70 protein-coding genes, 1 rRNA gene and 2 other annotated features (1 of these 73 cut by a window edge) are annotated in these 55,273 nt (G+C 43.5%); of the genes, 1 reads left to right on the top strand and 70 read right to left on the bottom strand.

Annotated elements, in window-relative coordinates:
- From ACQCT5_RS20875 to ACQCT5_RS20535, 69 genes are all read right to left on the bottom strand, one after another.
- On the bottom strand, window positions 1-968 hold the 5' portion of the coding sequence (locus tag ACQCT5_RS20875; RefSeq protein WP_499644785.1) for an MFS transporter. It extends 298 nt beyond the left edge of the window; only the first 968 of its 1,266 coding nucleotides appear in the window; its start codon is at window positions 966-968; its stop codon lies off the left edge, out of view.
- 139 nt (window positions 969-1,107) lie between these two features.
- On the bottom strand, window positions 1,108-1,500 hold the full coding sequence (rpsI, locus tag ACQCT5_RS20870) for a 30S ribosomal protein S9 (protein WP_010191551.1): 393 nt from the start codon (window positions 1,498-1,500) through the stop codon (window positions 1,108-1,110).
- Window positions 1,501-1,520: 20 nt separating this feature from the next.
- Entirely contained in the window at window positions 1,521-1,958 is a 438-nt protein-coding gene (gene rplM / locus ACQCT5_RS20865) for a 50S ribosomal protein L13 (protein ID WP_386645156.1), read from the bottom strand.
- 163 nt (window positions 1,959-2,121) lie between these two features.
- The gene (gene truA / locus ACQCT5_RS20860; RefSeq protein ID WP_499644782.1) at window positions 2,122-2,868 is read right to left on the bottom strand and encodes a tRNA pseudouridine(38-40) synthase TruA; all 747 of its coding nucleotides are present in this window, start codon (window positions 2,866-2,868) and stop codon (window positions 2,122-2,124) included.
- A 15-nt stretch (window positions 2,869-2,883) separates the two neighbouring features.
- Window positions 2,884-3,678 carry an energy-coupling factor transporter transmembrane component T family protein gene (locus ACQCT5_RS20855; RefSeq protein ID WP_499644780.1) on the bottom strand — a complete coding sequence of 265 codons (795 nt, stop codon included), beginning with the start codon at window positions 3,676-3,678 and terminating at the stop codon, window positions 2,884-2,886.
- A complete protein-coding gene (locus tag ACQCT5_RS20850; protein ID WP_499644778.1) occupies window positions 3,671-4,546 on the bottom strand; it encodes an energy-coupling factor ABC transporter ATP-binding protein in 876 nt (291 codons plus the stop codon). The genes ACQCT5_RS20855 and ACQCT5_RS20850 overlap by 8 nt, the downstream gene beginning before the upstream one ends.
- Window positions 4,522-5,361, bottom strand: coding sequence for an energy-coupling factor ABC transporter ATP-binding protein (locus tag ACQCT5_RS20845; RefSeq protein WP_499644776.1), 840 nt, complete (start codon window positions 5,359-5,361; stop codon window positions 4,522-4,524). Before ACQCT5_RS20845 ends, ACQCT5_RS20850 begins: the two co-directional genes overlap by 25 nt.
- A 257-nt stretch (window positions 5,362-5,618) precedes the next feature.
- The gene (gene rplQ / locus ACQCT5_RS20840) at window positions 5,619-5,981 is read right to left on the bottom strand and encodes a 50S ribosomal protein L17 (RefSeq protein ID WP_204420272.1); all 363 of its coding nucleotides are present in this window, start codon (window positions 5,979-5,981) and stop codon (window positions 5,619-5,621) included.
- A gap of 75 nt (window positions 5,982-6,056) precedes the next feature.
- Window positions 6,057-7,001 carry a DNA-directed RNA polymerase subunit alpha gene (locus ACQCT5_RS20835; protein WP_148990109.1) on the bottom strand — a complete coding sequence of 315 codons (945 nt, stop codon included), beginning with the start codon at window positions 6,999-7,001 and terminating at the stop codon, window positions 6,057-6,059.
- A 170-nt stretch (window positions 7,002-7,171) separates the two neighbouring features.
- A complete protein-coding gene (gene rpsK / locus ACQCT5_RS20830; RefSeq protein ID WP_078382536.1) occupies window positions 7,172-7,561 on the bottom strand; it encodes a 30S ribosomal protein S11 in 390 nt (129 codons plus the stop codon).
- A gap of 27 nt (window positions 7,562-7,588) precedes the next feature.
- Complete coding sequence (gene rpsM / locus ACQCT5_RS20825) at window positions 7,589-7,954, bottom strand: 30S ribosomal protein S13 (protein ID WP_078382537.1); 366 nt, start codon at window positions 7,952-7,954, stop codon at window positions 7,589-7,591.
- A 20-nt stretch (window positions 7,955-7,974) separates the two neighbouring features.
- On the bottom strand, window positions 7,975-8,088 hold the full coding sequence (rpmJ, locus tag ACQCT5_RS20820; RefSeq protein WP_003156543.1) for a 50S ribosomal protein L36: 114 nt from the start codon (window positions 8,086-8,088) through the stop codon (window positions 7,975-7,977).
- Window positions 8,089-8,129: 41 nt separating this feature from the next.
- Window positions 8,130-8,348, bottom strand: a complete 219-nt coding sequence (gene infA / locus ACQCT5_RS20815; RefSeq protein ID WP_003348578.1) for a translation initiation factor IF-1 — start codon at window positions 8,346-8,348, stop codon at window positions 8,130-8,132.
- The gene (locus tag ACQCT5_RS20810; protein WP_386645223.1) at window positions 8,348-8,662 is read right to left on the bottom strand and encodes a KOW motif-containing protein; all 315 of its coding nucleotides are present in this window, start codon (window positions 8,660-8,662) and stop codon (window positions 8,348-8,350) included. The genes infA and ACQCT5_RS20810 overlap by 1 nt, the downstream gene beginning before the upstream one ends.
- Before the next feature lie 19 nt (window positions 8,663-8,681).
- The gene (gene map, locus ACQCT5_RS20805; protein WP_404430244.1) at window positions 8,682-9,428 is read right to left on the bottom strand and encodes a type I methionyl aminopeptidase; all 747 of its coding nucleotides are present in this window, start codon (window positions 9,426-9,428) and stop codon (window positions 8,682-8,684) included.
- Window positions 9,428-10,078, bottom strand: coding sequence for an adenylate kinase (locus ACQCT5_RS20800; protein WP_499644771.1), 651 nt, complete (start codon window positions 10,076-10,078; stop codon window positions 9,428-9,430). Before ACQCT5_RS20800 ends, map begins: the two co-directional genes overlap by 1 nt.
- Window positions 10,079-10,138: 60 nt before the next feature.
- Window positions 10,139-11,431: a preprotein translocase subunit SecY gene (gene secY, locus ACQCT5_RS20795; RefSeq protein WP_204419997.1), complete on the bottom strand. Its 1,293-nt coding sequence runs from the start codon at window positions 11,429-11,431 to the stop codon at window positions 10,139-10,141.
- Window positions 11,431-11,871 carry a 50S ribosomal protein L15 gene (rplO, locus tag ACQCT5_RS20790; protein WP_417898351.1) on the bottom strand — a complete coding sequence of 147 codons (441 nt, stop codon included), beginning with the start codon at window positions 11,869-11,871 and terminating at the stop codon, window positions 11,431-11,433. Before rplO ends, secY begins: the two co-directional genes overlap by 1 nt.
- 33 nt (window positions 11,872-11,904) lie before the next feature.
- Window positions 11,905-12,087: a 50S ribosomal protein L30 gene (rpmD, locus tag ACQCT5_RS20785; protein WP_047972360.1), complete on the bottom strand. Its 183-nt coding sequence runs from the start codon at window positions 12,085-12,087 to the stop codon at window positions 11,905-11,907.
- Window positions 12,088-12,100: 13 nt separating this feature from the next.
- The gene (rpsE, locus tag ACQCT5_RS20780; protein WP_060666597.1) at window positions 12,101-12,601 is read right to left on the bottom strand and encodes a 30S ribosomal protein S5; all 501 of its coding nucleotides are present in this window, start codon (window positions 12,599-12,601) and stop codon (window positions 12,101-12,103) included.
- A gap of 20 nt (window positions 12,602-12,621) precedes the next feature.
- The gene (gene rplR / locus ACQCT5_RS20775; RefSeq protein WP_224841273.1) at window positions 12,622-12,981 is read right to left on the bottom strand and encodes a 50S ribosomal protein L18; all 360 of its coding nucleotides are present in this window, start codon (window positions 12,979-12,981) and stop codon (window positions 12,622-12,624) included.
- Window positions 12,982-13,016: 35 nt separating this feature from the next.
- Entirely contained in the window at window positions 13,017-13,553 is a 537-nt protein-coding gene (gene rplF, locus ACQCT5_RS20770; RefSeq protein WP_417898353.1) for a 50S ribosomal protein L6, read from the bottom strand.
- Window positions 13,554-13,585: 32 nt separating this feature from the next.
- Window positions 13,586-13,984 (bottom strand): 30S ribosomal protein S8, encoded by a 399-nt coding sequence (gene rpsH / locus ACQCT5_RS20765; RefSeq protein ID WP_010191507.1) that lies wholly within the window; start codon window positions 13,982-13,984, stop codon window positions 13,586-13,588.
- Between the two features lie 30 nt (window positions 13,985-14,014).
- Window positions 14,015-14,200, bottom strand: a complete 186-nt coding sequence (locus ACQCT5_RS20760) for a type Z 30S ribosomal protein S14 (protein WP_010191505.1) — start codon at window positions 14,198-14,200, stop codon at window positions 14,015-14,017.
- 30 nt (window positions 14,201-14,230) lie between these two features.
- Window positions 14,231-14,770, bottom strand: coding sequence for a 50S ribosomal protein L5 (rplE, locus tag ACQCT5_RS20755; protein WP_417898354.1), 540 nt, complete (start codon window positions 14,768-14,770; stop codon window positions 14,231-14,233).
- Window positions 14,771-14,796: 26 nt separating this feature from the next.
- Window positions 14,797-15,108 carry a 50S ribosomal protein L24 gene (rplX, locus tag ACQCT5_RS20750; protein WP_204420009.1) on the bottom strand — a complete coding sequence of 104 codons (312 nt, stop codon included), beginning with the start codon at window positions 15,106-15,108 and terminating at the stop codon, window positions 14,797-14,799.
- Between the two features lie 35 nt (window positions 15,109-15,143).
- A complete protein-coding gene (gene rplN, locus ACQCT5_RS20745; protein ID WP_010191501.1) occupies window positions 15,144-15,512 on the bottom strand; it encodes a 50S ribosomal protein L14 in 369 nt (122 codons plus the stop codon).
- A gap of 41 nt (window positions 15,513-15,553) precedes the next feature.
- Entirely contained in the window at window positions 15,554-15,817 is a 264-nt protein-coding gene (rpsQ, locus tag ACQCT5_RS20740) for a 30S ribosomal protein S17 (protein ID WP_204420012.1), read from the bottom strand.
- Between the two features lie 20 nt (window positions 15,818-15,837).
- Window positions 15,838-16,038 (bottom strand): 50S ribosomal protein L29, encoded by a 201-nt coding sequence (rpmC, locus tag ACQCT5_RS20735; RefSeq protein ID WP_010191499.1) that lies wholly within the window; start codon window positions 16,036-16,038, stop codon window positions 15,838-15,840.
- A complete protein-coding gene (gene rplP, locus ACQCT5_RS20730) occupies window positions 16,028-16,462 on the bottom strand; it encodes a 50S ribosomal protein L16 (protein WP_204420014.1) in 435 nt (144 codons plus the stop codon). The genes rpmC and rplP overlap by 11 nt, the downstream gene beginning before the upstream one ends.
- Before the next feature lie 2 nt (window positions 16,463-16,464).
- Entirely contained in the window at window positions 16,465-17,121 is a 657-nt protein-coding gene (rpsC, locus tag ACQCT5_RS20725) for a 30S ribosomal protein S3 (RefSeq protein WP_499644765.1), read from the bottom strand.
- A gap of 3 nt (window positions 17,122-17,124) precedes the next feature.
- Complete coding sequence (gene rplV, locus ACQCT5_RS20720) at window positions 17,125-17,466, bottom strand: 50S ribosomal protein L22 (RefSeq protein ID WP_204420018.1); 342 nt, start codon at window positions 17,464-17,466, stop codon at window positions 17,125-17,127.
- 19 nt (window positions 17,467-17,485) lie between these two features.
- Window positions 17,486-17,764 (bottom strand): 30S ribosomal protein S19, encoded by a 279-nt coding sequence (gene rpsS / locus ACQCT5_RS20715; protein ID WP_204420020.1) that lies wholly within the window; start codon window positions 17,762-17,764, stop codon window positions 17,486-17,488.
- A gap of 57 nt (window positions 17,765-17,821) precedes the next feature.
- Complete coding sequence (gene rplB, locus ACQCT5_RS20710) at window positions 17,822-18,652, bottom strand: 50S ribosomal protein L2 (protein WP_204420085.1); 831 nt, start codon at window positions 18,650-18,652, stop codon at window positions 17,822-17,824.
- 37 nt (window positions 18,653-18,689) lie between these two features.
- A complete protein-coding gene (rplW, locus tag ACQCT5_RS20705) occupies window positions 18,690-18,977 on the bottom strand; it encodes a 50S ribosomal protein L23 (protein ID WP_224841274.1) in 288 nt (95 codons plus the stop codon).
- The gene (rplD, locus tag ACQCT5_RS20700) at window positions 18,977-19,600 is read right to left on the bottom strand and encodes a 50S ribosomal protein L4 (RefSeq protein WP_386645255.1); all 624 of its coding nucleotides are present in this window, start codon (window positions 19,598-19,600) and stop codon (window positions 18,977-18,979) included. The genes rplW and rplD overlap by 1 nt, the downstream gene beginning before the upstream one ends.
- Window positions 19,601-19,625: 25 nt before the next feature.
- Entirely contained in the window at window positions 19,626-20,255 is a 630-nt protein-coding gene (gene rplC / locus ACQCT5_RS20695; protein ID WP_417898357.1) for a 50S ribosomal protein L3, read from the bottom strand.
- 35 nt (window positions 20,256-20,290) lie between these two features.
- Window positions 20,291-20,599: a 30S ribosomal protein S10 gene (gene rpsJ / locus ACQCT5_RS20690; RefSeq protein WP_010191483.1), complete on the bottom strand. Its 309-nt coding sequence runs from the start codon at window positions 20,597-20,599 to the stop codon at window positions 20,291-20,293.
- Between the two features lie 685 nt (window positions 20,600-21,284).
- Complete coding sequence (tuf, locus tag ACQCT5_RS20685; RefSeq protein WP_386645268.1) at window positions 21,285-22,475, bottom strand: elongation factor Tu; 1,191 nt, start codon at window positions 22,473-22,475, stop codon at window positions 21,285-21,287.
- 116 nt (window positions 22,476-22,591) lie between these two features.
- Window positions 22,592-24,670, bottom strand: coding sequence for an elongation factor G (fusA, locus tag ACQCT5_RS20680; protein WP_499644760.1), 2,079 nt, complete (start codon window positions 24,668-24,670; stop codon window positions 22,592-22,594).
- Between the two features lie 92 nt (window positions 24,671-24,762).
- Complete coding sequence (rpsG, locus tag ACQCT5_RS20675) at window positions 24,763-25,233, bottom strand: 30S ribosomal protein S7 (RefSeq protein ID WP_010191480.1); 471 nt, start codon at window positions 25,231-25,233, stop codon at window positions 24,763-24,765.
- Window positions 25,234-25,282: 49 nt separating this feature from the next.
- A complete protein-coding gene (gene rpsL / locus ACQCT5_RS20670; RefSeq protein WP_010191479.1) occupies window positions 25,283-25,705 on the bottom strand; it encodes a 30S ribosomal protein S12 in 423 nt (140 codons plus the stop codon).
- Window positions 25,706-25,807: 102 nt separating this feature from the next.
- Window positions 25,808-26,056, bottom strand: a complete 249-nt coding sequence (locus ACQCT5_RS20665; protein ID WP_204420033.1) for a 50S ribosomal protein L7ae-like protein — start codon at window positions 26,054-26,056, stop codon at window positions 25,808-25,810.
- 125 nt (window positions 26,057-26,181) lie between these two features.
- On the bottom strand, window positions 26,182-29,778 hold the full coding sequence (gene rpoC, locus ACQCT5_RS20660) for a DNA-directed RNA polymerase subunit beta' (protein WP_417898359.1): 3,597 nt from the start codon (window positions 29,776-29,778) through the stop codon (window positions 26,182-26,184).
- A gap of 66 nt (window positions 29,779-29,844) precedes the next feature.
- Entirely contained in the window at window positions 29,845-33,399 is a 3,555-nt protein-coding gene (gene rpoB / locus ACQCT5_RS20655; protein WP_499644757.1) for a DNA-directed RNA polymerase subunit beta, read from the bottom strand.
- Window positions 33,400-33,648: 249 nt separating this feature from the next.
- Window positions 33,649-34,254, bottom strand: a complete 606-nt coding sequence (locus tag ACQCT5_RS20650) for a class I SAM-dependent methyltransferase (RefSeq protein WP_499644755.1) — start codon at window positions 34,252-34,254, stop codon at window positions 33,649-33,651.
- 139 nt (window positions 34,255-34,393) lie between these two features.
- Window positions 34,394-34,753 carry a 50S ribosomal protein L7/L12 gene (rplL, locus tag ACQCT5_RS20645; RefSeq protein WP_386645286.1) on the bottom strand — a complete coding sequence of 120 codons (360 nt, stop codon included), beginning with the start codon at window positions 34,751-34,753 and terminating at the stop codon, window positions 34,394-34,396.
- Between the two features lie 64 nt (window positions 34,754-34,817).
- On the bottom strand, window positions 34,818-35,318 hold the full coding sequence (gene rplJ / locus ACQCT5_RS20640; RefSeq protein WP_499644753.1) for a 50S ribosomal protein L10: 501 nt from the start codon (window positions 35,316-35,318) through the stop codon (window positions 34,818-34,820).
- Between the two features lie 42 nt (window positions 35,319-35,360).
- Window positions 35,361-35,505: a sequence feature (ribosomal protein L10 leader region), on the bottom strand.
- 48 nt (window positions 35,506-35,553) lie between these two features.
- Window positions 35,554-36,258: a 50S ribosomal protein L1 gene (gene rplA, locus ACQCT5_RS20635; RefSeq protein ID WP_499644751.1), complete on the bottom strand. Its 705-nt coding sequence runs from the start codon at window positions 36,256-36,258 to the stop codon at window positions 35,554-35,556.
- A gap of 121 nt (window positions 36,259-36,379) precedes the next feature.
- Entirely contained in the window at window positions 36,380-36,805 is a 426-nt protein-coding gene (rplK, locus tag ACQCT5_RS20630; protein ID WP_141395235.1) for a 50S ribosomal protein L11, read from the bottom strand.
- A 172-nt stretch (window positions 36,806-36,977) separates the two neighbouring features.
- Window positions 36,978-37,511 carry a transcription termination/antitermination protein NusG gene (nusG, locus tag ACQCT5_RS20625; protein WP_386645298.1) on the bottom strand — a complete coding sequence of 178 codons (534 nt, stop codon included), beginning with the start codon at window positions 37,509-37,511 and terminating at the stop codon, window positions 36,978-36,980.
- A 417-nt stretch (window positions 37,512-37,928) separates the two neighbouring features.
- A complete protein-coding gene (gene secE, locus ACQCT5_RS20620; protein WP_204420047.1) occupies window positions 37,929-38,111 on the bottom strand; it encodes a preprotein translocase subunit SecE in 183 nt (60 codons plus the stop codon).
- Between the two features lie 33 nt (window positions 38,112-38,144).
- On the bottom strand, window positions 38,145-38,294 hold the full coding sequence (gene rpmG / locus ACQCT5_RS20615; protein ID WP_499644747.1) for a 50S ribosomal protein L33: 150 nt from the start codon (window positions 38,292-38,294) through the stop codon (window positions 38,145-38,147).
- 92 nt (window positions 38,295-38,386) lie between these two features.
- Complete coding sequence (gene sigH / locus ACQCT5_RS20610; RefSeq protein WP_386645303.1) at window positions 38,387-39,037, bottom strand: RNA polymerase sporulation sigma factor SigH; 651 nt, start codon at window positions 39,035-39,037, stop codon at window positions 38,387-38,389.
- 68 nt (window positions 39,038-39,105) lie between these two features.
- On the bottom strand, window positions 39,106-39,615 hold the full coding sequence (locus ACQCT5_RS20605; protein ID WP_499644745.1) for an NYN domain-containing protein: 510 nt from the start codon (window positions 39,613-39,615) through the stop codon (window positions 39,106-39,108).
- Window positions 39,616-39,621: 6 nt separating this feature from the next.
- Window positions 39,622-40,365 carry a 23S rRNA (guanosine(2251)-2'-O)-methyltransferase RlmB gene (gene rlmB, locus ACQCT5_RS20600; protein WP_499644743.1) on the bottom strand — a complete coding sequence of 248 codons (744 nt, stop codon included), beginning with the start codon at window positions 40,363-40,365 and terminating at the stop codon, window positions 39,622-39,624.
- A 2-nt stretch (window positions 40,366-40,367) separates the two neighbouring features.
- Window positions 40,368-40,778, bottom strand: coding sequence for a Mini-ribonuclease 3 (locus ACQCT5_RS20595; protein WP_499644741.1), 411 nt, complete (start codon window positions 40,776-40,778; stop codon window positions 40,368-40,370).
- A 7-nt stretch (window positions 40,779-40,785) separates the two neighbouring features.
- Window positions 40,786-42,192, bottom strand: a complete 1,407-nt coding sequence (cysS, locus tag ACQCT5_RS20590) for a cysteine--tRNA ligase (protein WP_499644739.1) — start codon at window positions 42,190-42,192, stop codon at window positions 40,786-40,788.
- Window positions 42,173-42,838 (bottom strand): serine O-acetyltransferase, encoded by a 666-nt coding sequence (gene cysE, locus ACQCT5_RS20585; protein WP_499644737.1) that lies wholly within the window; start codon window positions 42,836-42,838, stop codon window positions 42,173-42,175. The genes cysS and cysE overlap by 20 nt, the downstream gene beginning before the upstream one ends.
- Window positions 42,839-42,886: 48 nt before the next feature.
- Window positions 42,887-43,118, bottom strand: a binding site (T-box leader).
- Window positions 43,119-43,194: 76 nt separating this feature from the next.
- Window positions 43,195-44,646 (bottom strand): glutamate--tRNA ligase, encoded by a 1,452-nt coding sequence (gene gltX / locus ACQCT5_RS20580; RefSeq protein WP_499644735.1) that lies wholly within the window; start codon window positions 44,644-44,646, stop codon window positions 43,195-43,197.
- A gap of 99 nt (window positions 44,647-44,745) precedes the next feature.
- Entirely contained in the window at window positions 44,746-45,222 is a 477-nt protein-coding gene (gene ispF / locus ACQCT5_RS20575; protein WP_499644733.1) for a 2-C-methyl-D-erythritol 2,4-cyclodiphosphate synthase, read from the bottom strand.
- Between the two features lie 25 nt (window positions 45,223-45,247).
- Window positions 45,248-45,934, bottom strand: coding sequence for a 2-C-methyl-D-erythritol 4-phosphate cytidylyltransferase (gene ispD / locus ACQCT5_RS20570; protein ID WP_499644731.1), 687 nt, complete (start codon window positions 45,932-45,934; stop codon window positions 45,248-45,250).
- 82 nt (window positions 45,935-46,016) lie between these two features.
- Entirely contained in the window at window positions 46,017-47,108 is a 1,092-nt protein-coding gene (locus tag ACQCT5_RS20565) for a PIN/TRAM domain-containing protein (RefSeq protein WP_499644729.1), read from the bottom strand.
- 123 nt (window positions 47,109-47,231) lie between these two features.
- Window positions 47,232-48,305 carry a DNA integrity scanning diadenylate cyclase DisA gene (disA, locus tag ACQCT5_RS20560; protein ID WP_386645328.1) on the bottom strand — a complete coding sequence of 358 codons (1,074 nt, stop codon included), beginning with the start codon at window positions 48,303-48,305 and terminating at the stop codon, window positions 47,232-47,234.
- Between the two features lie 2 nt (window positions 48,306-48,307).
- Entirely contained in the window at window positions 48,308-49,684 is a 1,377-nt protein-coding gene (radA, locus tag ACQCT5_RS20555) for a DNA repair protein RadA (protein ID WP_204420071.1), read from the bottom strand.
- 179 nt (window positions 49,685-49,863) lie between these two features.
- A complete protein-coding gene (gene clpC / locus ACQCT5_RS20550) occupies window positions 49,864-52,302 on the bottom strand; it encodes an ATP-dependent protease ATP-binding subunit ClpC (RefSeq protein ID WP_417898373.1) in 2,439 nt (812 codons plus the stop codon).
- A 22-nt stretch (window positions 52,303-52,324) separates the two neighbouring features.
- Entirely contained in the window at window positions 52,325-53,389 is a 1,065-nt protein-coding gene (gene mcsB / locus ACQCT5_RS20545) for a protein-arginine kinase McsB (RefSeq protein WP_499644726.1), read from the bottom strand.
- Window positions 53,390-53,938, bottom strand: a complete 549-nt coding sequence (gene mcsA / locus ACQCT5_RS20540) for a protein-arginine kinase activator protein McsA (protein WP_499644724.1) — start codon at window positions 53,936-53,938, stop codon at window positions 53,390-53,392. It lies immediately after the preceding gene.
- A gap of 13 nt (window positions 53,939-53,951) precedes the next feature.
- A complete protein-coding gene (locus ACQCT5_RS20535; protein WP_417898376.1) occupies window positions 53,952-54,413 on the bottom strand; it encodes a CtsR family transcriptional regulator in 462 nt (153 codons plus the stop codon).
- A gap of 177 nt (window positions 54,414-54,590) precedes the next feature.
- Here ACQCT5_RS20535 and ACQCT5_RS20530 point away from each other — a divergent pair, with 177 nt between their 5' ends.
- Window positions 54,591-54,743 carry a hypothetical protein gene (locus tag ACQCT5_RS20530; protein ID WP_499644722.1) on the top strand — a complete coding sequence of 51 codons (153 nt, stop codon included), beginning with the start codon at window positions 54,591-54,593 and terminating at the stop codon, window positions 54,741-54,743.
- Between the two features lie 408 nt (window positions 54,744-55,151).
- Here the strand turns inward: ACQCT5_RS20530 and rrf are convergent.
- A 5S ribosomal RNA gene (rrf, locus tag ACQCT5_RS20525) occupies window positions 55,152-55,268 on the bottom strand.
- Window positions 55,269-55,273: the final 5 nt, after the last annotated feature.

Raw genomic sequence — 55,273 nt, 5'->3', positions numbered from 1 at the left:
GCCGTCAACCCTAGTGCCGGGCCCCATACTGTGGACATGGCCAGATCAGCGCCTGTAAATGCCGACAGCATCGAAAAGCTAATTCCTAAGCCGCAAACCCCGAGTAACATCAAGCTAAAGGCATGATAATCCGTCTTTTTCGCCAGCAGGCCTCCAGAAACGAGCATACCCACACCTGATGCTGTTACAATAAAACCAAAAAGATCTGGAGAAGCCTGCGTGAGTTCTCTTATCAGCACAATTATCTGTGAATCCGACAGCTGTAAGATTAAAAGGCTGATTCCTAGTACCAGCATTCCTACCAGCAAATAGCGACTGCTTTTGAGAAACGCCAATCCTTCTAAAAATTCCTCTTTAAAGGTCGCTTGCCCTTTTTCTTTGGTATCATGGTCTTTTAATACAGCAACAGTCTTCGGCAGGGCCAATAACAGTAGTGCCGAAACAAAGAACGTAGCAGCATCTATATAGAATACAGGAGCCGTCCCGAACGCCGTTACCAATAAACCGCTTAACAGTGGTCCTAACACCTTGGTGCTCGCATCAATCATCGAAGTAAAGGACATGGCGCTTTTCATGCTCGCCTCTGTTACAAGCTCCTTGAGTTTCCCATTCTTAGCAGGTACAAACACCGCCGACAGCATTCCAATGACAAACAAGCACACATAAACCGTCCATATCGAGCTTGCAAATGAGAGGATAAGGATCAAAATCCCTCTTCCTACATCTGATACCACCATTAGCGTCCTGCGGTTCAAGCGGTCAGCAATCGTACCGGTAAACGGCCCTAGAAGAGCCATCGGAACCGCCAAGCAAAGAATGATAAAGGAAACTTCCATCGGCGTCGCTTCCCACTTCAATCCTACAAGCGTAATAATTGCTACAATACTAAGCCAATCACCAACACTCGATATCAGCTGGGCAAGCATTAACGTCAGAAATCCTCTATTTTGACCTAACCCCTTCTCCATTTCCCATCACCCCATTATAACGACACCAGTGTCTATTTAATTATATTATATAGACACCGGTGTCGTTTTACTACTGTTTTTTAAAAAAATACAAAAAAACTCCCAGCCAAAAGGCTGAGAGTTTCTGTATATCCGAAGATTAACGTTTTGAGAACTGAGGTGCACGACGAGCGCCCTTAAGTCCGTATTTTTTACGCTCTTTCATACGCGCGTCACGAGTTAGGAACCCTGCACGCTTTAAAGTAGCACGGAACTCAGGATCAGCTTGCAATAATGCACGAGCGATTCCGTGACGGATCGCACCAGCTTGACCAGTGTATCCTCCACCGTCAACGTTTACCAATACATCATAGTTACCTTCTGTTTCAGTAACTGCTAATGGTTGTTTAACAACGTTACGTAGAGCTTCGAATGGGATGTAGTTTTCGATATCACGATCGTTGATCACGATTTGTCCGTTACCAGGAACTAGACGTACACGTGCAACGGAGCTTTTACGACGACCTGTGCCGTAGTATTGTACTTGTGCCAAAGTTATACCCTCCTTATTAATTAACCGCGAAGTTCGTAAACTTCAGGTTGTTGTGCTTGGTGTGGATGTTCGCTACCAGCATATACGTTTAATTTTTTAGCTTGTTGACGTCCAAGACTTCCTTTTGGAAGCATGCCTTTGATTGCAAGTTCTAACATCTTTGTAGGATAGTTAGTACGCATTTCCAAAGCAGTTCTTTGCTTTAATCCACCTGGGTGCATAGTGTGACGGTAGTAGATCTTCCCGTTTAACTTGTTACCAGTTAAGTGAATTTTCTCAGCATTGATGATGATTACATGATCTCCAGTGTCTACGTTTGGAGTGTAAGTTGGTTTATGTTTACCACGTAAAATGGATGCAACTTCACTTGCTAGACGACCTAAAGTTTGACCTTCAGCGTCTACCACGTACCATTTACGATTGATTTCGCTAGCTTTCGCCATAAACGTTGTACGCATTGATTTTTCCCTCCTAAAAATTTAAAGCTTTTTATTTGTCGTATCATATATTTTAAGTTATCACGATGAAACTCTTCCGGGGCTTGATCGTGGGGCTAAAATACATACCATGTGATATCTTATATCTTTTTTTGGATATTGTCAAGAAAATGTTACACCAGGATTAGTTGTCATCATAAACGACGTCCCATAAGTATAAACCGTGGGCCGGTGCGGTTTTTCCTGCAGCCTTTCTATCCCTTGATTGAAGAATAGCTAAAATTTCCTCCGGCTGTTTTTTTTCTTGTCCCACTTCCAATAATGTACCTACGATGATCCGGACCATATTGTACAGAAAGCCATTGCCGATGATACGGAAAACAAGCTCTTCTCCGTCTTCCGGAATCTCCAGTTCATATATAGTTCGGACTTTATCCTCCACCTCGGTTTTCGCCGAACAGAAGCTGGTAAAGTCATGTTCCCCCAAAAAGTGCCTGGCTGCCTCACGCATGGCCTCTGTGTTGATAGGATACGGGTAATGAAAGACCTGTTCACGATGGAACACGTCAAAATCCTTGCTTAAACTCACCTTGTAACGGTATTCCTTCTTCACAACATCAAAACGTGCGTGGAAAGAAGGTGACGCAGTTTCCACATGCCTTACCCAGATATCTTTTGGCAGATGGGCGTTCATCGCCTTCTGCCAAGCTTCATCCGGAATGGAAAGAGGCGAGTCGAAATGAATCACCTGACCCATTGCATGGACTCCCGCATCAGTGCGGCCGGAAGCGGAAACCCTGATCTCTGTGCCCTTGTGAATCCTCGTTAACGCCTTTTGCAGTTCAAGCTGCACTGTACGCTTCTCATTTTGAATCTGGTACCCTTCAAATCGGGACCCGTCATAGGATATTATGCATTTCATTCTATTCATCGCATCTAGACTCCATTATGTTCGTATCAGAACCAGAATAAACGTGAGGGCACCCAGAAACGCCATAAGCAGCGTATCCTTTGTGCTCCACTCGAGGATACGGAATTTCGTGCGTCCTTCGCCACCTCTGTACCCGCGCGCCTCCATGGCTGTAGCAAGCTCCTCAGCGCGTTTAAATGCACTGATGAAGAGTGGGACAAGCAATGGGACGAGCGCCTTCACACGCTCCTTTAAAGGCCCTGTGGTAAAGTCCACTCCACGGGCACTTTGCGCCTTCATGATTTTATCCGTCTCCTGCATCAAGGTCGGAATGAACCTTAGGGAAATGGACATCATCAGAGCCAGCTCATGTACCGGTACACCGAGCTTCTTGAAAGGGCCAAAAAGCGTCTCCATTCCGTCCGTCACTTCAATCGGCGTCGTAGTCAAAGTCAGTATGGTCGTAATGGTTATCAGGAACAAGAAACGCAGGGAGATGAAAATAGCCTGCCTGATTCCCTCTTCATAGATTTCAATAAAACCTAATTTGTAAAGGAGTGTCCCTTCCTTAGTCAGGAAAACATGAAAGATCATAGTGAAAATGATTATCCATAGGATCGGCTTCAAGCCTTTTAAGATGAATGGAATAGGAATCCTTGTCATAAGGACAACGGATAAGGTGAAGACTCCCAAAAGGGCATATCCCCACACATTATTTGCAAGGAAGACAATCAGGACAAAGATGAAGACAAGTAGCAGTTTCGCCCTTGGATCCATCCGGTGAACAATGGAGGTCCCAGGCACATAACGCCCGATGATCAGGTTATTCATGCTGCCCCACCCCCTGTGAGAGCTTAGAGGCGATTGCCTCTGCAGCTTCATCGATGGTCAGGCAGATGCCGCCAAGCTTCCTGCCAAGACGATCCTCGAGCTCTTTCATAAACAGGACCGTTTCCGGAACATCCAAGCCAAACTCCTGGATTTTTTCCGGAATAGAAAAAATCTCTCGTGGTGTGCCTTTCAGACCGACCGTACCATTGTTCATCACATAGATCGAATCGGCATACATGGCTGCATCCTCCATGCTATGTGTCACCAGTATGGTTGTCAGGTTCTTTTCCTTATGCAAGGAATAGAACAGGTCCATGATCTCTTTTCGGCCTCTTGGATCCAATCCTGCAGTAGGCTCATCCAGGACGACCACCTCTGGCTCCATGGCAAGCACACCGGCGATGGCGACTCTTCGCATCTGACCGCCACTTAAGTCGAATGGGGATACCTCCAGATACTTTTCAGGAAGCCCTACCAACTGCAGGGCAGTTCTTGCCCTTCTTTTCGCCTCTTCCTCTGAAACTCCAAAATTGATCGGACCAAAACAGATATCACGTTCCACCGTCTCCTCAAAAAGCTGATGTTCAGGAAATTGAAATACGACTCCTACCTTTTTGCGCAGTGCCTTGATATTCTTTTCTTTTTCAGAGGCTTTCAGGGTGAAATCCCCTATTTGAATCGTTCCTTTGTAAGGACGCAGCAGTCCGTTTAGATGCTGAAGGAGTGTTGATTTCCCTGATCCCGTATGCCCTATGATAGCACTATAGGAACCGTCTGCAATTTCCATATTGACATCATACAGTGCCACTCGTTCAAAAGGAGTTTTCGCCTGATAGCGATGCTCTAGATTTTGTATGTTAATTTGCATAACTCATCCATCAGCCTTTCACTCGTTGTCGGGTTTGACTCAAGGGTAACACCTATACTTTTTAGCTTATTGGCTAAGCTAATGGCAAATGGCAGATCCAATCCTATTTGAACAAGCTGCTCCCCAAGCAGGAAAATATCACTTGGCGTACCTTCCGCAAAAACCTTCCCACCATTTAACACAATGATACGGTCGGCTCTGGAAGCCTCCTCCAAATCGTGTGTGATGGATAGAACCGTCACTCCCATTTCTTTTCTCAGTTCCTCTATCGTTTGAATGACCTCTTTTCGACCGATGGGATCGAGCATACTCGTCGCTTCATCCAATATGATGATTGCCGGCTGGAGCGCTATGACACCCGCGATGGCTACACGCTGCTTTTGTCCGCCTGAGAGTTGATGTGGTTCTTGGGTTAAAAAAGATTTCATCCCAACTCTATTAATTCCTTCTTCTACTCGCTCAATCATCTGTTCGCGTGGGACCCCAATATTTTCTAAACCAAAAGCTACATCATCCTCTACCGTGGATCCAACAAATTGATTATCCGGATTTTGAAAGACCATGCCTACCTGACGTCGAATATCCCAGAGCTTCTCTTCGGATAGTTCCATACCATTGATGATCACCGAACCTTTTGACGGCATCTGCAATCCATTCAGAATACGTGCAAGCGTGGATTTTCCTGAACCATTATGGCCTACAATAGCAGTCCATTCACCCTGCTTGACCTCTATATTAATATCCTTCAGCGTATCCTCTTCCTGGTTGGGATAACGGAAGAACAAATTCTTCACTTTCAGAATCGTGTCAGTCATGAATCTTTCTCCTCTCTTCTCACCTTGTCTCCACTAACTCATCCATATCATAACGTTTCAGTCACTTCCCTAAGCCGCGTATAGGGAAGTGAGCCGAGACTGATATTTCTGCAAAAAAATAAAGGGCATGATCAGTCATTACAACTGCCCGCCCTTATTTATGACTGAAAATAGAAAGTTTAAAAAGTCCGGTAAAAAAGCGTTGAGGTTGATCGCAGCTTTTTTTGTCCTCCTTTTTAAACCACTATCACAATAGATTATACTAACTCGATGATTACCATTGGTGCTCCGTCTCCGCGACGAGGTCCAAGTTTCATAATACGAGTGTATCCACCTTGGCGCTCACCGTAACGTGGAGCGATATCAGCGAACAATTTTTGTACTGCGTCCGCACCAGTTTCTTCGTTTGCCACTTCATGACGAACATAAGAAGCTGCTTGACGGCGAGCATGCAAATCTCCGCGCTTTCCAAGAGTGATCATTTTTTCTACAACAGAACGTAATTCCTTCGCACGTGCTTCTGTAGTTTCAATGCGCTCACTGATGATTAAGTCAGTTGTTAAGTCACGTAGCATCGCTTTACGCTGTGCGCTTGTACGACCTAATTTTCTGTATCCCATGTTGATGTTCCCTCCTTCTGTAGAAAGTAATGAAACGTCCAAACACATAAAGATGCCTAGTTTTACGAATAAAAACTAGTCATCTTTACGCAAGCCTAAACCTAGTTCTTCTAGTTTGTGCTTGACTTCTTCTAGAGACTTTCGGCCTAAGTTACGAACTTTCATCATATCTTCTTCTGTTTTATTCGCAAGTTCTTGAACAGTGTTGATGCCAGCACGCTTCAAGCAGTTGTAAGAACGAACAGATAAATCAAGCTCTTCAATAGTCATCTCCAAGACTTTTTCCTTCTGATCTTCTTCTTTTTCAACCATGATTTCCGCGTTTTGCGCTTCATCTGTCAATCCTACAAATATATTTAAGTGCTCAGTTAAAATCTTTGCCCCAAGTGCTACTGCTTCTTGTGGACCGTTACTACCATCTGTCCATACATCTAGAGTAAGCTTGTCATAGTTCGACACTTGGCCTACACGTGTATTTTCAACATAATAAGAAACGCGTGAAACTGGTGTAAAGATAGAATCAATCGGGATTACTCCGATTGGCTGATCTTCACGCTTGTTTCCGTCCGCTGGTACATATCCGCGTCCACGCTTAGCGGTGAAACGAATACGCAGGTGCGCGTCCTTTGCTAACGTTGCGATATGAAGGTCAGGGTTAAGGATTTCAACATCGCTGTCATGGGTAATGTCAGCAGCTGTTACAGCTCCTTCGCCTTGCACGTCAATCTCTAACGTCTTCTCATCATCTGAATAGATTTTTAATGCTAGCTTCTTAACGTTCAAAATAACTGTTGTAACATCTTCAACGACGCCTTCAATTGTTGAGAACTCATGCAGTACACCATCTATTTGGATAGATGTTACAGCGGCACCAGGAAGTGAGGATAAAAGAATACGACGTAAGGAGTTACCCAAAGTTGTTCCATATCCACGCTCAAGTGGCTCGACGACGAATTTACCATAGTTGGCGTCATCGCTGATTTCAACCGTTTCGATTTTTGGTTTTTCGATTTCTAACATTCATAACCCTCCTTCAAAACGTCGAAACCCCGGAAAGACAAAGTTGTCTAACCGAAATTCCCCATAGGTATGTCCCGATTGTGCACAACAACAACATTTAATTATCTGTATAATTCACAAACTGTATCATCAGCCATTATTGACATGTATACAAATTCTATACAGACAAATTAAACACGGCGACGTTTTGGTGGGCGGCAACCGTTATGAGGTACTGGGGTTACGTCTCTGATAGCAGTTACTTCAAGACCAGCTGCTTGTAAAGCACGGATCGCTGCTTCACGACCAGCACCAGGGCCTTTAACTGTAACTTCCAAAGTTTTCAAACCGTGCTCCATGCAAGACTTTGCAGCAGTTTCAGCTGCCATTTGCGCTGCGAATGGAGTGGATTTACGAGAACCTCTGAAGCCAAGAGCACCTGCACTAGACCATCCAATTGCGTTTCCGTGAGAGTCAGTAATCGTAACGATTGTGTTATTGAATGTAGAACGGATATGCGCGATACCAGTGTCAATATTCTTTTTCACACGGCGTTTACGTGTATTAGTTTTACGTGCCATATTTCTTACCTCCTTACTTACTTAAAATTATTTCTTTTTGTTCGCTACAGTACGACGAGGACCTTTACGTGTACGAGCATTGTTTTTAGTGTTTTGACCACGAACCGGTAAACCACGACGGTGGCGAAGACCACGGTAGCAACCAATCTCGATTAGACGTTTAATGTTAAGAGATACTTCACGACGAAGGTCACCCTCAACTTTAATTTTATCTACGATATCACGAATTTTTCCTAATTCTTCTTCCGTTAAGTCGCGTACACGAGTTTCTTCAGAAACACCTGCTTCAGCTAGAACTTTCTCAGCTGTTGGACGACCAATACCGAAAATGTATGTTAATGAAATTACAACGCGCTTGTCGCGAGGAACATCAACACCAGCAATACGTGCCATATATGCGCACCTCCCTCAAGTTATCCTTGTTTTTGTTTATGTTTCGGGTTTTCACAAATAACCATAACTTTACCTTTTCTACGAATAACTTTACATTTTTCGCAGATCGGCTTCACAGATGGTCTCACTTTCATCTTATATTACCTCCCTGATAGTACGGAGTGCTAAAATAGGTTTATTTAAAACGATACGTAATTCTACCGCGTGTTAAATCGTATGGAGAAAGCTCCACCGTTACTTTATCTCCTGGCAGGATTCGAATAAAGTGCATACGAATTTTCCCAGATACATGAGCCAATACCGTATGACCATTTTCCAATTCTACTTTAAACATAGCATTTGGTAAAGTCTCAACGACCGTACCTTCTACTTCAATCACATCGTCTTTCGCCATTAATTAAGTTCTCCCTTCTTCAAATCAGTAACAAGCCCCTCGACAAACTTTGTTAGCACGAACCTAAGTTTCCCATTTGTCACACGACCTGTTTCGATCATACTGTTCTGAACTTCTGGAGACACGTAATCAAAAAATTCAAGATGATGAATGTTCTTCTTCTTAGGGCGGTCGTACTTCCTCTTGTCTCCATCCGCAAGGACGACAAAACGCTCATCAAGAATTTTAATAATTACGGCATACTGTCCGGCATCTCTGCCTTGAGTAATCAAAACAATCTGCCCTACTTTCAAAGCCGTTTCAGACTCAGTCAAGCAGAATCACCTCTTGGGCTTAGGCTTTTGTTAAGATCTCATAGCCTGTTTCTGTAATAGCGACCGTATGTTCAAAATGAGCACACATCTTACCGTCAACAGTAACAACAGTCCAGTCATCTGCTAACGTTTTTACGTAGCGAGTTCCTGCATTGACCATTGGTTCAATTGCCAGGACCATACCAGGTTTTAACCGTGGACCTTTGTTAGGAGGTCCATAATGTGGAATTTGAGGGTCTTCATGTAAGTCTTGACCAATTCCATGGCCTACATACTCTCTCACGATTGAAAAATCATGTGCTTCTGCATACGTTTGGATCGCATGAGAAACGTCAGAAAGACGAGCGCCCGGTTTTACTTCCTTGATGCCTTCATACAATGATTGCTCCGTGACTTCAAGTAATCGCTTTGTTTCATCGGAAATGTTACCGACAGCATACGTCCAGGCGGAATCGCCGTGGTAACCATTATACTTTGCACCAATATCTATGCTAATGATATCACCGTCATTTAGTACTCGATCGCCGGGGATACCATGAACAAGTTCTTCGTTAACAGAAGCACAAATGCTTCCGCGAAAACCATTATACCCTTTGAACGAAGGAATTGCATCATGTTTGCGTATGAATTTCTCAGCAATATCATCCAATTGTTTCGTCGTTACGCCAGGTACAATATGTTTTTTCAATTCTTGATGGGTGAGTGCAACGATTCTGCCAGCTTCTCTCATGATTTCAAGCTCACGAGGAGTTTTACAGATGATCATTACGCATGCCCTCCAAGAAGTTTTACAATATCGCTGAACACTTGGCCAATTGGCTGCTGTCCATCGATGTTTCGAAGATAGCCTTTGCCTTCATAGAAGTCCAATAAAGGCTTGGATTGTTTCACATTCACTTCCAAACGGTTCCCGACAGTTTCTTCGTTGTCATCAGCACGCTGATAAAGTTCACCGCCGCACTTATCACATACCCCTTCCTCACTTGGAGGGTTGAAGACAAGGTGATAAGTAGATCCACAATCTTTGCAAATACGTCTTCCGGTTAAACGCTCCATCAAGATGCTTTGGTCCACGTTCACATTGATTACATAATCAATTTTGCGGCCAAGATCTTCAAGCATTTGCTCTAGAGCTTCTGCCTGAGGAACTGTTCTTGGGAAACCGTCCAATAGAAATCCGTTTTTACAATCTTCTTTTTCAAGTCTTTCACGAACGATACCGATCGTCACTTCATCAGGAACAAGCTGACCTTGATCCATAAAAGACTTTGCTTTAAGGCCTAGTTCAGTTCCTTCCTTCATTGCAGCACGAAACATATCTCCGGTTGAGATATGAGGGATATTGTACTTTTCGACAATTCGTTCTGCTTGAGTACCTTTACCGGCACCCGGAAGTCCCATTAGAACTAAATTCATCTTAATGCCCCCTCAGTCTCTTGTGAAGTATATTGGGATAATGCTATCCCAATTACTTCATTACTTGATAAACCCTTTATAGTGACGCTTCACCAGCTGACTTTCAAGTTGCTTCATCGTTTCAAGTGCAACACCTACGACGATGAGGATACCAGTACCACCAATTTGTACGGCTGGCGGGAGATCAGCTATTTTCATAAAGATTACAGGTAGAACAGAGATTCCTGCCAAGAACAATGCACCAACGAAAGTTAGTCGGTAGATGATTTTTGTTAGGTATTCCTGTGTATTCTGACCAGGACGAATTCCTGGAATATATCCACCTTGCTTCTTTAAGTTTTCTGCCATCTGCTCAGGGTTAGACTGAACAAATGTGTAGAAATAAGTAAAGGCAATAATAAGAGCTACGTAAACTACCATACCGATCGGCTTCGTGTAATCGAATGTGCTTTGGATCCACTGAGTTACATCATTAGGACCAAAGAACGACGCGATGGTTGGTGGTGTGATGATAAAGGATACTGCAAAGATAACCGGAATTACCCCTGCTGCATTCACTTTTAATGGTAAGTGTGAGGAATGTCCGCCAACAGGATTACGTCCCGATACCTTCTTTGCATACTGGATCGGAATTTTACGCAATGCTTGTTGGATAAAGATAACTCCTACGATAACAGCTAAGATTGCAAGGATAATAAGAGCAACAATAACTAGATTTAGGAACAACTGATCTCCAGCATCCTGAATTTGTTGTGCATAAATCTGGTTGGCTCCATTTGGAATGGCCGCAACGATACCAGCGAAAATCAGGATGGAAATACCATTCCCGACTCCGTGAGCTGTGATCTGCTCGCCAAGCCACATTAAAAATGCTGTTCCTGCTGTCAACACTAAAGCAATTAAAAGATAAGTAGTGGGTGTCGGGTTGGAAATAAGCTGACCTTGGGCCAAGTTATTAAACCCGATAGACATACCAATTGCCTGGATAAATCCAAGCACGATAGTAAAGTATCTAGTGAATTGAGCTAATTTGCGACGTCCAACTTCTCCTTGTTTTGACCACTCCGTAAACTTTGGAACAACATCCATTTGCAGCAATTGCACAATGATGGACGCTGTGATGTATGGCATTATACCCATGGCAAGAATTGAGAAGTTTTGTAAAGCTCCACCACCGAAGGTATTCAAGATACCGAATACACTAAACTCATCCTGAAATTTCAATATGTCAGAGTTTACCCCTGGTACTGGGATAAACGTACCGATACGGAATATGATTAACATTAGTAGGGTGAAAACTATTTTCTTTCTTATATCACCCACGCGCATAAAATTGGAGAATGTCTGGAACATTAGATCACCTCAACTGAACCGCCAGCTGCTTCGATAGCTTCTTTAGCTGCTGAGGAGAATTTATGAGCACGAACTGTAAGCTTTTTCTCGATAGAACCGTTACCCAATACTTTCAATCCAGCGTTTAGTTTGCTAACTAAACCTGTTTCAAGAAGTAATTCAGGTGTAACTTCTGTACCATCTTCAAAGCGGTTTAACGCATCAAGGTTGATAATTGCATACTCTTTACGATTGATGTTCGTGAATCCGCGCTTTGGTAAGCGTTGGAATAGAGGTGTTTGACCACCTTCGAATCCAGGACGAACGCCACCGCCTGAGCGTGCATTTTGACCTTTATGACCTTTACCAGAAGTTTTACCGTTACCAGAACCAGTACCGCGACCTACACGATTGCGTTCTTTACGAGATCCTTCGTTAGGTTTTAACTCATGAAGTTTCATTGTGGCACCTCCTTATTTAAAAAACCGTTTCTATTATTGCTCTTTCACAGTAACAAGGTGAGATACCTTGTTAATCATTCCACGGATAGCTGCGTTATCCTCATGGACAACTGTTTGGTGCATCTTTTTCAAACCAAGAGTTTGAACAGTCACACGTTGATCTTGTGGACGACCGATTACACTGCGAGTGAGGGTGATTGCTAATTTGTTCGCCATTTTGTTTCCCTCCTTATCCTAACAGTTCTTCTACCGTTTTACCACGCAATTTAGCAACGTCCTCTGCACGTTTCAATTGCTTTAATCCGTTAAGTGTTGCACGGATCATGTTGATTGGTGTGTTAGATCCTAAAGATTTAGAAAGGATGTCTTGAACACCCGCTAACTCAAGTACCGCACGAACTGGTCCTCCAGCGATAACCCCAGTACCTTCAGAAGCAGGTTTCAAAAGGATTTCTCCAGAACCGAATTCTCCAAGTACTTGGTGAGGAATTGTTGTACCAACGATAGGTACAGCAACTAAGTTCTTTTTCGCATCTTCAATTGCTTTACGGATAGCTTCAGGTACTTCTTGAGCTTTACCAGTACCGAAACCAACATTACCGTTTTTATCTCCTACTACTACAAGAGCAGCAAAGCGGAAACGACGTCCACCTTTTACTACTTTCGCAACGCGGTTAACCGTAACAACGCGTTCTTCAAGTTCTAATTTGTTTGGATCAATGCGACGCATCAGTGTCCCTCCTTTTCCGATTAAAATTCTAAACCAGCCTCACGTGCAGCATCTGCTAATGCTTTCACACGTCCGTGGTATAAGTATCCACCGCGGTCGAATACTACTGATTTAATTCCTTTTTCAATTGCGCGCTTTGCAACTAGTTCTCCAACTGCTTTAGCGGACTCAACGTTACTTCCGTTAGCCTCAACGCCTTTATCAAGTGTAGAAGCACTCGCGATTGTTACAGAGTTCGTATCATCGATCACTTGAGCATAAATGTGTTGGTTTGAACGGAACACATTTAAACGTGGACGAGTTGCAGTTCCTGATAACTTAGCACGAACACGAGTGTGTCTTTTCTTACGAGTAGAATTTTTATCAGGTTTTGTAATCATCTTGCAGTCACTCCTTTCTATCTGCTTATGCGGTCTTACTTCGCAGTTTTACCTTCTTTACGACGTACATGTTCACCTTCATAACGAATACCTTTACCTTTGTAAGGCTCTGGCGGGCGAACGTCACGGATGTTTGCTGCTAAAGCACCAACGCGCTCTTTATTGATACCTTTGATAAGGATCTTTGTGTTTGTCGGAACTTCAACTTCAATACCTTCTTCTGGTGTGATTTCAACCGGATGAGAGTATCCAACGTTAAGAACTAGCTTGTTACCTTGCTTGGAAGCACGGTAACCAACCCCGATAAGTTCTAATCCTCTTTCGAAACCTTTTGTTACACCTTCAACCATGTTGTTTAAAAGTGCACGAGTTGTTCCGTGGATAGTACGGTGTTCTTTGCTTTCAGAAGGACGTACAACTGTTAGTACGTTTTCTTCTACTGTAATAGCCATATCTTGGCTGAATGTACGAGTTAATTCACCTTTAGGACCTTTTACGGTAACTGTGTTGTTGTCGTTTGTAATTGTAACCCCAGTTGGGATTTCAATAGGTTTTTTACCTACACGTGACATTTAGTTACACCTCCGTTCATTTAAAGAAATTATTACCAAACGTACGCTAATACTTCTCCACCAGCTTGTTTTTGACGAGCTTCTTTATCAGTGATAACACCTTGAGAAGTAGAGATGATCGCAATACCTAATCCGTTTAATACACGAGGTACTTCGTTAGCTTTTGCATAAACACGAAGACCAGGCTTACTGATACGTTTAAGACCAGTAATTACACGCTCGTTGTTAGCACCGTATTTCAAGAAAATACGAATGATACCTTGTTTGTTGTCTTCGATAAATTCTACGTCACGTACGAAACCTTCACGCTTTAAGATTTCAGCAACTTCTTTTTTGATTTTAGAAGCAGGAAGTTCAAGCTTCTCGTGACGTACCATGTTCGCATTGCGGATGCGAGTAAGCATATCTGCAATAGGATCTGTCATAACCATTTAATTTACCTCCTTCCCAATTATCGGGTTTTACCAACTTGCTTTTTTCACGCCAGGAATTTGGCCTTTATAAGCTAATTCACGGAAACAAATACGGCAAAGCTTAAATTTACGGATTACAGAGTGGGGACGACCACAACGTTCGCAACGAGTATAAGCTTGCACATTATGTTTAGGTGTGCGTTTTTGTTTAGCAATCATTGATTTTTTAGCCACATTTTCGCCTCCCTCTACCACACGCTGGTATTATTTTTGGAATGGCATTCCGAATGATGTTAAAAGCTCACGAGCTTCTTCATCAGTGTTGGCAGTAGTAACGATAACGATATCCATACCACGTACCTTGTTAACTTTATCGTAATCAATTTCAGGGAAGATAAGTTGCTCTTTAACACCAAGAGTGTAGTTTCCACGGCCGTCGAAAGACTTCTTAGAGATACCACGGAAGTCACGAACACGAGGTAAAGATACAGATACTAACTTATCTAGGAATTCGTACATACGCTCTCCGCGTAATGTAACTTTCGCGCCGATTGGCATTCCTTCACGAAGACGGAAGCCCGCGATAGATTTTTTCGCTCTAGTTACAACAGGCTTTTGACCAGTGATAGAAGTTAATTCTTCTACAGCTGCGTCTAACGCTTTAGAGTTGGCAACTGCATCACCAACACCCATGTTGATAACGATTTTCTCAAGCTTTGGAGCTTGCATAACGGATTTATAGTTAAACTTGCCCATTAGAGCAGGAATAATTTCGCTTTGATACTTTTCTTTTAGGCGGTTCATCAAAAGTACCTCCTTTCTTCAAAAGTCTATTTATCTAATTGTTCACCTGATTTTGTTGCAACACGTACTTTTTTACCGTCAACTACCTTGTATCCTACACGAGTAGGTTCACCGGATTTCGGATCTAAAGGCATAACGTTTGATACATGAATAGGCGCCTCACGGTTGATGATTCCACCTTGAGGGTTTTCTTGTGATGGTTTAGCATGCTTTTTCACGATGTTAATACCTTCTACAAGAACACGGTCTTTCTTAGGAAAAGATTCAAGGATCACTCCTTGTTTACCTTTATCCTTACCAGAGATAACTACAACTTTATCACCTTTTTTTACATGCATCCTTTCGCACCTCCTTGACACATTCATTTCTTATATTAAAGTACTTCTGGAGCTAAAGATACAATCTTCATGTAGTTGTTATCACGTAATTCACGTGCAACTGGTCCGAAGATACGAGTTCCACGAGGGCTCTTGTCATCTTTGATAATTACGCATGCGTTCTCATCAAAACGGATATATGAACCGTCATTACGACGAACTCCACGTTTAGTACGAACTACTACAGCCTTCACTACGTCACCTTTTTTAACAACGCCTCCTGGTGTTGCTTGTTTCACTGTACAAACAATAACATCACCAATGTTCGCGTAACGACGACCAGATCCACCTAATACTTTAATTGCCAGTACTTCACGAGCACCTGAGTTATCAGCAACTTTCAAACGAGATTCTTGTTGAATCATGCATGGTACCTCCCTTCGGAATTACTATCCGAACTTAAATATTAGATAATTACAGCTTTCTCTACTACTTCTACTAAACGGAAACGCTTTGTTGAAGATAACGGACGTGTCTCCATGATCTTAACGATATCGCCAGTCTTAGCCGCGCCAGTTTCATCATGCGCTTTGTACTTTTTAGAGTACTTAACACGTTTGCCGTAGAGTGTGTGAGTTTTGTAAGTTTCAACTAGTACTGTGATTGTTTTATCCATTTTGTCAGAAACAACACGACCAGTGTAAACTTTACGTTGGTTACGTTCACTCATTTTCGCGAACCTCCTCTTAATTATTTGTTAGAAGCGATCTCTCTCTCGCGAACTACTGTTTTCATACGAGCGATTGACTTACGCACTTCGCGAATACGAGCAGTGTTTTCTAATTGACCAGTCGCTAATTGAAAGCGTAGGTTGAATAACTCTTCTTTTAAAGATTTCACTTTTTGTTCAATCTCGGCAGTGGTTAAGTCGCGTAGTTCATTAGCTTTCATTAGTTTCACCACCAATTTCTTCACGTTTAACGAACTTACATTTAACTGGTAGCTTGTGCGCAGCTAAACGTAATGCTTCACGTGCAATTTCCTCAGATACACCTGAAATTTCAAACATAACCTTTCCAGGTTTAACAACTGCTACCCATCCTTCTGGAGCACCTTTACCGGAACCCATTCGGACCTCTAGAGGCTTTGCAGTGTATGGTTTTGAAGGGAAAATTTTAATCCAAACTTTACCGCCACGTTTCATATAACGAGTCATCGCACGACGTGCTGCTTCGATTTGACGGTTAGTGATCCAAGATGCTTCTAGAGATTGTAATCCGAACTCTCCGAAGTGTACCTCAGTACCGCCTTTCGCTTTACCACGCATTTTTCCACGATGTTCGCGGCGATATTTTACGCGTTTTGGTAATAACATAATTATTTTCCTCCTTCCTCAGTTTTCTTCTTCGTAGGAAGGACCTCTCCACGGTAGATCCATACTTTCACACCTAATTTACCGTAAGTTGTATCAGCTTCTGCTGTACCATAGTCAATATCAGCGCGAAGAGTATGAAGTGGAACTGTACCCTCACTATAATGTTCAGAACGAGCGATGTCTGCTCCGCCTAGGCGACCAGATACCATTGTTTTAATACCTTTCGCACCAGCGCGCATTGCACGTTGAAGTGATTGCTTTTGAGCACGACGGAAAGATACACGGTTTTCTAATTGACGAGCGATGTTTTCAGCTACTAACTTAGCGTCAAGATCAGCTCTCTTAATTTCAAGGATATTGATGTGTACACGTTTACCAGTAAGTTGGTTCAACGCTTTACGAAGTGCTTCAACTTCAGTACCACCTTTACCGATAACCATTCCTGGTTTAGCAGTGTGAACAGTTACGTTCAAGCGGTTTGCAGCACGTTCGATTTCTACTTTAGATACAGAAGCGTCATTCAGACGTTTTGTGATATATTCACGAACTTTGATATCTTCATGAAGCAGGTTAGCATAATCTTTTCCTGCGTACCATTTGGACTCCCAGTCACGAATGATACCAACACGAAGACCGATAGGATTTACCTTTTGACCCACTGATTATCCCTCCTTCTTTTCTGATACCACGATTGTAATGTGGCTAGTGCGTTTGTTTATTTGACTCGCACGACCCATTGCACGAGGGCGGAAACGTTTTAAAGTTGGTCCTTCATTCACGTATGCCTCAGTAACGATTAGGGCGTTAGCGTCCATTTCAAAATTGTGCTCTGCGTTAGCAATAGCGGACTTGAGAACTTTTTCGATTACTGGTGAAGCAGCCTTTGGAGTTAACTTCAAAATAGCTACTGCTTCGCCTACTTGCTTGCCTCGAATTAAATCCATAACTAGACGAGCTTTACGAGGAGCAATACGAACTGTTCTTGCAACAGCTTTAGCTTGCATGTAAAAGCCTCCTCTCTAATTAGCGTTTTGTTTTCTTATCATCATTTGCGTGACCTTTGTAAGTACGAGATGGAGCGAATTCTCCAAGCTTGTGACCTACCATGTCTTCTGTCACATATACTGGTACGTGTTTACGGCCATCATACACAGCGATTGTATGTCCGATAAATTGTGGGAAAATAGTAGAACGACGAGACCAAGTTTTTACGACTTGTTTACCCTCAGTTTCATTTAACTTTTCAATCTTTGTCATTAAATGATCATCTACAAAAGGCCCTTTTTTCAAGCTGCGACCCATGTGGAAACCTCCCTTCGTGATTGCTCTACGGCCCTTATGAACCGTAGTACAACCCCGTTATTTTTTACGACGACGAACGATAAATTTGTCAGACTTGTTTTTCTTCTTGCGAGTTTTGTAACCAAGAGTTGGTTTACCCCAAGGAGTCATAGGTGACTTACGTCCGATTGGTGAACGTCCTTCACCACCACCGTGTGGGTGATCGTTAGGGTTCATTACAGAACCACGTACAGTTGGGCGAATACCCATCCAACGAGAACGTCCTGCTTTACCAATGTTGATAAGTTCGTGCTGTTCATTACCAACTTGACCTACAGAAGCGCGGCAAGTGGAAAGAATCATGCGAGTTTCACCGGAAGTTAAACGTACAAGTACGTATTTTCCTTCTTTACCAAGTACTTGTGCAGAAGTACCTGCAGAGCGAACTAATTGTCCACCTTTACCTGGTTTTAATTCGATGTTGTGGATTACAGTACCTACTGGGATGTTGATTAGTGGTAGTGCATTACCCACTTTGATATCAGCTTCAGGGCCAGACATTACTGTCATTCCCACTTCTAAGTTCTTAGGAGCTAGAATGTAGCGCTTTTCCCCATCTGCATAGTTGATTAACGCGATATTGGCGGAACGGTTTGGATCATACTCAATTGTAGCAACGCGTCCTGGTATACCATCTTTATCACGTTTGAAGTCGATGACGCGGTATTGACGTTTGTGTCCACCACCTTGGTGACGTACAGTCAATTTACCTTGGTTATTACGACCACCTTTTCTGTGTAACGGTTGTAGCAAGCTTTTTTCTGGTTTGTCTGTAGTGATCTCAGCAAAATCAGAAACTGTCATGCCACGACGTCCATTAGAGGTTGGTTTGTATTTTTTAATCGCCATCATGTTCCCTCCTTTTCGTTGATGATTTTATTTTTTATTAAACCTCGAAGAATTCGATTTCTTTGCTATTTTCTTTTAATGTTACAATAGCTTTTCTACGACGGTTAGTTAATCCGCTGTGACGACCTACACGACGGAATTTACCTTTGTAGTTCATGATGTTTACTTTCTCGACAGTTACGCCAAAGATCGCTTCAACAGCATCTTTAACTTCAGTCTTGTTAGCTCTAACATCCACTTCAAAAGTGTATTTCTTTTCTGTCATTAAATCAGTAGAACGCTCAGTAATCACGGGGCGCTTAAGAACATCACGATGATCTCTCATTATGCAAGCACCTCCTCTAATTTTTGAACAGCGTCTTTCGTAAAGATTACTTTGTCATGGTTTACAACGTCTAATACGTTCACACCACTTACAGTAACAACAGTTACTCCAGGGATATTACGTGCAGATAAAGCAACGTTTTCGCTGTCGTCAGCTGTTACGATTAACGCTTTACGAGTGATTTCTAAACCTTTTAGTACAGAAGTCATTTCTTTTGTTTTTGGTGCATCAAAAGCTAATCCTTCTAATACTAACAATTCATTTTCCAACACTTTGGAAGATAATGCAGATTTGATAGCTAAGCGACGAACTTTCTTAGGAAGTTTGTAGCTGTAGCTTCTTGGTGTAGGACCGAATACGATACCACCACCACGCCATTGTGGAGAGCGGATAGATCCTTGACGGGCACGGCCGGTACCTTTTTGGCGCCATGGCTTGCGTCCACCACCTGCTACTTCAGAGCGTCCTTTTACTTTTGCATTACCTTGACGTTGAGATGCTCTTTGCATAACGATCGCATCGAACAATACGCTGTTGTTTGGCTCAATACCGAACACAGCATCTGCTAATTCAATTTCACCGACACTCGCGCCAGTTTGATTGTATAATGCTACTTTAGGCATTTGTAGTTCCTCCTTTCCTAAACAATTAGTTTGCTTTTACCGCACTTTTAATTGTGATTAACGCTTTTTTAGGACCAGGTACGTTACCTTTTACTAATAATAGGTTACGCTCTGTGTCTACTTTCACGATCTCAAGGTTCTGGATAGTAATGCGCTCTCCACCCATACGTCCAGGTAATAGTTTACCTTTGAATACACGGTTTGGAGCAACAGGTCCCATAGAACCAGGACGACGGTGATAACGAGAACCGTGAGTCATTGGGCCGCGAGATTGTCCGTGGCGCTTGATTGAGCCTTGGAAACCTTTACCCTTTGAGATTCCTGTTACATCTACTACATCGCCTTCTGCGAAAATATCAACTTTGACTTCCTGACCAACTTCGTAAGTTCCTAAGTCTACTCCATTGATTTCACGAATGAAGCGCTTAGGTGCTGTGTTAGCTTTAGCAACATGTCCTTTTTCAGGCTTGTTCGCTAATTTATCACGCTTGTCAGCAAAACCGATTTGAACTGCTTCATAACCGTCTGTTTCGACAGTTTTAACTTGAAGCACTACGTTTGGAGTAGCTTCGATTACTGTTACAGGGATAAGATCGCCGTTTGCAGCAAAAACTTGAGTCATACCTATCTTTTTTCCTAAGATTCCTTTGGTCATTAGTCACACCTCCTGAATAATTAAGTATTTATTGATTAAAGCTTGATTTCGATGTCCACACCAGATGGAAGATCTAAACGCATTAAGCTATCAACCGTTTGTGGTGTTGGGTTAATGATATCGATTAAGCGCTTATGAGTGCGCATTTCGAATTGCTCACGAGAATCTTTATATTTGTGTACCGCACGTAAGATAGTGTATACAGATCTTTCCGTCGGTAACGGAATAGGACCAGAAACAGTAGCACCTGAACGTTTTGCAGTTTCAACGATCTTCTCAGAAGATTGATCTAGAATTCTGTGATCATAAGCTTTTAAACGAATGCGAATCTTTTCTTTTGCCATTATTTTTCCCTCCTTTTTTCGCCTATATTATTGATAGACATTCTCCGTGAAAATTAACCTGTCACACTCGCCATGGCAAAGCGGCCGGGTGTGCCAGCAACCTTTCACATCATCGCAGTCAAAGACCAACATTACCTATTATACAACTAACTAATAGACAATGCAACTATATTTCAAATAAAATCTCTGAGCACTTTTCATATTATAACGAGAAGTTGTGCTTATTGCAACATGGACTGTAAGAATTATTCATTTCAGTTTTTTCCAGTATGGATGGTCGTTATACATCATCGATTCATTGGGTTTATTTATATAGAGGAAAGTCGTATTTTTCGTCCCTTTTCGATGCAATATTTTGCGTTTCATTTAAAGACCCCTGTTGATTTCCGTTCCAGTGGCTCGCTTTCCGCGGGCGGTCTCGGGAGCCTCCTCGACGCGCTGCTTCCGCAGGAGTCTCGCCACTTGCACTTCAATCAACAAGGGGAGAGTGATAATTCATTAAGTGTCTCTATAAAGGCTGATAATACATTCACTTTCAATATTGAGGTTCTGAAAAGGTAGTGCCCATTGCATTGCTTAGAAATCAAAAGTTCAGCTGCACGGATCTTTTGTTTTACTTACATACATAAAAAAACCGGCACCCCATTGGGATACCGGTTCTTATAAGATCTATTCAGATCAAGAATTACTCTTGGATAGTAGCAACTACGCCAGCGCCTACTGTACGTCCACCTTCACGAATAGAGAACTTAGTTCCTTCTTCGATAGCGATTGGAGCGATAAGTTCAACAGTCATTTCGATGTTGTCGCCAGGCATAACCATTTCTACGCCTTCAGGTAGGTTACAAATACCAGTTACGTCAGTTGTACGGAAGTAGAACTGCGGACGGTAGTTTGTGAAGAATGGAGTGTGACGTCCACCCTCTTCTTTTGATAGTACGTAAACTTCAGCTTTGAATTTTGTGTGTGGAGTGATAGTACCAGGCTTAGCTAATACTTGTCCACGTTGGATGTCGTCACGAGCAACCCCACGAAGAAGTGCACCGATGTTGTCTCCAGCTTCAGCATAGTCAAGAAGCTTACGGAACATTTCTACTCCAGTTACAGTAGTAGATTTAGGCTCTTCAGTTAAACCGATGATCGCGATAGTGTCACCAACTTTAACTTGTCCACGCTCAACACGTCCAGTAGCAACTGTTCCACGTCCAGTGATAGAGAACACGTCCTCAACTGGCATCATGAATGGCTTTTCAGTGTCACGAGCTGGTGTTGGGATGTACTCATCAACTGCAGCCATAAGCTCAACGATTCTTTCTTCCCACTCAGCGTCTCCTTCAAGAGCTTTAAGAGCAGAACCTTTGATTACAGGAACATCGTCTCCAGGGAAATCGTACTCAGAAAGAAGGTCACGAACTTCCATTTCAACTAATTCTAGTAATTCTTCGTCGTCAACCATGTCACATTTGTTTAAGAATACAACTAGGTGAGGTACACCAACTTGACGAGAAAGAAGGATGTGCTCACGAGTTTGTGGCATTGGACCATCAGCAGCAGATACTACTAGGATTCCGCCGTCCATTTGAGCAGCACCAGTGATCATGTTTTTAACATAGTCAGCATGTCCTGGGCAGTCAACGTGTGCATAGTGACGGTTTTCAGTTTCGTACTCAACGTGAGCTGTAGAAATAGTGATTCCACGCTCTCTTTCTTCTGGAGCCGCGTCGATCATGTCATAAGCCATTGCAGCACCTTTACCACTGCGCTTTGCAAGTACAGTTGTGATTGCAGCTGTTAAAGTTGTTTTACCATGGTCAACGTGTCCGATTGTACCGATATTAGCATGCGTTTTGGATCTATCGAATTTCTCTTTACCCATTAGAATATCCTCCTTAGAGTTTCATAAGTTTTTTTATTTTTATATGAGACATTAACAAGTGATGGCCACTTATTAACCTACATACTATTTATAAAACAGAATCAGGTGAAAATCAATTATTCACCTTTATTTTTTTTGATGATTTCTTCAGAAATCGATTTTGGTACTTCTTCGTAGTGATCGAAATGCATTGTGAACACTCCACGTCCTTGTGTGTTAGAACGTAGGGATGTTGCATAACCGAACATTTCAGATAGTGGAACCATTGCGCGAACAACTTGAGCGTTACCGCGAGCTTCCATACCTTCAACGCGTCCACGACGGGAAGTGATACCACCCATGATGTCTCCCATGTATTCTTCCGGAGTTACAACTTCCACTCTCATAACCGGCTCAAGAATTACAGGGCTACATTTTGATACTGCGTTTTTAAGAGCTAGGGAAGCAGCTACTTTAAACGCCATCTCAGAGGAGTCAACATCATGGTAAGAACCGTCAACCAATGCAGCTTTAACATCGATTAGAGGGTAACCAGCAAGTACTCCGTTTTTCATGGAATCTTCAAGACCAGCTTGAACAGCAGGTACGTATTCACGAGGAACTACTCCACCTACGATTTTGTTTTCAAATTCGAAGCCTTTTCCTTCTTCGTTTGGTTCAAACTCGATCCAAACGTGTCCGAATTGACCGCGACCACCGGATTGACGAGCAAATTTACCCTCAACTCTTGCAGATCCACGGAACGTTTCACGGTACGCTACTTGAGGAGCACCAACGTTTGCTTCTACTTTGAATTCACGTCTCATACGATCAACCAGGATATCAAGGTGAAGCTCACCCATACCTGCGATGATTGTTTGTCCAGTTTCCTGGTCTGTATGTGCACGGAAAGTAGGATCTTCCTCTTGAAGTTTTTGAAGCGCAGTAGTCATCTTATCTTGGTCAGCCTTGGATTTAGGCTCAACGGATAATTGGATAACTGGCTCTGGGAACTCCATGGACTCAAGGATTACTTGGTGCTTATCGTCACATAACGTGTCACCAGTAGTAGTGTCCTTTAATCCAACCGCAGCAGCGATGTCTCCAGCATATACAACTGGAATCTCTTCACGGCTGTTTGCGTGCATTTGCAGGATACGTCCAACACGCTCACGCTTACCTTTAGTAGAGTTGATTACGTAAGATCCGGAATTCAGTGAACCTGAGTACACACGGAAGAACGTTAGCTTCCCAACATAAGGGTCAGTCATAACTTTGAACGCTAAAGCAGCAAATGGGCCATTATCGGAAGATTCAAGAGTTACCTCTTCATCGGAATCCGGTAAAGTTCCTTTGATTGCTGGAACGTCCGTTGGAGCTGGTAGGTAGTCAATTACAGCATCAAGCATTAATTGAACACCTTTGTTTTTGAAAGCAGAACCACAGATTACTGGATAGAATTCAACGTCACAAGTACCTCTACGGATAGTCGCTTTTAACTCTTCAGTTGTAAGCTCTTCTCCTTCTAAGTACTTCATCATTAATTCTTCATCTAATTCTGCTACTGCTTCAACTAAGCGTTGACGATACTCGTCTGCTTGGTCTTTGTACTCAGCTGGGATTTCTTTTGCTTCGGAACGAGTACCTAAATCGTCTTCGTAGAAGTAAGCAACCATTTCTACAAGGTCGATGATACCTTCAAACTCATCTTCAGCTCCGATTGGAAGTTGAATTGGATGAGCGTTAGCTTGAAGGCGGTCATGGATTGTACCTACAGAATATAAGAAGTCTGCACCAATCTTGTCCATTTTGTTAACGAACACGATACGTGGTACACCATAAGTTGTCGCTTGGCGCCAAACTGTTTCTGTTTGAGGCTCAACACCGGATTGTGCGTCAAGAACTGCTACCGCACCATCAAGTACACGAAGGGAACGTTCTACTTCAACTGTGAAGTCTACGTGTCCAGGTGTATCGATAATATTTACGCGGTGGCCTTTCCATTGAGCTGTTGTCGCAGCAGATGTGATCGTGATTCCACGCTCTTGCTCCTGCTCCATCCAGTCCATTTGAGATGCACCCTCATGAGTTTCACCGATTTTGTGAATACGTCCTGTGTAGAACAAAACACGCTCAGTTGTAGTTGTTTTACCAGCATCAATGTGGGCCATGATACCGATATTACGTGTCTTATCTAAGGAGAACTCTCTTGCCATATGGTATTTCTCCTTCCTAAGTATCGAGATTTTGTTGTTTATACCTAAAGCTGTTAAGTACTTGTCTTAACAGCTCTAGATAATATGTGATTTTACCAACGGTAGTGAGCAAACGCTTTGTTCGCTTCTGCCATTTTGTGCATATCTTCACGCTTTTTAACTGATGCTCCAGTGTTGTTTGCAGCATCTAGGATTTCGTTAGCTAAACGCTCTTCCATAGTTTTCTCTCCACGAAGACGAGAGTAGTTAACTAGGTAACGTAGTCCAAGAGTAGTACGACGATCTGGGCGCACCTCTACAGGTACTTGATAGTTCGCTCCACCTACACGACGTGCTCTAACTTCAAGAACAGGCATGATGTTTTTCATCGCTTGTTCGAACACTTCCATAGGTTCTTGTCCGGAACGCTCACCAACTAGTTTGAATGCATTATAGATGATAGCTTGAGATTTTCCTCTCTTACCATCGATCATTAATTTGTTTACAAGACGAGTTACTAACTTGGAGTTATATAACGGATCTGGTAATACGTCTCTTTTTGCAACAGGGCCTTTACGTGGCATATTAATATCCTCCTTTCGCATAACTTAATGTTAAGCAATTCGTATTCTATTATTTCTTAGGCGCTTTTGGTCTCTTAGTTCCGTACTTAGAACGACCTTGCATACGGTTGTTAACTCCCGCAGTGTCAAGTGCTCCACGTACGATGTGATAACGTACTCCCGGTAAGTCTTTTACACGACCGCCACGGATTAAAACTACGCTATGCTCTTGTAGGTTGTGACCGATACCAGGGATATAAGCAGTTACCTCAATTTGGTTTGTTAAACGAACACGTGCATATTTACGCAATGCGGAGTTCGGTTTCTTCGGAGTCATTGTACCAACACGAGTACATACACCACGTTTTTGAGGTGAAGACACATCAGTCTGCGCCTTCTTGAAACTGTTATAACCTTTGTTTAAAGCTGGAGATTTAGACTTTACAACTTTGCTTGTACGACCTTTACGTACTAACTGGTTAATAGTAGGCATTTATTTTTCCTCCTTCCTCATGTTTTAAGACCACATATCCAGGTGGTTCATTTTAAGGCAAAAAACAAAGTCTTTGCGAATCTATACTCACAAAAACAGTTTTTATTGAATGATCGCAACAGCCGAGGCACCTACTTCAATCCCGCAAGCCTTCCCGAGTTTTTTCATCGAGTCAACCTTCACGATTGGAATATTGTGTTCCTTTGCAGTCTGGACAACCTTCTGTGTTACTATCACATCGGCATCTTCCGCAATGACAACCTCTTTTACTGTTCCGGATTTCAGCGCCTTCACTGTTTGTTTAGTACCAACAATGAAGGTGTTTGCCTGTATCACTTTTTCATAAGACATTGATATCCTCCAAAGCAACAGGTTATATAAGCACCTTTGCTATAGTACCATCTCTGTTTTTAGATGTCAACCCGTTTCTTGAATAACATTGAAAAGATTGTCGGGTTGCCCCGACAATCTCCCATTTATTCTACCGTTACAGGTTCTTCTTTGCCGACTTCTTTTGTCAGATCGAATTTACGGTAACGGTTCATACCAGTACCAGCTGGAACTAGTTTACCGATGATAACATTCTCTTTCAATCCTAGTAGCTCATCGCGCTTTCCTTTGATTGCAGCGTCTGTTAAGACTCTTGTTGTTTCTTGGAAAGATGCAGCAGACAAGAATGAATCGGTTTCAAGAGATGCCTTGGTAATACCCAGTAGGACCGGACGACCAGTAGCAGGTGTTTTTCCTTCAATCAGCACACGTTCATTTGCATCGGTGAATTGGTGGACATCAAGCAGGGTTCCTGGCAGTACATCCGTATCACCAGCGTCAATGACACGTACTTTACGCAGCATTTGACGTACCATAACCTCAACGTGTTTATCTCCAATTTCTACCCCTTGCATACGGTATACTTTTTGAACTTCAAGCAGTAGATACTCCTGTACAGAAACCATATCTTTTACCTTCAGTAGCTCTTTCGGATCAATGGAACCTTCTGTAAGTTCCTGTCCACGAAGCACTTCGGCATTAACCCCAACCTTTAGGCGGGCAGTATATGGTACTGTGTAGTTTCTCGTTTCCACTTCACCTTGTACAGTGATTTCTTGCTGACGATCTTTTCCTTCGTTGATGGCAGTAACAACACCATCAATTTCAGAGATGACCGCTTGACCTTTCGGATTACGCGCTTCGAATATCTCCTGGATACGCGGTAAACCTTGTGTAATATCGTCTCCTGCAACCCCACCTGTATGGAAAGTACGCATCGTTAACTGAGTTCCAGGCTCACCGATAGATTGGGCAGCGATAATTCCTACAGCTTCTCCCACTTCTACCTCTAAACCAGTTGCCAGATTGCGGCCGTAACATTTCTTACATACACCATGGCGAGTATCACATGTGAATACAGAGCGGATTGTAACATCTTCCACGCCTGCTTCCACGATGACGGTTGCGATATCCTCTGTAATCAAATCGTTTTTCGCTACAAGAACTTCACCAGTTTCCGGATGTTTGACAGCTTTTCTAGCATAACGACCGATTAGACGCTCTTCTAACTTTTCTACTACCTCTGTACCATCTTTTAGAGAAGATATGTGTAACCCACGATCTGTTCCACAATCGATCTCGCGGACGATAACATCTTGTGCAACGTCAACCAGACGACGAGTCAGGTAACCGGAATCGGCAGTTTTCAGTGCTGTATCGGCAAGACCTTTACGCGCACCATGTGTGGAGATAAAGTATTCCAATACCGTCAGACCTTCACGGAAACTTGATTTGATCGGAAGTTCGATGATACGTCCAGACGGGTTGGCCATCAGTCCACGCATACCTGCCAATTGTGTAAAGTTAGATGCGTTACCACGGGCTCCTGAATCACTCATCATGAAGATGTGATTCAATCGTGGCAAGGATTGCATCAGCTTGTTCTGTATAACATCCTTCGCAGCACTCCAGATGGAAATTACGCGATCATAGCGCTCTTCTTCTGTGATAAGTCCGCGGCGGAACTGTTTAAGAACTGTATCTACTTTCGTTTGTGCTTCAACCAAGATTTCTTCTTTCTCTTTAAGAACCACGATGTCAGCTACACCAACCGTAATACCGGCCTTGGTAGAGTATCTGAATCCAAGGTTTTTCATGCGATCAAGCATTTTGGACGTTTCTGTGATTTTGAAACGCTTGAACACTTCAGCGATGATATTCCCTAGGATTTTCTTCTTAAATGGATCGATAAGCTCTTGTTGTTGAATCGCTTCTTTTACATTCGCGCCCTTTTCAACAAAGTATTTGTCCGGAGTGTTAACCTCAAGATTATGCTTTGTCGGTTCGTTGATGTAAGGGAAAGATGGCGGTAAAATCTCATTGAAGATCATTTTCCCGACAGTTGTAATAAGAAGCTTCTGTTTTTGTTCAGGTGTGAAGGTTTCGTTATCCAGGGATCCTGCATGAACCGCAACACGAGTATGCAAGTGAACATAGCCATTTGCATAAGCGATCAACGCTTCGTTTGTATCCTTGAATACCATTCCTTCTCCAACTGCATTTTCACGCTCTAATGTTAAGTAGTAGTTACCAAGTACCATATCCTGTGAAGGAGTAACTACAGGCTTTCCATCCTTAGGGTTAAGGATGTTCTGGGCAGCAAGCATAAGGATGCGTGCCTCAGCCTGAGCTTCAGCAGAAAGTGGAACGTGAACCGCCATTTGGTCACCGTCAAAGTCCGCATTGTATGCAGTACATACTAGTGGATGAAGACGGATTGCACGACCTTCCACAAGTGTAGGTTCAAATGCTTGAATACCTAGTCTGTGAAGGGTTGGTGCGCGGTTCAGTAATACCGGATGCTCTCTGATGACAGATTCCAATACGTCCCAAACCTCTGGCTGTACACGTTCGATCTTGCGTTTCGCACTCTTGATGTTATGCGCAAGGCCACGTTCAACAAGCTCTTTCATTACGAATGGTTTGAATAGCTCAAGCGCCATTTCTTTTGGTAAACCACATTGGTACATTTTCAAGTTAGGCCCTACTACGATAACGGAACGACCAGAATAGTCAACACGTTTACCAAGCAAGTTCTGACGGAAACGTCCTTGTTTCCCTTTCAGCATATGAGAAAGAGATTTCAACGGTCTGTTACCAGGACCCGTTACAGGACGGCCGCGACGGCCATTATCTATTAATGCATCAACAGCTTCTTGCAACATACGTTTTTCGTTTTGAACGATGATGCTAGGAGCACCAAGGTCCAACAAACGTTTTAAACGGTTGTTGCGGTTGATGACACGACGGTAAAGATCGTTCAAGTCGGAAGTAGCGAAACGACCACCATCCAACTGAACCATTGGACGTAATTCAGGAGGAATGACCGGAAGAACATCAAGGATCATCCACGATGGCTCATTTCCGGATCCCCTAAAGGATTCCAATACTTCCAAACGCTTGATTGCTCTTGTACGGCGTTGGCCTTGAGCAGTTTTAAGTTCCTCTTTCAAGGATTCTACATCTTTTTCAAGATCGATGTCATGAAGAAGCTTTTTGATCGCTTCTGCACCCATGGATGCTTGGAAAGTCTGGCCATATTTTTCACGGTAAGCGCGGAACTCTTTTTCGGAAAGAAGCTGTTTCTTCTCTAAAGGAGTATCTCCCGTTTCCGTTACTACATAGGACGCAAAGTAGATTACTTCTTCTAATGCACGCGGGGACATGTCAAGAACAAGTCCCATACGGCTTGGAATACCTTTGAAATACCAGATATGAGATACAGGAGCAGCTAGTTCGATGTGGCCCATGCGTTCACGACGAACCTTCGCTCTTGTTACTTCCACTCCACAGCGGTCACAGACAACGCCCTTGTAACGGACGCGTTTGTATTTACCACAGTGACATTCCCAGTCCTTTGTCGGACCGAAGATACGTTCGCAGAATAGCCCATCTTTTTCCGGCTTTAATGTACGATAGTTGATTGTTTCAGGCTTCTTCACTTCTCCGAAAGACCAAGATCTGATCTTATCCGGAGAAGCTAGGCCTATCTTCATATACTCAAAATTGTTAACATCTAGCAAGGGGCCTACCTCCCTTATAATCTACAGGTTCTACCCAAATGCTTATCTTTAAAGTCCTGTTGGTCATTAGTCTTTAGCGACAGTTTCTTTTACTTCTTCTACTTGCTCTGAATCTAATGAAATTCCTTCTGAAGATTGCTCTTCTTCATCTTCCATGTCTCTCATTTCGATCTCTTTCTCATCGCCGGATAGGATTTTAACATCCATTCCCAAACTTTGAAGTTCTTTGATAAGTACTTTGAAAGATTCAGGAACGCCAGGTTCAGGAACGTTTTCACCTTTTACAATCGCTTCGTACGTTTTCACACGTCCTACCACGTCATCTGATTTAACAGTCAAGATTTCTTGAAGTGTATAAGCGGCACCATAAGCCTCAAGTGCCCATACTTCCATCTCTCCGAAACGCTGTCCACCAAATTGCGCTTTACCGCCAAGTGGCTGCTGTGTAACAAGAGAGTAAGGACCAGTTGAACGGGCATGCAGCTTATCGTCAACCATGTGGGCAAGTTTGATCATGTACATGATCCCGACAGACACACGGTTATCAAACGGCTCACCGGTTCTTCCGTCATAAAGGACAGTTTTTGCATCTCTTGCCATGCCAGCCTCTTCTAAAGTGCTCCAAACATCTTCTTCACGCGCGCCATCAAATACGGCGGAAGCAACGTGGATACCTAGTGTTCTGGCTGCCATACCCAAGTGAAGCTCCAATACCTGACCGATATTCATACGAGAAGGAACCCCTAGTGGGTTTAGCATGATATCAATTGGTGTACCATCCGGCAAGTAAGGCATATCTTCTTCCGGCAAGATACGGGAGATTACCCCTTTGTTACCATGTCGTCCGGCCATTTTATCACCTTCAGAAATTTTACGCTTCTGAACGATGTAAGCACGAACAAGCTGGTTAACGCCTGGTGGCAGTTCGTCTCCGTCTTCACGGTTAAAAACTTTTACATCAAGGACAATACCGCCGCCACCGTGAGGAACTCTCAGTGATGTATCGCGTACTTCCCTTGCTTTCTCTCCGAAGATTGCGTGCAATAGACGTTCTTCCGCCGTAAGTTCCGTTACACCCTTAGGCGTTACTTTCCCTACAAGAAGATCTCCATCTTTCACTTCCGCACCTACTCTGATGATTCCACGATCATCCAAGTTCTTCAGGGCTTCTTCCCCTACGTTTGGAATATCGCGAGTGATTTCTTCTGGTCCAAGCTTAGTGTCACGTGCTTCTGACTCATATTCTTCAATATGAATGGAAGTGTAAACATCGTCTTTAACCAGACGCTCACTCATGATGATTGCATCCTCGTAGTTATAACCATCCCACGTCATGAACCCTACCATTACGTTACGGCCAAGCGCTAGCTCACCTTTTTCCATGGAAGGACCATCCGCAAGGATTTCACCTTTTGTAACTTGGTCGCCAACAGAAACGATTGGACGTTGGTTATAGCAAGTACCTTGGTTGGAACGAATGAATTTTTGCATTCTGTACTTATCAAGGTTTCCTTTAACCTGCTGTCCATCTACTTCTTCCATACGGCGAACCCATACTTCACGGGCTTCTACACGTTCTACAACACCAGGGTATCTACAGATTACTGCTGCACCTGAGTCTCTTGCAGATACGTGCTCCATACCTGTACCAACAATCGGTGATTCCGGTTGCATTAATGGTACAGCTTGACGTTGCATGTTCGCTCCCATAAGCGCACGGTTGGAGTCATCATTCTCCAAGAAAGGAATACACGCTGTCGCAGCGGAAACAACCTGTTTTGGAGATACATCCATATAGTCGATTCTTTCGCTGATAACAACGGTGTTCTCCCCGCGGAAACGGGCAACAACATTTTGATCCAGGAATGTTCCATCTTCCCCTAAGCGAGCATTCGCTTGGGCAACAACATAGTTGTCCTCTTCATCTGCTGTCAAGTAATCAATTTGGTTTGTTACTCTACCACTTTCAGGGTCGACCCTGCGGTAAGGAGTTTCAATGAATCCAAACTTATTTACTTTTGCAAAAGAAGAAAGGGAGTTGATTAATCCGATGTTTGGCCCCTCTGGAGTCTCGATCGGACACATACGCCCATAGTGGGAGTAGTGAACGTCACGCACTTCAAAGCCGGCACGCTCACGCGTTAAACCACCAGGTCCAAGCGCGGATAATCTACGTTTATGTGTTAACTCGGCCAATGGATTGGTTTGATCCATGAACTGAGAAAGCTGTGAGCTACCAAAGAATTCTTTAATGGATGCGATAACAGGACGGATATTGATCAGCTGTTGAGGCGTAATCGTGTTTGTGTCCTGGATGGACATTCTTTCACGAACTACACGTTCCATTCTTGATAAACCGATGCGGAACTGATTTTGAAGAAGCTCTCCAACAGAACGCAAACGACGGTTACCTAAATGGTCGATATCGTCAGTGTCACCGACACCATGTAAAAGGTTGAAGAAATAACTGATAGAAGCGATAATGTCTGCCGGAGCAATATGCTTTACTTTTTCTTCAATAAAGCCATTTCCTAATACCAGGATTTCTTTTTCGCCTTCTGCATCGTTTGGCGCATATATCTTAATAGACTGCATTGGTACTTCGGCATCCACAACACCTGCTGGGTGGAAGGAAGTCAGACCGATACCGTCTTCAATGTTAGGTAGAATGCGATCTAATGTTCTACGATCTAACAGTGTACCCTTTTCAACGATAATTTCCCCTGTTTCAGGGTCCACTAGCGTTTCAGCAATACGCTGGTTGAATAGTCTGTTCTTAATATGAAGCTTTTTATTAATCTTGTATCTTCCAACACTTGCTAAATCATAGCGTTTAGGGTCGAAGAATCTAGATTCCAATAAGCTTTTTGCGTTTTCAACCGTTGGTGGTTCACCAGGGCGTAGACGCTCGTATATTTCTAGTAATGCCTTTTCGCTACTTTCTGTGTTATCCTTATCTAAAGTATTGCGCAGGTACTCGTTTTCGCCCAGAAGATCAATGATTTCCTGGTCGGATCCGAATCCAAGAGCACGCAAAAGAACCGTTACTGGTAGTTTACGAGTACGATCAATACGAACATATACAACATCTTTTGCATCCGTTTCATACTCTAACCATGCACCACGGTTTGGAATCACAGTAGCCGAAAAGCCTTTTTTACCATTTTTATCTACTTTTCCGCTGTAATACACACTTGGAGAACGTACCAATTGTGATACAATAACACGTTCTGCTCCATTAATAACGAATGTTCCTGTATCCGTCATTAACGGAAAATCACCCATAAATACATCCTGGTCTTTAACTTCACCAGTTTCTTTGTTAATGAGACGAACCTTCACACGTAAAGGAGCTGAGTATGTAACATCTCTTTCCTTTGATTCTTCAACGGAATATTTAGGTTCCCCTAAGCTATAGTCGATGAATTCTAACGATAGATTTCCAGTGAAGTCCTCAATAGGAGAAATATCATGAAACATTTCTCTCAAACCCTCATCAAGGAACCATTGATAAGAAGAGGTTTGAATTTCTATTAGATTTGGTAATTCTAATACTTCACTAATGCGAGCATAACTTCTGCGTTGGCGGTGTCGTCCATATTGAACTAGTTGACCTGTCAACTCATTCACCCCTCGTATCAAGCGTTATTAAAGCCAAACAAAAAAATTTTTCAACACAGCAGAAAACTACCATGTTAAAAAAGAAAAATGGTTTCAATACAGAAAACCACATTTTTTTACATTCGCTCTATTGATTTTACTATCTTTTCCAAGCATACTAATTTTATACATGCAATTGACATAAAATTATTATAGCTCAAAAAAATACATATTGGCATTAAACAATGCTACCACAACTAAAATACTACGTCAACCTTTTTTCGATTTAATAATATAGTAGCCTTTTTTCTTCAAAACCACTTCTACTTCTTCAAATAATGACTCCAGCTTCTCCATTGCCGATGGCGCACCTTGCTTTTTTTGGATGACGATCCACAGCTCGCCGCCTGCAGCCAAATGCTCGAATGCTTTCTCCAAAATTTCATGCACCACTTTTTTTCCCGCGCGAATTGGCGGGTTGGAAAGGATTGCTGCATAATCAGCAGAAGTTACCTTTTCATATATGTTGCTAGAAAAGATATTCACATTTTCGATACCGTTTTTTCCGGCATTTTCGTTTGCCAGATCGACAGCTCTCTCATTGATATCTATCATATCTACTTGTCGGTCAGGAAAAGTCTTGGCAAGCGAAAGGCCGATCGGGCCATAACCGCATCCGACATCCAGGATGTTTCCTGGAATTTCAGGTTCCGCAAAAGCTTCAATCAGAATTCTCGACCCGAAGTCCACTTCTTTTTTTGAAAAGACACCAGCATCCGTAATAAAGGAAAGCTTATGGCCTTTCAGTTCGAAATCCCAATGTTGTCTGTTGCTTTCCACGGACGGTTTGTTAGTAAAATAATGATCTGCAGCCATAATCATTCTCCTTGCTCCAAGTAGCTTTGATAAATTTAGTACATTTGAAAAAAACAGTAAGCAAACTACCTATCTTTTGAAGATTCAATAGTTTAAAAAAAGCTCGCTAACGGGTAGCGAGCTTTCTAAGAGCCTGTAATTACTTAACTTCTACAGAAGCTCCAACTTCTTCAAGTTTAGCTTTAACTTCTTCAGCTTCTTCTTTAGCAATACCTTCTTTAAGAGCTTTAGGAGCGTTGTCAACTAATTCTTTAGCTTCTTTCAAACCAAGACCAGTAAGTTCGCGAACTACTTTGATAACCTTGATTTTTTGTCCACCAGCGCTAGCTAGGATTACGTCGAATTCAGTTTGCTCAGCAGCAGCTTCAGCAGCTACACCAGCAGCAGCTACAGGAGCAGCAGCAGTTACACCAAATTCTTCTTCGATTGCTTTTACTAGGTCGTTTAATTCTAAAACAGTCATATTCTTAACCGCTTCAATGATTTGTTCGTGTGTCATTGTTATTTTCCTCCTTAATAATATATGGGTTTTTTGTTTTCTTACTTAACTTGCTAGATGAAAATTAAGCGCCTTGCTCTTCTTTTTGCTCTGCAACTGCTTTTGTAACAAGAGCCAAGTTGCGGATTGGAGCTTGAAGAACGCTAAGCAACATAGAAAGTAGACCTTCGCGGGATGGAAGTTCAGCAAGAGCTTTCACTTCTTCCACTGTAGCTACGTTTCCTTCGATTACACCAGCTTTGATTTCCAATGCTTCATGCTTTTTAGCGAAGTCATTCAAAATTTTAGCAGGAGCTACAACATCTTCAGTAGAGAATGCGATAGCGTTAGGTCCTGTAAGTGCTTCGTTAAGTCCAGTGATCTCAGCTGCTTCTGCCGCACGGCGAGTTAAAGAGTTTTTGTAAACCTTGAACTCAACACCTGCTTCACGAAGTTGTTTACGAAGTTCTGTTACTTCTGATACGTTAAGTCCACGGTAGTCAACTACGATTGTAGAAACAGATCCTTTGAACTTATCAGCGATTTCTCCAACAATTTCCTTCTTCATTTCAACTGCTTTGCTCATCGTTACACCTCCTATATAGTTGGTTACTACTCATACCGACCGGTGTACATAAAGAATGCCTCCACGTAACATGGAGGCAGAAATTTTAGTTTAAAAGCATAAAGCCTTTTATCGTAAAATCTACACCTCGGTAGGGAATTAAGCTCTGATGAGCACCTACTGTCTACGGTACAAACAATATCATTTTATAAACACAACGATTATTATAACCGCGTAGTTAACTTATGTCAATATGTTAGTTTTTTACAGCTGCAACAGTTGAAGTATCAACTTTTACGCCAGGGCCCATTGTAGAAGTAACGGCTACGTTCTTCATGAATGTACCTTTTGCAGCAGCAGGTTTAGCTTTTAGTAAAGTTTCAAAGATAGTACCGAAGTTCTCAACAAGTTTGTTATCTTCAAAAGAGATTTTACCGATTGGAACGTGGATGTTACCGGATTTATCAAGGCGGTATTCAACTTTACCAGCTTTGATTTCGTTAACAGCTTTCGTTACATCAAATGTTACAGTACCAGTTTTAGGGTTTGGCATTAAACCTTTAGGTCCTAATACGCGACCAAGTTTACCAACTTCACCCATCATGTCAGGAGTAGCTACGATAACATCAAAGTCGAACCAGCCTTGGCTGATCTTTTGAATCATATCTGCATCTCCAACGTAGTCAGCTCCAGCAGCTTCCGCTTCTTTCGCTTTCTCGCCTTTAGCAAATACTAAAACCTTTTGAGTTTTACCAGTTCCGTGAGGAAGAACTACTGCTCCACGGATTTGTTGGTCGTTTTTACGAGGGTCAACACCAAGACGGAATGCAACTTCCACAGTAGCGTCGAACTTCGCAGTATTTGTTTTCTTAACTAATTCGATAGCTTCGTTTACAGAGTAAGCCGTTTGACGGTCTACAAGTTTCGCAGCTTCGATGTATTTTTTGCCTCTTTTAGCCATTTTAAATGTCCTCCTTGTGTGGTTTTAGCGGAATAACCTCCCACGAATAAAGGTTGCGGATTGGCAATAGACCGAATCCGCAACCCCGAACAGCAGTTAAATCAATAGCGATTGCGATGGATTAGTCTTCGATGACGATACCCATGCTACGAGCAGTACCTTCAACCATGCGCATTGCAGCTTCTACACTGGCAGCGTTAAGGTCTGGCATTTTCGTTTCCGCAATCTCGCGTACTTTGTCACGCTTAACTGTTGCAACTTTATTACGGTTTGGTTCACCAGAACCAGACTGGATACCAGCTGCTACTTTAAGTAAAACTGCAGCAGGTGGAGTTTTCGTAATAAATGTAAATGAACGGTCTTCAAAAACCGTAATTTCAACAGGGATAATAAGACCAGCTTGGTCCGCTGTACGAGCGTTGAACTCCTTACAGAAACCCATGATGTTAACACCTGCTTGACCTAGTGCTGGTCCAACTGGTGGTGCTGGGTTAGCTTTCGCTGCTGGAATTTGTAGCTTTACCATTTTGATTACTTTTTTAGCCACGAGACACACCTCCTTAAGTCCGTGATGTGGTATCTGGGATTGCTCCCTCCCACTCAACTCATTCTTTATATATTAGATAAAGAATATTTTTTTATTAATAGTCTCTTTTTGAGAGACATACTGACCTTTGAAATAATATCACTTTTACGAAATTATTTCAAGTTTTTTTACATTATAATTTTTCGATCTGTGTAAAGTCAAGCTCCACAGGGGTTTCACGGCCAAACATATTTACAAGAACTTTCACTTTATGCTTATCTTTATCCATCTCAGTGATGTGTCCAGTGAAGTTTGCGAATGGACCTTCTTTTACGCGGACCGTTTCTTTCATTTCAAAATCTACCTCGATCTGTTTCTCCGCCATTCCCATTCTCTTCAGGATGAATTGGATCTCATCATCCAGTAGAGGGGTAGGTTTTGAGCCAGAACCGCTCGAACCTACGAATCCAGTTACACCAGGAGTATTACGCACCACATACCAGGAGTCATCTGTCATGACGATTTCCACAAGTACATAGCCTGGGAATACTTTCTTCTTGGTTACTTTTTTCTTGCCGTTCTTGATATCTGTTTCTTCCTCTTCCGGAACAACAACACGGAAAATCTTGTCCTGCATTCCCATAGACTCTACTCTTTTTTCTAAGTTCGCTTTTACTTTATTCTCGTAACCGGAATAAGTATGAACGACGTACCAGCTTTTTTCCATGTATAAGGACTAACTGTCCGTCCCTCCCCATTAATCTTTATTTTTTGTTGCTTGATTCTTATTCGCATTGCTGCCAACCAACCTCGAATACAAAGTGTACACTCTAAACACCCTGATGATCTCCGTTCCAGGCGACAGCGATCGCGGGGCTGTTCGGGAGCCTCCTCGGCGCTTTGCGCCTGCGGGGTCTCCCGTAACCACTTCGTCCCGCAGGAGTCTCGCGCCTTGCACTCCAATCATCAGGGGAAGCGGGTTAGATTGACATGGCCAACTAATCACAAAAGATAGGCTTACTAGCTACCTATTTTTCTCCAAATGAAAAAACCCGTTGGACGGGTTTTTTTGTAAACAGTATTAATCACATTATACCATGATATAACATGACTTATTCAAGTGCAAAAAGAATAAGTGCGAAATTTATCGTATTACTAGACGAATAAGCTCGGAAATCCCTAGATCTACAACATAGAAGAACACTGCTGCAAAAACAACGGTAGTTACTACTGTGATTGTATAGCGAGTTAATTCCTTACGTTTAGGCCAAGAGACCTTTTTCATTTCACGGTTTACACCACGAAAGAAGTTAGTTAAACGTTGCATCCATGTAACCTCCAACCCCATAAATACTATTATCTATTTTGTCTCCCGATGAACGGTATGAGCATTACAAATCTTACAAAACTTCTTTATTTCCAAACGCTCGCCATTTTGCGACTTCCCTTTTACAGTAGAGTAGTTCCTAGAACCACATTGCGCACAGGCAAGCACCAATTTACTCTGCATTGAGTACACCACCACATACATAGATGTCCATAAAAATGTAACATACCTGTAACATGGATGTCAACGGTTCCAAAAATGGAGTTGGACACTTATTAAAGGGTAATCTCCCTTAATTCTAGGTATCTCTCTAACTTTCTTTTGACCCGCTGCAAAGCATTGTCGATTGACTTCACATGCCGGTTTAAATCTTCTGAAATTTCCTGATAGGATCTTCCATCCAGATAGAGAACTAGCACCTTTCGTTCAAGATCACTCAAAAGCTCTGCCATTTTGACTTCGATATCATCAAATTCCTCTTGGTTAATGATCAGTTCTTCCGGATCCATCACTTTGGCACCTGAAATCACATCCATTAACGTACGATCTGATTCTTCATCATATATAGGCTTGTCCAGTGAAACGTATGAATTAAGTGGAATATGCTTTTGTCTTGTTGCTGTCTTGATCGCTGTAATGATTTGCCTTGTAATGCACAGCTCGGCAAACGCCTTGAAGGAGGTAAGCTTGTCCTCTCTGAAGTCGCGTATTGCCTTGTAGAGGCCTATCATTCCTTCCTGCACAATATCTTCGCGATCTGCACCAATGAGAAAGTAGGATCTAGCTTTCGCTCTTACAAAGTTTTTATACTTGTTGATTAAATAGTCGAGCGCTTCACTATCACCTAAATGTACGTGTTCGACTACCTGTTCATCTTCCATTAATTCCAATACCCTGCTAGTTTTTCTTGGGTCGCTCACTATCACACCTATCCCTCCGACCGAAACAGTAGATAGAAATATTATACAGTAGGCTTAATTTGACCGTCAACCACTCATCGCTTCCCTCTGCGCCATTTTTCAAAAATTGCTGAAAGTTCAGTGTTTAGTTCTATGCGTTTTGAGGGCTTTTCGTTAGTAAAATTTGTTACTTTCTTTTTTATTCGATTTTCTATGGCATTGGTTTCATTCAGTAGCTCACGTGCCGATTTTCTCAGCGCTCCTTGTCCGAAAATTGCCCATTGCTCGGTAAAATCGGACGTGGCAACATGAATCTGTGTGCGAATATCGCTGAGGCTGATTGCCAGTTTCTCTATCCGTTCGTCTGCGGTTTCATTTTCCCGGGTATAGATGACTTCCACACGATGGTTTTTATATTTCGTTTCAATGCCTTGTGATAGGTGGGCATCAAACACCACCATCACCCGATAGCCAGTATATGCCTGGTATTCCGCCATTTTTGAAACAAGGATATCACGTGCCAGAGCAAGATCCTGATCCTTCAATTTTCTCAACTCCGGCCACGCGCCAATGATGTTGTAACCATCTACAAGCAAGATATCCATTTCTTTTTATACTCCTGCCGGCTGTCGTTTGCGGTAAACCTCATACATCAGCAGACTTGCTGCCACGGATGCGTTCAGGGAAGTGACCTTTCCTACCATCGGCAAGGAAACGAGGAAGTCGCATTTATCTCTGAGCAGCCTTGCCATTCCTTTTCCTTCACTTCCGATAATCAGGCCTGTCGGCAAGGTGCCGTCCATGTTTCGGTAATCGACGGTTCCTTTTGCATCGGTCCCAAAAATCCATAATCCCTTTTCCTTCAGCTCGTCCACTGTGCGGGCCAAGTTGGTTACCCTTACCACTGGGACGTGCTCAATGGCACCTGTGGAAGCCTTCGCAACCGTAGCAGTCAACCCAACCGCACGACGCTTCGGAATAATAATCCCATGAGCTCCTACCGCATCCGCAGTTCTCATGATCGACCCCAGATTATGAGGGTCCTCTATTTCATCCAAGATAAGAAAGAATGGTGTTTCATTTCTTTTCTCCGCCAAGTGAAAAAGGTCCTCCAGTTCAGCATAATCATAGGCCGCAACAGATGCCACAACGCCTTGGTGACTCCCCTCAGCCATTTGATCGATTTTCTTTTTTGGTACAAACTGCACCAGTACATTCGCTTCTTTTGCAAGATCAATAATCTGCTGCATGGAGCCCTTTTGTGACCCTTCGGCTATCCAGAGCTTATTGATTTCCCGTTTCGATTTTAACGCTTCAAGCACAGGGTTTCTCCCGATGATAAATTCTTTTGACATCCTCACTCACCTCTTTCTTCATCTACGATTTTAATGCAATCTTTGATGACTTGTTCCATTCTGTCTGTTGATCCCGATAAATATAAAAATCCGATTAATGCCTCAAAAGCAGTGGAGTAGCGATAGGTTTGAACGTCCGTATTTCTCGGTACCGAACCGGATTTCGCATTGCGCCCCCGTCTGATTACCGCTTCCTCTTCCTCGGTGAAAAACTTCGCTTCCGCCAACATGTGCAGCAAGCGTGCCTGCGCTTTAGCAGACACATAGCTTGTTGCAGTGCGATGGAGCTGATTAGGGCGGATCTTCCCAAGCTTCAAGAGATGATGACGAATGTACGTCTCATAAACGGCATCACCCATATAAGCAAGAGCCAGGCTATTTAGTTGCTTTGCATCTACATTGTTGGTACTCATGTATGTGTTACCCTCTTTTCCATCTCGTACCTTGTGCCGTATCCTCTAAGATGATATTTTTTCCCTTCAATTCATCCCGTATTTGATCTGCTAACGCAAAATCACGGTTCTTTCTCGCGTCTATCCGTTTTTGGATCAACGCATCGATGTCTTCGTCCAGCAAATCCGCTTCTTCAGTTAGTGCTACGCCAAGGACACCGAATAGCTCTTCAAACTGTGTGAGGAATGCCTGAAGTACACTAACGGAAGTATTCTTTTCGCTGGCATAAAGATTTGCCTGTTTCGCCATGTCAAACAGGACGGAAATGGCATTGGCTGTATTGAAATCGTCGTCCATCACTTTAATGAACTCCTTCTTCAATGCATCCACCTTTTCGAGCCATTGATTGTCTTCGGTTTCTTCCGTCAGGTTGGCACTGCTCTCCATACGGTGCTTCAAGTTGGTATAGGCGGTTCTTATTCTCTCCAGCCCGTTTTTCGTGCTTTCCAGCAGTTCATCGTTGTAATTGATCGGATGACGATAATGAACAGAAAGCATAAAGAATCGTATCAGTTGTGGATCGTGCTTCTTTATGATGTCATGAACAAGAATGAAGTTGCCAAGGGACTTCGACATTTTCTCGTTATCGATATTAATATACCCATTATGCAGCCAGTATTTCGCAAACGTCTTGCCTGTCAGCGCCTCTGATTGGGCAATCTCATTTTCATGATGGGGGAAGGATAGGTCCTGTCCGCCTGCATGAATATCAATCGTATCGCCAAGATATTTCCGCGCCATGGCAGAGCATTCGATATGCCAGCCCGGACGTCCTTTCCCCCAGGGGCTATCCCAGAAGATTTCCCCTTCCTTCGCCGCTTTCCATAGAACAAAGTCCAATGCATCCTGCTTCTTTTCCCCTACTTCGATACGGGTACCGAGCTGCAGGTCCTCTATCGGCTGATGGGAAAGCTTGCCGTACTCCTTGAATTCCCTGGTTCTGTAATACACATCCCCCCCGGACTCATAGGCAAAGCCCTTTTCAATCAGTGCTTCGATGAATTCTATAATAATATCCATATTCTCCGTCACACGCGGGTGAACGGTTGCCTGCTTGCAGCCCAATGCGGAAACATCCTCATGATAGGCTTCAATAAAACGCTCCGCTATAGTCGGTACATCCACTCCCAGCTCATTCGCCGCCCTGATCAGCTTGTCATCCACATCGGTGAAATTGGATACGTAATTCACCTTATATCCGCGATACTCGAGGTATCTTCTTACAGTATCAAACACAATCGGCGGTCTTGCATTACCTATATGAATATAATTATAAACAGTAGGTCCGCACACATACATTTTCACCTTTCCCTCTTCAAGCGGGACAAATTTCTCCTTTTGGCGGGTTAAGGTATTATAAAGATGAATAGTCATCTGCGTTCTTCCTCTCTTTTAAAAGTTGCAGCTCTTTCTGCAATTCTGCAATCTGCTTTTCCAATGCAATAAAACGGTCCCCGGTCGGGTCAGGCATATTCTGGTGATTGAAATCCTTCTTTACCCTTACCCCATCCTGAATGACTATCTTCCCTGGAATCCCCACTACCGTGGAATTGTTGGGAACGTTCTTTAATACAACCGATCCTGCTCCTATCTTGGAATTCTCTCCAACTGTGATGGAACCTAGTACCTTCGCTCCTGCTGCAATCAAGGCATTATCCAGGATCGTAGGATGTCTTTTCCCTTTTTCTTTTCCCGTTCCTCCCAAGGTGACACCTTGAAAAACAGTCACGTTATTACCGATTTCACAGGTTTCCCCGATTACGACACCCATTCCGTGGTCAATAAAAAAGCGGCGTCCTATCTTGGCTCCCGGATGAATCTCAATTCCTGTGAAAAAGCGGCTTATCTGGGAGATCACTCTTGCCATAAAAAAAAGTTTTTTCCGGAAAAAAGCATGTGCCAGACGGTGAGCCCAGATGGCATGCAATCCTGAATAAGTTAAAATGACTTCAAAGTAATTCCTTGCGGCAGGGTCCTGTTCGAAAATGACATCTATATCTTCTTTCAATGTTCGTAGCATCCCACATTCCTCCTTTCTTTATATAAAAAAAGTCTCTGTGTCAAAAGACACAGAGACGCTGATGGCGTGGTTCCACTCTGTTTAGAGATGCACAAATATGCAATCTCCACTCTTCCTCATAACGGGAGGTGCCCGCTATTACTTAATAAGCGATGAAGCTGTTCAGTAATAGACTCCGAGGTGCATTTCAAAGAATTCATCACATGAATCGTTTTCAGCCGGGGACGATTCTCTCTGGAACGGATGGAGTTTCTTCTACTCTCCTCATCTACATTCAGACACAGACTGATTTTCAGACTGATATAAAGCCTATATTATTTAAGATAGTTCTATCATATTACGTTTTCTTGAAAATGTTAATTAATTAGCTTCTCCAAACGGGCAATAACAGTTTCCTTGCCCAATAGATGGATGGTTTGAGGCAAATCGCGGCCATGGGTCTGACCTGTTGTTGCTACACGGATTGGCATGAACAGTTTTTTCCCTTTATGGCCTGTCGCTTTTTGTACCGCTTTGATGGAAGCCTGGATGGATTCAGCAGAGAATTCCTCCAATGCCGACAGCTCCTCACGGAATGCTGCCACCACTTCCGGTACCTGCTCTTCATCAAGAACAGCCTGTGCTTCTTCGTTATACTCAATGTGAGTTTTAAAGAACATTTCCGTCAATTCCACAATTTCCGCTCCAAAGCTCATCTGCTCCTGATACAGGGAAATCAGCTCTTTTGCCCATTGCTTCTCATCCTCTGTCATCGTTTCACTGAAGCGTCCTGCTTTTATCAGGTGAGGAAGGGAAAGTCCAACCAATGTGTCCAGGTCCAGTTTCTTCAGGTACTGGTTGTTCATCCAAGCTAATTTCTGTGTATCAAACACAGCAGGAGACTTGGACAGTCGGGCTGCATCAAAGATATTGATGAATTCTTCCTTCGAGAAGATTTCGTCCTCCCCAACCGGAGACCAGCCCAGCAAGGCGATATAGTTGAACAGTGTTTCAGGTAGATATCCCAGCTCTTCATACTGCTCAATGAATTGGATGATGGACTCATCACGCTTGCTCAGCTTTTTACGGCTTTCATTCACGATCAATGTCATATGGCCGAATGTCGGAACATCCCAGCCCAAAGCGTTGAAGATCATGATTTGTTTTGGCGTATTGGAAATATGGTCATCTCCACGAAGAACATGGGATATTTTCATCAGGTGATCATCCACGGCCACCGCAAAATTGTAAGTTGGTGTACCATCTTTTTTCACGATAACGAAGTCGCCGATCCCATCAGATTCAAAGGATACTTCCCCTTTTACCATATCGTTGAATTTGACCATTTCACCTTCGGGTACACGAAAACGAATGCTCGGAGCTCTTCCTTCGTTTTCAAAAGCTGTCTGCTCTTCCGCTGTCAGGTTACGATGCTGGCCGGAGTAACGCGGCATTTCCCCACGAGCAATCTGGCCTTCTCTTTCCGCTTCCAGCTCTTCTTCCGTACAGTAGCATTTATAGGCAAGCCCTTTTTCAAGAAGCTCTGTATAGTATTTTTCATAAAGGTCATTTCGCTCCGATTGGCGGTAAGGGCCATATTCCCCACCAACATCGACGCTCTCGTCCCATTCCATGCCAAGCCATTTCAAATATTTCAGCTGGCTTTCTTCTCCGCCTTCGATATTGCGCTTTTTATCCGTATCTTCAATGCGGATAATAAATTGCCCATCCTGGCTGCGGGCGAAAAGATAATTAAATAATGCGGTACGTGCATTTCCTATATGTAAGTGCCCAGTTGGACTTGGGGCATAGCGTACGCGAACTGTCATAGTGAGGTTACCTCCATTTTTCCGTCAGCCGACGAGCTTTTGACGGGGGTATTTTCAAAATCCAAGCATTATTCTACCATAAAAGCAAAGGGAAAGCCTCTATTTCTTTATTAATAAAACAGCTGCCTGAGCTGCAATGCCTTCTTCTCTACCGGTAAATCCGAGCTTTTCGGTGGTGGTGGCTTTGACATTGACCTGTGTGATATCGGCTTCCAATAACTCTGCTATTCTTGCACGCATCGTTTCGATATGCGGGGCCATTTTCGGCTTCTGTGCAATGATTGTACAGTCCACATTGCCAAGAGTATAGCCTTTTTCTTTTACTAACTCCCATACCTGCTGCATTAAAACAGCCGAATCGGCATTTTTAAAAGCGGGGTCCGTATCAGGGAAATGCTTGCCGATATCCCCTTCTCCTACAGCACCGAGGCACGCATCTGAAATGGTATGCAAGAGCACATCCGCATCAGAGTGACCGAGCAGCCCCTTTTCATAAGGGATCGTGATTCCACCCAATATTAACGGTCTTCCTTCTGCAAATTGATGTACATCAAATCCTTGTCCTATTCGAAACATTTGGTTTCTCCTTTATTCCAGGCTATTACACCTTTTGTTTTTTTAATATAGCATTCGCGACAATCAGGTCTTCCGGAGTGGTCAATTTGATATTTTCATAATCACCCTCGACCATATGTACAGGAACACCGATTCGCTCCACCAGGCTTGATTCATCCGTTCCCAGATATTGTTCCTCTTTTGCCTGCTGATGGGCCTTTTGCAGAATAGGAAATTGAAAGGCTTGTGGAGTCTGGATCATCCATAATGCGGCGCGCTCTACCGTCTCCATAATCAGCAAAGCTGAATTGACCTTCTTTATCGTATCTTTGACCGGCACCCCGACAATGGCTGCTCCTTCAAGCTTCGCCTTTTCCACCAATCGGTGAATCACCTCTTGTCTGATAAAAGGCCTTGCCCCATCGTGAACAAGTACAATCTCCGTATTTTCCATACGAAGCAATCCATTGTAGACGCTATCCTGGCGTTCCTTGCCCCCAAGCACTATTTCGCTTACCTTGGCAATCTGGTAGGTGGCCAATAGCTCTTTGAAAATCGGGACCTCTTTTTCATTGATGACAAGTTTAATCTCTTCACACATTGGATCATTCTCAAACACTGTCAATGTATGAATAATAACAGGCTTCCCCTCAAGCTCGATAAACTGCTTGTTTCTGCCTGCCTTCATTCTTTTCCCCTGGCCGGCAGCCAGAACCATCACTTGGTATTTCATCCTAAACTCTCCCATATAATATCTATGCTAAAATAACATCTACCCTCTTAGCAACGCTTGAGAGGGTAGATGTTATTCTTTATTAAAGTGCCGCTCTTTCAAGCTGTTTAGGCTTGGCAAAAATCATCCGTCCGGCAGAAGTCTGAAGCACACTTGTGACAAGGACTTCAATATGTTTGCCGATATAATCACGGCCTTCTTCGACCACGATCATCGTACCGTCATCCAGATAGGCAACTCCTTGATTATGCTCTTTCCCATCCTTAATTACCTGAACCGTCAGCTCTTCACCTGGAAGAACAACAGGCTTTACGGCATTTGCGAGGTCATTGATATTCAGCACCTCAACACTCTGAAGTTCACAAACCTTGTTTAAATTGAAATCATTGGTCACGACGACACCGGATGTAAGCTTTGCCAATTTTACAAGCTTGCTGTCCACTTCCTGTATATCTTCGAAGTTTCCTTCATAAATCTCCACTTTTATTGCCAATTCTTTTTGGATTCTATTAAGTATATCCAATCCACGTCTGCCACGATTTCTTTTAAGCACATCGGATGAATCTGCGATATGCTGCAGCTCCTCCAGAACAAATCGAGGGATCACGATGGTGCCCTCAAGGAACCCAGTTTGGCAGATATCTGCTACTCTTCCATCGATAATAACACTTGTATCCAAGATTTTCAGCTTTTTGGACGAAAGATCCAGCTCTTCCTCATCACCAGCTTTTTTCTTTCCGAATTTACTGGAGATCGAAAACAGGTTAACAAGCTCGTCTCGTTTTTTGAAACCAACTTGAAAGCCGAGATATCCAAGCAAAATAGTGATGAAAATCGGGAATATCACGCTGACAAACGGGATCCGCTCTAATGGAATAACGGCCAGATAGGCGACAATCAAGCCAAAGATGAGACCCAGGCTTCCAAAAAGCACGTCTGTCACCGGCGCTTTTACTAGCGACTCCTCTATCCACTTAATAATTCCGACCACATAATCCACTAACCAAAAAGTAAGGATAAAAAATATGATTGCTCCTAGTATCGCAACAGTATAAGGCTTTGTTAAAAAAGGAATATCTCCTATGTTTAAAAGGGAAAAAAGCTCCGGGATAAAGAATATCCCCAATGTCCCACCAAGGATGACAAAAAATAATTGAACCATGCGCCTTAACATTGCCTCACCTCCCTTTATTCATTATAAACAGTTTCTTCTAAATAAAACGTCCTAACGCTCTTAAATTTACATTTGTTAGAAATTTGACACGTAATTGCAAACAACCTGTCACCATTGTCCGTCCTAAATTTGACGATCGATCAGCAGCTGGTCCTGAATCCGTTTAAGGCCTTCTTTGATTTTCCGGGCCCGCACTTCCCCTATCCCATCCACTTCGTCCAACTCTTCTACGGTTGCAAGCAGGATTTGTTTCATATTTTTAAATCTGCATACCAAGTTTTCTATCACAAGTGGCGGAAGTCTAGGAATCTTATGCAGAATTCGGTAGCCTCTTGAAAGCACGAAGTCATCCGGATTGATGAAGCCTGAATATCCCAGCATCTTCAGAATGACGTTATCATCCAGCAGATCGGTATTGGCAAGTTCCTGCAGTTTTTTCAGAATGACAAAAGCATCCCTATCTTTGTCCACACAATAGTCTTTAATCAGCAGAATCGCTTCTTCCTCTATATGTGCCAAAAGTTCGGTCATCTGCAAACGGATCAATCTTCCCTCTGTACCTAGCTCATTAATATAACTGATAATCTCATTTTTGATGCGGAGAACCATTTCAATACGGTGAATCACCTGCAGCAGCTCGGATAAAGAGACCTGCTCTTCGAACTCGAGTGCCCCAAGATTTGTGATCCCCTGGTCAAGGACAGACTTGTATTTCTCCAAGGTTTGAATTGCTTGGTTCGCCTTAGTAAAAATAACTCCGATGTCACGTAAAGCGTATCGGAAGTCTCCTTTATACAAGGTAATGACATTCCTTCTTTGCGATATCGCAACAACAAGGCACCCTGTTTGCTTGGCCACCCGTTCCGCCGTTCTATGACGCATTCCGGTCTCTGTGGAGATGATGGTCGGGTTGGGAGTCAGCTGTGCATTGGCATACAAAATTTTTGTGCCTTTTTCATTTAATATAATGGCTCCATCCATTTTTGCCAACTCATATACATAGGCAGGACTGAATGGACAGTTGATGGAGAAACCTCCATCCACCATGTCTTTCACCTTGTCATTAAAGCCGACTACCACCAACCCACCTGTCTGCGAGCGGAGAATATTGTTGATCCCCTCTCTGATTGGTGTACCCGGTGCGATAAATTGTAAAGTATCCGCCATCGTTTTTTCGTTCAAACGTAGTTCCTCCATCCCTATCCTCCTAAAACATATTGCAGCGCTTGGTCAATGGTGGCAACGCCGATAACATTGACCTCTTTCGGAACGGTCCATCCTCCAAGATTCTTGGAAGGGATAATGACACGCTTAAACCCTAGTTTCGCAGCCTCCTGCACTCGTTGTTCGATCCGGGAGACCCGCCTGATTTCCCCGGTCAGTCCCACTTCCCCGATCACTACATCCGTAGGTTCGGACGCTTGGTTGCGGAAGCTTGATGCAATACTTACAGCAACAGCCAAATCGATAGCCGGTTCGTCCAGTTTCACTCCACCAGCAACCTTCAAATATGCATCCTGGTTTTGCAGAAGTAGGCCTACCCTTTTTTCCAATACGGCCATGATCAGCGACACGCGATTATGATCGATACCAGTGGCCATCCTTCTCGGATTTCCGTATCCTGTCGGAGAGATCAGGGCCTGTATTTCCACCAGCACGGGTCGTGTTCCCTCCATCGATGCTACAACCGTTGATCCGGCAGCCCCCTTGGAGCGCTCTTCGAGGAATATTTCAGAAGGGTTTTTCACTTCCTCCAACCCTTCCTCCTTCATTTCAAAAATACCAATCTCATTTGTCGAACCAAATCTATTTTTAACAGATCGCAAAATACGATATGTATGATGACGCTCTCCCTCAAAATATAACACAGTATCTACCATATGCTCCAACAGACGTGGCCCGGCAATAGAGCCTTCCTTCGTTACATGCCCTACAATGAATACCGCAATATTCTTCGTTTTGGCAATCCTCATCAGCTCTGCTGTACACTCTCTTACCTGTGATACACTACCCGGTGCAGAGGTAACAGCGGGATGATAGACCGTTTGAATGGAATCAATGACAAGGAGTGTTGGTTGAACGTCATCTATCGCTTTTCCGATCAACTCAAAATCGGTCTCCGATAATACGAACAATTCATCCGCCTGCACGCCCAAGCGGTCCGCTCGAAGCTTCGTCTGCTGTACGGATTCTTCTCCGGAAATATAGAGCACCCGATGCTTTTTCACAGCAAGCTGACAGCACACCTGCAACAGGAGTGTCGACTTCCCGATACCGGGATCGCCTCCGATCAGTACGAGTGAACCTTGTACCAAGCCACCGCCAAGTACCCGATTGCACTCCGCCATATCGGTTTGGATCCGGGCTTCCTTTATGGTCTCCACCTTCGTAATGGATTCCGCTTTTCTCACAAGTGTCGGGGAGGATGTGGTAAATCCACCTCTTCTTGGAGTTTTGGATTCTTCCATTTCCTCGGTCATTTTATTCCATGTGCCACAACCTGGACATTTCCCCATCCATTTGGCAGATTCGTATCCGCACTCCTGACAAATAAATTTCGTCTTACGTTTTGCCATGAAAAAATCCTCTCTCTGTTAAAATACCATTGTTTTCCTCTTTTTATGATACCTTATTTCCTACCGTACAAGCCAATTTTAAGTCGAAGAATTCGCATATACAAGAAAGGAGGCAAAGCTCTGAAAATAAGAGCCTACCTCCACTATAATTTTGGTCCCAAAAACCATGAACATCTTCTTTATTTTACTATTTCCACGTCACGGACAACAAACTCGCCATCTACCACATCCATGACAATTTTCTTGCCTTTTTCAATATTCCCTTTCAACAGCTCTTCAGATAGTTTATCTTCCACATGCTTCTGGATAGCTCGGCGCAAAGGTCTTGCTCCGTATTCCGGATCGTACCCTTCCTCTGAGATCTTCTCCTTCGTAGCATCGGTCAATTCCAATTCGATATCCTGTTCCTTCAGACGCTTCGTCAATTGATCGGACAGAAGTGTCACGATTTCCTTGAGGTGCGTTTTCTCCAGGGAGTGGAATACAATCATCTCATCGACACGGTTCAGGAACTCCGGACGGAAAGCCTTTTTGAGCTCCTCCATCACTTTCCCTTTCATGTCCTTATAGTTCTGATTATCATCCTGTACATTGAATCCAACATACTTGTTGCGTTTTAGTGCGTCCGCTCCAACGTTGGATGTCATAATGACAAGCGTGTTGCGGAAATCGACCGTGCGTCCCTTTGAATCTGTCAAACGGCCATCCTCCAGCACCTGCAGGAGAATGTTGAACACATCCGGATGCGCCTTTTCTATCTCATCCAGCAAAATGACCGAATATGGTTTGCGGCGAACCTTCTCTGTCAATTGTCCACCTTCATCGTATCCTACATATCCAGGAGGGGACCCTACTAAACGGGAAGTGGAGTGCTTCTCCATATACTCGGACATATCAATCCGGATCATCGCATCCTCATCGCCGAAAATGGACTCGGCCAAAGCTCTTGCAAGTTCCGTTTTACCTACCCCGGTAGGTCCAAGGAAGATGAAGGAGCCGATAGGACGTTTAGGGTCTTTCAAACCGGCACGTGCTCGACGCACCGCTTTGGATACTGCTTTCACCGCTTCATCCTGGCCAATGACACGGGAGTGAAGCAGCTGTTCCATGTTCAACAATTTATCTGTTTCGGTCTGGGCAAGCTTGGATACCGGAATTCCAGTCCAGCTGGACACTACCATAGCAATGTCTTCGACTGTCACCTCGGAATTCTCCTGACCCTGCTTTTCCTTCCACGTTTTCTTCGTATCTTCAAGCTGCTCGCGCAAGCGCTGCTCCGTATCACGCAAGGACGCCGCCTTTTCAAATTCCTGGCTTTGGACAGCTGCATCCTTTTCGTTTCGAACGGATTCCAGCTTCACTTCCAGTTCTTTTAGGTTAGGAGGTGTAGTGAATGAACGCAGTCTTACTTTGGAGCCCGCCTCATCGATAAGGTCAATCGCCTTATCCGGAAGGAAGCGGTCCGAAATATAACGATCCGAAAGCTTAACCGCCTGTTCAATCGCTTCATCGGTGATGGACACACGGTGATGCGCTTCATAGCGGTCACGCAGTCCTGTCAGAATCTGAATGGACTCAGCCGCTGTTGGCTCATCCACCTGAATAGGCTGGAAGCGTCGCTCAAGCGCGGCATCCTTTTCGATATATTTACGATACTCATCCAGGGTTGTGGCACCGATACATTGAAGCTCCCCACGAGCAAGCGAAGGTTTCAAAATGTTGGATGCATCAATGGCACCCTCCGCACCGCCTGCTCCAATCAACGTATGAAGCTCATCAATGAATAGAATGATGTTACCTGCCTGGCGGATTTCATCCATCACCTTTTTCAGACGATCCTCGAATTCCCCACGATATTTCGTACCAGCTACCACTGTACCCATATCAAGCGTCATGACACGCTTATCACGAAGAATCTCCGGCACCTCGTTGTTGACAATCTGCTGTGCCAAACCTTCTGCGATAGCCGTCTTCCCTACCCCAGGCTCTCCGATCAGAACCGGGTTATTTTTTGTTCTTCTGCTAAGTACTTCAATTACACGCTGAATTTCCTTTGCTCTTCCGATTACCGGATCTAGGCTGCCTTCTCTTGCAACAGCTGTAAGATCGCGCGCCAGACTATCAAGTGTAGGTGTGTTCACATTTTGGGACGCTCCACCTTGATGGCCTCCTGAAGACTCATTGCTGCCCAATAGCTGAAGCACCTGTTGGCGAGCCTTGTTCAAGCTGACACCAAGATTGTTCAGCACACGTGCCGCCACTCCCTCGCCTTCACGGATCAACCCGAGGAGGATATGCTCTGTCCCTACATAGGAATGTCCCAGCTTACGGGCTTCATCCATGGAAAGCTCAATCACTTTCTTCGCACGTGGTGTGTAGTGCGGTATGGATTGTCCGCTATCTTGTCCACGTCCAATCAAATTCTCCACTTCTTTTTGAATCTTCTCCGGACCAAGGCCAAGAGCAATCAGCGCTTTAGCGGCAATTCCCTCTCCCTCTCTTACCAGACCTAACAGGATATGCTCAGTCCCAATATTATTATGGCTTAAACGAAGTGCCTCTTCCTGTGCTAATGCAAGTACTTTCTGTGCTCTCTCTGTAAATCGACCGAACATCATATATAATCGCCTCCCGAGTAATTTATAATTTTAAACGAAGTCTTTCTCTAATTAAGCTCGCTCTACGAATATCTCGTTCATCTGGTCTTAATGGACCGCCAGCATACTGCTGCAAAAAGCCTGGCTGCGTTAAAATCATCAATTCATTCAAAATGGATCTTGATATATTCTCGATATACCCCAAGTCAATGCCAAGTCGTACATCGGATAAGCATTTTGCCGCTTCTTTCGTTTCCATCACCCGGCTATGCGCCAATATACCATAGGAACGAAAAACTCTGTCTTCTAATTGTATGTTGGAAGTTTTAACTAATGCTTCCCTTGCCGACCTCTCCTGTGCAATTAGTTGCTGCACCACACTAAGCAGGTCATTCACAATATCTTCTTCTGATTTTCCCAGAGTCAGTTGATTCGAGATTTGAAAAATGTTACCCAACGCTTCGCTGCCTTCGCCGTATATCCCTCTCACTACCAGACCCAGTTGATTGATTGCCGGGACAATACGGTTGATTTGCTGAGTCATTACAAGTGCTGGCAAGTGCATCATCACCGATGCCCTCATCCCTGTCCCCACATTGGTCGGGCAGCTGGTTAAGTAACCTCGTTTTTCATCAAAAGCATAATCTATCTTTTCCTCCAACCAATCGTCGAGCCCATTGGCCATCTTTAAAGCTTCTGTCAGTTGCAGCCCAGGAAACAGGCACTGAATACGAATATGATCCTCTTCATTTATCATAATGCTCACTTCTTCATTCGGTGATAGCAAACATGCACCATACGTCGAATGTTCTGCAAGCTGCGGACTGATCAGATGCTTCTCCACCAGGACTCTTTTCTGCAGCGCGTTGAGCTCTTCCATAACAAGAAATTCCAATTCGCCAAGTTCCTGAAAGGTCCGCTCGGAAAAATGTGTTCTCATCGTTTCGACGATTTCCTTTGCTTCCTCATTGCTAGAAACGGTAGGAAACCGCATCTCCTCCAGATTCCTGGCCAGTCTCACTCTGCTGCTAAGCACAATATCTGAATCGGGACCCTCCTGCTTCATCCAGGAACTGACTTCATTATTCAAAAAGTGTTCAAGAGACATTTATTGCTCCTCCTCTCTTTTATCACTTAATTTCTTTTCCAACTCTCTAATCTTATCTCTTATATTCGCTGCGCTTTCGAACTCTTCCTGTAAGATAAGTGCTTTTAATTCTTCTTTTAGCGCATCTATCTCTTTTCGTACATGCATGCTTCCGCCGATCCGCTTGGGGATCTTACCCGCATGTACCGTATTGCCGCTATGAAACCTTTTCAAAATCGGCTGCATCTTATCCTCAAATGTCCGATAGCATTCCGAACAGCCAAACCGTCCAATCTTCGTGAACTGCGGAAATGTCATCTTGCACCGTTCACATTGGAGGACCTTGGTCTCCTTGAACTCCTCCGGCTTTTTGTTCGCAATCAGTTGCTCTGAATTTAACAATCCAGCAATCAGATTATTTAAAGAAAACCCCGATCCACCGGAGAACATGGACATATTTCCCTTTTCCTGTGCGCACTGCTCGCAGATATGCACTTCCGACTTCTCCCCGTTGATAACTTTCGTCACATGCAACGTCGCAGGACGCTCCTTACATTCTTGACACACCATCGTGTTTTCCCCCTTAACGGTACTTAAGAGTAGTAAGCATCGCTTTTAGCATTCTTGCCCGCAGCTCATCTCTCTCAGGCAGCCCTAAATAGATAACAGAACGATCCATCACACTAACCATTATCTTCGCCTCGCGTGCAGAAATTACCTTCTCCTCCACTAATCGAAAAATAACATCCTCTGCACTCGACTGCGAAACACGCACATCTATCAAATTAATAATCTGGTCAATAAGCTGCAAGTGATCATGGGTCTTTATCTTTATGATCCGTATATAACCACCGCCACCGCGCTTACTCTCCACCAGGTATCCTCTTTCAATTGTAAATCTTGTATTTATTACATAATTAATCTGAGAAGGTACACATTCAAACTTATCAGCAATCTCACTCCGTTTTATCTCCGCAGAATTCTCCCTGCTTCGCTCTAAAACCTGCTTTAAATATTGTTCAATGACATCAGATATGTTCCTCATGCTATCCCCCCATCTGACCTTGACTATCTTTGACTATAATTAAAATATATAAGACCACCAAAAAATTTTCAATAAATATCTCTCACAACAACAGAATTCCACTTTTGGACCGTATGTAAACATCAATTGGTCAAATTTGTTCAGAGAAATTGAAATGGCGGTTTGGGAGGCGGCTGTATGTCTGGGGGAAATGATGGTTTGGCGGGAGCGGGGCCTTGTGTGATGATGTGTACCGGGCCTTGGGTGGGGTGGGAGTATTTTATGGTGGTTTGGGGGAGGGAACGTGAGGGTGAGGTATCTGTTAACTTGATTGATTCCTTCATTAACTAGCTTTTGCGCTTGTGAGGGTATCATTCTGCCTAGCACTACTCAGCACCTCCTCCCACCATACTCCTCAAAAGAACAAAAAACAAAACCAACTCCACACACATACCAGTGCCCGGCCCCTCCCTCCACCACCAACCTCTCTCTCCCCAAAATAAAAAAAGAGGGGCCTGGCACTAATAAGTACCATCCCCCACATCACCCCATCCAAATAACAAAAACAAAACCAATTCCCCACCCACACCAGTGCCCGGCCCCTCCCTCCACCACACAACCTCTTTCTCCCCACACAAAAAAAAGAGGGGCCTGGCACTAATAAGTACCATCCCCCACTACACCAATCCAAACAACTAAACCAAAAACAAACACAAAAAAAGACCAGCACCTCATCAGTACTGATCTTTCCCCCAATTTGCCTGGCAACGTCCTACTCTCACAGGGGGACAGCCCCCAACTACCATCGGCGCTGAAGAGCTTAACTTCCGTGTTCGGTATGGGAACGGGTGTGGCCTCTTCGCCATCATTACCAGACATAT

The sequence above is a fragment of the Sutcliffiella halmapala genome, from assembly GCF_050107295.1.
Lineage (GTDB): Bacteria > Bacillota > Bacilli > Bacillales > Bacillaceae_I > Sutcliffiella_A > Sutcliffiella_A halmapala_A.
The sequence above is the reverse complement of the archived record's forward strand: the minus strand, read 5'-3'. Positions and strand labels throughout refer to the sequence as shown.

Excerpts from the sequence above, each read along its gene's own strand:
- cysE (WP_499644737.1), bottom strand. The coding sequence starts at position 42,838 with ATGCTACGAACATTGAAAGAAGATATAGATGTCATTTTCGAACAGGAC.
- rplR (WP_224841273.1), bottom strand. The coding sequence starts at position 12,981 with ATGATTACAAAACCTGATAAAAATTCTACTCGTAAGAAAAGACACACT.
- rpsH (WP_010191507.1), bottom strand. The coding sequence starts at position 13,984 with ATGGTTATGACAGATCCTATTGCAGATATGCTTACTCGCATCCGCAAT.
- rpsG (WP_010191480.1), bottom strand. The coding sequence starts at position 25,233 with ATGCCACGTAAAGGCCCTGTTGCAAAAAGAGACGTATTACCAGATCCG.
- disA (WP_386645328.1), bottom strand. The coding sequence starts at position 48,305 with ATGGAGGAACTACGTTTGAACGAAAAAACGATGGCGGATACTTTACAA.
- ACQCT5_RS20845 (WP_499644776.1), bottom strand. The coding sequence starts at position 5,361 with ATGACTGACACGATTCTGAAAGTGAAGAATTTGTTCTTCCGTTATCCC.
- rplO (WP_417898351.1), bottom strand. The coding sequence starts at position 11,871 with ATGAAACTTCATGAGTTAAAACCTAACGAAGGATCTCGTAAAGAACGC.
- rplN (WP_010191501.1), bottom strand. The coding sequence starts at position 15,512 with ATGATTCAACAAGAATCTCGTTTGAAAGTTGCTGATAACTCAGGTGCT.
- rplD (WP_386645255.1), bottom strand. The coding sequence starts at position 19,600 with ATGCCTAAAGTAGCATTATACAATCAAACTGGCGCGAGTGTCGGTGAA.
- cysS (WP_499644739.1), bottom strand. The coding sequence starts at position 42,192 with ATGACTATTCATCTTTATAATACCTTAACCCGCCAAAAGGAGAAATTT.
- rlmB (WP_499644743.1), bottom strand. The coding sequence starts at position 40,365 with ATGTCAAAAGAATTTATCATCGGGAGAAACCCTGTGCTTGAAGCGTTA.
- rpmG (WP_499644747.1), bottom strand. The coding sequence starts at position 38,294 with ATGCAGAGTAAATTGGTGCTTGCCTGTGCGCAATGTGGTTCTAGGAAC.
- ACQCT5_RS20855 (WP_499644780.1), bottom strand. The coding sequence starts at position 3,678 with ATGAATAACCTGATCATCGGGCGTTATGTGCCTGGGACCTCCATTGTT.
- secY (WP_204419997.1), bottom strand. The coding sequence starts at position 11,431 with ATGTTCCAGACATTCTCCAATTTTATGCGCGTGGGTGATATAAGAAAG.
- rplW (WP_224841274.1), bottom strand. The coding sequence starts at position 18,977 with ATGAGAGATCATCGTGATGTTCTTAAGCGCCCCGTGATTACTGAGCGT.
- rplF (WP_417898353.1), bottom strand. The coding sequence starts at position 13,553 with ATGTCACGTGTAGGTAAAAAACCTATTGAAATCCCAACTGGGGTTACA.
- ACQCT5_RS20535 (WP_417898376.1), bottom strand. The coding sequence starts at position 54,413 with ATGAGGAACATATCTGATGTCATTGAACAATATTTAAAGCAGGTTTTA.
- clpC (WP_417898373.1), bottom strand. The coding sequence starts at position 52,302 with ATGATGTTCGGTCGATTTACAGAGAGAGCACAGAAAGTACTTGCATTA.
- rpmD (WP_047972360.1), bottom strand. The coding sequence starts at position 12,087 with ATGGCGAACAAATTAGCAATCACCCTCACTCGCAGTGTAATCGGTCGT.
- rplX (WP_204420009.1), bottom strand. The coding sequence starts at position 15,108 with ATGCATGTAAAAAAAGGTGATAAAGTTGTAGTTATCTCTGGTAAGGAT.
- ACQCT5_RS20595 (WP_499644741.1), bottom strand. The coding sequence starts at position 40,778 with ATGAGTACCAACAATGTAGATGCAAAGCAACTAAATAGCCTGGCTCTT.
- ispF (WP_499644733.1), bottom strand. The coding sequence starts at position 45,222 with ATGTTTCGAATAGGACAAGGATTTGATGTACATCAATTTGCAGAAGGA.
- ACQCT5_RS20835 (WP_148990109.1), bottom strand. The coding sequence starts at position 7,001 with ATGTTAGAAATCGAAAAACCAAAAATCGAAACGGTTGAAATCAGCGAT.
- infA (WP_003348578.1), bottom strand. The coding sequence starts at position 8,348 with ATGGCGAAAGACGATGTGATTGAAGTAGAAGGTACGGTCGTTGAGACT.
- rplV (WP_204420018.1), bottom strand. The coding sequence starts at position 17,466 with ATGCAAGCTAAAGCTGTTGCAAGAACAGTTCGTATTGCTCCTCGTAAA.
- rpsK (WP_078382536.1), bottom strand. The coding sequence starts at position 7,561 with ATGGCACGTAAAACTAATACACGTAAACGCCGTGTGAAAAAGAATATT.
- radA (WP_204420071.1), bottom strand. The coding sequence starts at position 49,684 with ATGGCAAAACGTAAGACGAAATTTATTTGTCAGGAGTGCGGATACGAA.
- ispD (WP_499644731.1), bottom strand. The coding sequence starts at position 45,934 with ATGAAATACCAAGTGATGGTTCTGGCTGCCGGCCAGGGGAAAAGAATG.
- nusG (WP_386645298.1), bottom strand. The coding sequence starts at position 37,511 with ATGGAAAAAAGCTGGTACGTCGTTCATACTTATTCCGGTTACGAGAAT.
- gltX (WP_499644735.1), bottom strand. The coding sequence starts at position 44,646 with ATGACAGTTCGCGTACGCTATGCCCCAAGTCCAACTGGGCACTTACAT.
- secE (WP_204420047.1), bottom strand. The coding sequence starts at position 38,111 with ATGCAACGTTTAACTAACTTCTTTCGTGGTGTAAACCGTGAAATGAAA.
- ACQCT5_RS20565 (WP_499644729.1), bottom strand. The coding sequence starts at position 47,108 with ATGTTAAGGCGCATGGTTCAATTATTTTTTGTCATCCTTGGTGGGACA.
- tuf (WP_386645268.1), bottom strand. The coding sequence starts at position 22,475 with ATGGGTAAAGAGAAATTCGATAGATCCAAAACGCATGCTAATATCGGT.
- rpsE (WP_060666597.1), bottom strand. The coding sequence starts at position 12,601 with ATGCGTCGCATTGATCCAAACAAATTAGAACTTGAAGAACGCGTTGTT.
- rpsL (WP_010191479.1), bottom strand. The coding sequence starts at position 25,705 with ATGCCTACTATTAACCAGTTAGTACGTAAAGGTCGTACAAGCAAAGTT.
- ACQCT5_RS20800 (WP_499644771.1), bottom strand. The coding sequence starts at position 10,078 with ATGAATTTAGTTCTAATGGGACTTCCGGGTGCCGGTAAAGGTACTCAA.
- mcsB (WP_499644726.1), bottom strand. The coding sequence starts at position 53,389 with ATGTCTCTTGAACACTTTTTGAATAATGAAGTCAGTTCCTGGATGAAG.
- rplL (WP_386645286.1), bottom strand. The coding sequence starts at position 34,753 with ATGACACACGAACAAATCATTGAAGCGGTTAAGAATATGACTGTTTTA.
- rpsJ (WP_010191483.1), bottom strand. The coding sequence starts at position 20,599 with ATGGCAAAAGAAAAGATTCGCATTCGTTTAAAAGCTTATGATCACAGA.
- rpmC (WP_010191499.1), bottom strand. The coding sequence starts at position 16,038 with ATGAAAGCTAATGAACTACGCGACTTAACCACTGCCGAGATTGAACAA.
- rpsQ (WP_204420012.1), bottom strand. The coding sequence starts at position 15,817 with ATGAGTGAACGTAACCAACGTAAAGTTTACACTGGTCGTGTTGTTTCT.
- rplE (WP_417898354.1), bottom strand. The coding sequence starts at position 14,770 with ATGAACCGCCTAAAAGAAAAGTATCAAAGCGAAATTATTCCTGCTCTA.
- ACQCT5_RS20650 (WP_499644755.1), bottom strand. The coding sequence starts at position 34,254 with ATGGCTGCAGATCATTATTTTACTAACAAACCGTCCGTGGAAAGCAAC.
- fusA (WP_499644760.1), bottom strand. The coding sequence starts at position 24,670 with ATGGCAAGAGAGTTCTCCTTAGATAAGACACGTAATATCGGTATCATG.
- rplA (WP_499644751.1), bottom strand. The coding sequence starts at position 36,258 with ATGGCTAAAAGAGGCAAAAAATACATCGAAGCTGCGAAACTTGTAGAC.
- mcsA (WP_499644724.1), bottom strand. The coding sequence starts at position 53,938 with ATGGTGTGTCAAGAATGTAAGGAGCGTCCTGCGACGTTGCATGTGACG.
- map (WP_404430244.1), bottom strand. The coding sequence starts at position 9,428 with ATGATCATCTGTAAAACTCCTCGTGAGCTTGAAATCATGAGAGAAGCT.
- ACQCT5_RS20530 (WP_499644722.1), top strand. The coding sequence starts at position 54,591 with ATGTCTGGGGGAAATGATGGTTTGGCGGGAGCGGGGCCTTGTGTGATG.
- ACQCT5_RS20665 (WP_204420033.1), bottom strand. The coding sequence starts at position 26,056 with ATGTCTTATGAAAAAGTGATACAGGCAAACACCTTCATTGTTGGTACT.
- rplM (WP_386645156.1), bottom strand. The coding sequence starts at position 1,958 with ATGCGTACAACGTTTATGGCGAAAGCTAGCGAAATCAATCGTAAATGG.
- rplC (WP_417898357.1), bottom strand. The coding sequence starts at position 20,255 with ATGACCAAAGGAATCTTAGGAAAAAAGATAGGTATGACTCAAGTTTTT.
- rplQ (WP_204420272.1), bottom strand. The coding sequence starts at position 5,981 with ATGGGATACAGAAAATTAGGTCGTACAAGCGCACAGCGTAAAGCGATG.
- ACQCT5_RS20605 (WP_499644745.1), bottom strand. The coding sequence starts at position 39,615 with ATGGATATCTTGCTTGTAGATGGTTACAACATCATTGGCGCGTGGCCG.
- rpsM (WP_078382537.1), bottom strand. The coding sequence starts at position 7,954 with ATGGCACGTATTGCTGGTGTTGATGTTCCTCGCGACAAGCGCGTTGTA.
- rplB (WP_204420085.1), bottom strand. The coding sequence starts at position 18,652 with ATGGCGATTAAAAAATACAAACCAACCTCTAATGGACGTCGTGGCATG.
- rplP (WP_204420014.1), bottom strand. The coding sequence starts at position 16,462 with ATGTTATTACCAAAACGCGTAAAATATCGCCGCGAACATCGTGGAAAA.
- rplJ (WP_499644753.1), bottom strand. The coding sequence starts at position 35,318 with ATGAGCAAAGCAGTTGAAATGAAGAAGGAAATTGTTGGAGAAATCGCT.
- rpsS (WP_204420020.1), bottom strand. The coding sequence starts at position 17,764 with ATGGGTCGCAGCTTGAAAAAAGGGCCTTTTGTAGATGATCATTTAATG.
- rpmJ (WP_003156543.1), bottom strand. The coding sequence starts at position 8,088 with ATGAAAGTGAGACCATCTGTGAAGCCGATCTGCGAAAAATGTAAAGTT.
- ACQCT5_RS20850 (WP_499644778.1), bottom strand. The coding sequence starts at position 4,546 with ATGCAAATTAACATACAAAATCTAGAGCATCGCTATCAGGCGAAAACT.
- truA (WP_499644782.1), bottom strand. The coding sequence starts at position 2,868 with ATGAATAGAATGAAATGCATAATATCCTATGACGGGTCCCGATTTGAA.